The organism is Massilia brevitalea (assembly GCF_030711405.1).
Lineage (GTDB): Bacteria > Pseudomonadota > Gammaproteobacteria > Burkholderiales > Burkholderiaceae_D > Telluria > Telluria brevitalea.
Window position 1 is genome coordinate 55,702 of sequence record NZ_JAULSI010000017.1, and the last position, 55,664, is coordinate 111,365.

Below are 55,664 nucleotides of genomic sequence, written 5' to 3' on the forward strand. Positions count from 1 at the left end.
CCGGACTATCCACTGCAGCAATCTGAATAGCTTTGTAGAAATCGATAGAAGACATATTGTTCATCTGAGAATAAATGGTGATCCCGCCGCCTGTGCTTTTAACAGGCACTCAACGCAGATACTTGTCGGCAAAGCTGGAAGTGGAAAATCTAATTTGGCTGGCCCGCTGAAATTCTTCTTCCCCGCACGCACCACAATCTTCCCCGGACACTGCACCGTAATATTTCCGCCCTCGATCGTGATATTCGCCCCGCCCGCCGTCGATAAACTGATCCTCTTCGCCGCCGCCCAGTCGATATGCCCATTCGCACTGACCACATTCACATCGTCTCGCGCCTGCACCTTCAGCTCATCACCCTGGGCCTGAATGTCGATATCGTCCTTCGCCGTAATCAGTTGTAGCCCAACACCGCCCTCGCCCGCCTTCACCGCCCCGCCCAGCACGCCAATCGCCTGCCCGGTATGCATGCGCATCTGTCCTCCCGTCACGAACTGCGTGTCCTGTCCACTGATCAGGGAAACGGTCTCGCCATTCGACAGTTGCAGGCTTTGCCCGGCACTCGCCCCGAAGCCATCCTTGGCTGCAATCGCAATCACTGCGCCGGTCGAATGCGGCACCTTGTCCATACCCGCCGCGGTATTACGTGCACTGACATCCGCCAGCGCCGCCTCCAGCGACTCGGTGCCCACCATGCCCGACATCGCCGCCAGCAAGGCCTTCAAGGGCGCCGACTGCGCATCGAGCAAGCTTGCATTGCCCTTGTCGACGCCAAGATGCGCCGCCAAGCCGACCGTTTGATGCGTCGTCGCAGCGGCGCTGAAGCTCTCGGCCAGCATGGCCGCTTGCTGCAGCAGCCCAAGCAGCGCAGCGTTCTCGCCTGCCGGATCGCGTGATGTGTCCGCATGCGCGATTCGATAGCTCGACACCAGCAAGCCCGCCCCCGCCCGTACCGCGCCATACGCATCGGTCCGCAGTTCCGCCCCCAGCCCGCGGAAGCTGCCGCGATAGTTGTCCGCGGTATGGATCAGGTGCCCGAGATTCAGCTCGGTCGCGCCATGCGTGCATTTCAGTTGCACCCGTCCCTGGCCGTCGGTATCGTCGAACAGCAACTGGCTGTACCCACTGCCGCCGAATTCCTTGCTGCGGATGCCCCATTGCGCGGCGCCGTTGCGGTGGCCGGCGTCGTCGGTTGACGCGCCGTGCCACACCGGACTGTTGCCGCCGGCGAGATTGCCCTGCGCCGAAGTGTTGTGATCGTGTGCGAAGGTGAAGACCTTCGAGCGGTCGCCGGTATCGCGCCGTCCGCCCGGCGTTGGCGTAATGCCGCCTTCGCCCTGGCCGTTGTAGAGCGCGCCGACGATGATCGGGCGGTCGATGTCGTTCTCGATAAATTGCACCAGCACTTCCTGGCCAATGCGCGGCAGGAACTGGCTGCCCATGCCGCCGCCGGCCAGGCGCTGTGCCACGCGCACCCAGCAGCCGGCGTTGCGTTCGTCCTGCCAGTGGAAGTGGATCCGCACGCGCCCCAGGCGGTCGCAATACAGTTCGTTGGCGCCGTTCGGCTGGTCGCTGCCATCGGGGCCGATCACGATGGCGCTCTGGGAACCGTGGGCCGTCGGCTTGGCCTTGCTGCGGCCGTCGCTGCCCGGCAGTTGCGGACGCCACGGCAGGTCGGCGGGGATGGCGTCGAAACAGTTGGCGTAGCCGGTCGCGCGGGCCTGCGCGATGGCCAGCGCGACGCCCTGCGGCCAGTCGCGCTGCGGCCAGTCGCGCTGCGCGCATTCTTCGAGCAGCTCGGGAATCGGCCCGAACAGTTCGGCCAGGGCATGCTGCGCAGGCGGCGGCATGTCGTTGACGCCCACGCTGAGCACGCGCGTCAGGGCAAACGCCGCGTTATTGCCACGTGCGCGCACAGGCAGCCCGGCAAGCTTCCACCGCGTTCCGGCCCGTAAGGTACGCACCGTGGAACGGCCCTGCCAGAGTTCGGCGCGCGCCTCCTTCCCTTCCATCTGCAGGTCGGTGTAGTGCCGCGCCTGCGCAAGCGTCGCAAACGTCTCCTGCCCCGGCGCGTCGAAGGCCTCGAGCACGGGAAGATGACGTGGATGCGCAAGACGCGATGGCGAACCCCTTGCGACGATCTGCTTGGCCTTGTAATCGTAGCTCAACATCGTGGCGAGCGAGGCATGCAGGCGGCGCTGGGCGGTCAGCGCCTGCACCGTATCGTCCTGCTCGACAGAGCGCGCCGCGTGGTAACGAACGGCGCCGCTTGCAGCGCTCGACAGGTCCTCGGGTAATGCGCGCGGATGGCTGCTGTCGCCGAACAGCACTAGCATCGGACCTTCCGCGTCCTGCTCGATGCGCCAGCCCAGTCCTTCCTCGGCCAGGATGCGGCGCACGAAATCGAGGTCGGATTCGCGGTACTGGCAGCAATACGTGCGTGGCAGGGTATCGCGCAGGAAGGGGCCGGTGTCCACGCTCCAGCGCCAGCGCGCCAGCGCGCCAGCGGCCGGTAGCTGGCAAAGACGGCGTCGACGATCTCGGTCACGCGCTTGTCTTGCCAAACGCGGCTGTTGCGCACCTGACCCAGGCGCCAGATCCAGGGCGACAGCCGGATCCGGTAGCGCGCCAGGCCGCCGTCGCTGCCGAGCATGGCCACTTCGCAGATCTCGCCGCCGTAGCGTTCACGCTTGCCATCGGCGAGGCAGACTTCCAGCGCGGCCGGTTCGCCCAGCAAGGCATCGAGATCGATGTGGATGCTGGTCGACAGCACGATGATGTCGCGCACACCTACTTCCTGCAGGCCATCGGACGCGACGAAAGCCTCCACCAGCAGGCTGCCCGTTGGCGGGCCGGAGCGGCCATCGCCGATGACGAGTTCGTAGAGGCGGCGCGTGCTTGAAAACCCGGACAATGCGGCAGCGATCCGCTGGGTCAATGCCATGCTCATGACCAGATGCACTCCTCGGTAATCGGTATAGACAAAATGACGTCGTGCAAAAGTGCAGAAAAGCATCTGTCATCATGCCGCCCGATCCCGGCATTACTTTGACTCAGATCATTGTTGAGCAAAATCATAGTTTGCTGTGACAGCAAACCGACAAACAAGCCGCACTGCAGCACACCCCCGGAGCTGCACCGCCAACATCGCAGTCGGAGTCATTTATTTGTCGAAACTTTTTACATTCAGGCAAAATATCACTGGCGTACATACAAGCGCTTGATTCCATTAAGAATGGTTTACCTGGTTCGATTTTTGCTGATTAACAAATAAGCGCCTGCTCAAGAGCTGCGTGAGTCACTCAAACCCAAACTAGGAAAACTCATGAAAACGCCTAACATCGCGCGCAGCCTGCTCGCTGGCGCTGTTGCCATGCTGTTCCTTGCACCCGCAGCCCATGCCGCCATCATCTCGGTCAATTTTGGCGCTGCGCCTGTCAATGTTCCTAACAACATCGACGGCGTGTATTTCAATTTCGTCACGGGCTTCTACGGCCCCACCGAATTTGCCGGCTACGACTTCAATCCTTACAATAACAACTCCGGCCTGACCTTCTATGGCGCCCCTGGACCATCGGGCATCCTTGCCACCGGCACGCCTGGCACCACGGCGCAAGCGCGCGTGCTGCAGTTCGGCGACCTGATCTCCTCGACCGGCCAGTTCAACCAGTACCAGACCCGAGGCGACTCGTTCCAGGCCGGCCGCTCGGAATATGTCGGCTTGCGCTTCCTCAACGAAACCACGGGCATCCTGAATTACGGTTGGGCGCTCATCAACACGACCGCAGGCAATGGTTTCCCTGCATCGGTGGCCGCTTACGGCTACGAAAATACGGGCTTGTCGATCACGGCCGGCGAAACCGCAGTGGTTGCAGACGTTCCTGAACCCACCTCCATCGCCCTCGTCGGCCTTGCCCTGGGTGCATTGGGCGTTTCGCGCCGCCGCAAATCCGCCTGATCGATTTGTCAGGCAGGAAGCAACAACGCCAACCCGCAGGTTGGCGTTGTCGTTTCCGCTACTGCCGGCGTTACCATATAAGCAGCGCGTAGCGAAACGCGTGGCTCGTTGCAATGATGCTAAAGTGTTCACAAATTCGAACACAAGGCATCCTCCATGAAAGCACTCCATAAACTCAGCACCGTCGGCTACGTTCTTGCCGCCCTGCTCTTCTTTACCTGCGGTTTCGCACTCATCGTGCTGGCCGGAATCGAAATCTGGACCGCCATCGGCCCCGGCCAGGAGCACGCCGTCAAGGAACGCTTCCAGGTCATCCTCGAATGCGTCGGCCTGGTCACCATCGCGGTCGCCGCCCTCGAACTGGGCCAGACCGTGCTCGAAGAGGAAGTCCAGCGTACCGTGCATACCAGCGCGCCGACCCGCGTGCGCCGTTTCCTGTCGCGCTTCCTGATCGTGGTGGTGGTGTCGCTGGCGGTCGAGTGCCTGATCGGCGTGTTCCAGTTCCTGCACACCAAACCGGAGTTGCTGCCCGAGGTCGCTTCGATCGGCGTGGCCGCCGGGGTCTTGCTGGCAAGCTGGGGCATATTTATCCGCCTGAACGTCGATGCCGAGAAGCTGGAACCGGAAGCGATGCACGAAGCCCAGGAAGAAGACAAGGAAGTCGAAACCTGAGCAAGCAGACTGTTTCGGCGCGCAGCAGCCTGGAAATGCAGCGGCATCAGGCACCGCAACGCTGCGCCAGCCAACTGGTCCGCACGTTGCGTACTACCAAAATCCGTACCTGATCTTGCGATTTCGCATGATTTGCATGAAACCCTTGGCGTCTCGCCAGAGTCCGGCTATAATCTTGCCTTCTTCGGGTCGTTAGCTCAGCTGGTAGAGCAGCGGACTTTTAATCCGTTGGTCGCAGGTTCGAATCCCGCACGGCCTACCAAAGAATTTCAGTAGTAAAGCATCGACAAAAACGCCAACCAGCACGGTTGGCGTTTTTGTTTCTGCTTTCCGTTTCGCTTCCGGCACCAGGCACCATGCCCCAGACCATCCTCACCCCCGTCCACCACGAACTGCTCATCAAGAAGAGCCGCTTCATCGCCTGCGTGCAGCCGATGGCGGACCGGGCCGGCGCCCAGCAGGTCGTCGCCGGCCTGCGCGCCCGGCATCCGGGTGCGGCCCACGTGTGCTGGGCGCTGCTGGCGGGCGGCCAATCGGCGGCAGTCGACGATGGCGAGCCGAGCGGCACCGCGGGCCGCCCCATGCTCGACGTGCTGCGCCACCAGGACCTGGAAGGCGTACTCGCCACCGTGGTGCGCTACTTCGGCGGCGTGAAGCTGGGCGCCGGCGGCCTGGTGCGGGCGTATACGGACAGCGTAGCCCAGGCGCTGCTGCAGGCCGAAAAGATCGCCATCATCCGCAAGACGGTCCTGCGCTGCAGCGCTCCCTACCCGCTCGAAGGCCTGGTGCGGCGCGAGATCGACGGCGCCGGCGCGACGCTGCTGGACGTCGCGCACGGCAATGACGTCGTGTTTGCCTTCAGCTTGCCCGAGGCGGCGGCGGGCGCCTTTGCCGCGCGCCTGAACGAGGCCGGGCATGGCCGCATTGCCTGGCTGCGCGACGACGACTAGCGTTCGCCGGCACTATCAGTGCACGGAATACCAGACATCACGACACGAAAGCTGACTGTGCGCCAGCCAGCCGCTATAGTGGCCGACCACCTTCGACCGCATCTGGCGTGTCGCGGGCAACCTAGAAGAAAAGATCCCGTATTTTGATGAAGAAAAGCTTGTTTCCCCTGGCCCTGGGCGGGTTCGGTATTGGCATGACCGAATTCGTGATGATGGGCATCCTTCCCGACATCGCTACCGGCCTAGATATCACCATTCCCCAGGCCGGCTATCTGATTTCCGCCTACGCGCTGGGCGTGGTGGTCGGTGCGCCGACCCTGGTGGCGCTGGTGGCCGGCCGTCCGCCGCGCAGCGTGCTGGTCTGGTTCATGCTGATGTTCGCCGTGTTCAATGGCCTGTCGGCGCTGGCGCCGAACTTCGGGCTGATGATGGCCTCGCGTTTCCTGGCCGGCTTGCCGCATGGCGCCTTCTTCGGCGTTGGCGCCGTGGTGGCCAGCCGCCTGGCCGATCCGGGCAAGGTGGCCGCCGCGCTGGCGACCATGTTCACCGGCCTGACCCTGGCCAACGTGCTCGGCGTGCCCTTCGGTACCTGGCTCGGGCACAACGTCAGCTGGCGCCTGGTGTTCCTGGTCGTGGCCGCCATCGGCCTGGCCACCGCCCTCAGCCTGAAGCAATGGGTGCCCTACTTCGAGGCCACGCCCGGCGCCGGCCTGAGGAAGGACCTGAAGATCTTCCGCAAGCCGGGCCTGTGGCTGGCGCTGGCGATCACCTCGATCGGCACCGGCGGCTTCTTTGCCTGGTTCAGCTATATCGCGCCGCTGCTGACCGACATGGCGCAGTTTGCCCCAGGCCAGATCCCGCTGATCATGACGGTGGTCGGCGTGGGCATGACCGTGGGCGTCACGCTTGGCGGGCGCCTGGCCGACCGCTTCGCGCCGCTGCGCGCGGTGGCCCTGCTGCTCGCCAGCATGACGGTCCTGCTGCTGTTGAACGGCTTGCTCGCTAGCTCGCAACCGGCGATGCTGATGCTGGCCTTTGCCACCGGCGCGAACGCGCTGGCGCTGGGCCCGCCAATCCAGATGCTGCTGATCGGCCATTCGCGCGAAGCAGAGATGCTTGGCTCGTCGCTCGGCCAGTCGGGCTTCAATATCGGTAACGCCACCGGCGCCTTCCTTGGCGGGATTCCGCTGACGCTGGGCTATTCGTACGCTTCGCCGCAGTGGGTGGCGGCCGGCATGGCCGTGGCCGGCGTAGGCCTGGCGCTGTGGATGCTTGCCATGGAACGCAAGCCTCTGCCTCAGGCCGCCTTGCGCCAGCGATAAGCGGCGCCTGCCGCGCACAGGCCGCCAAGGACCAGGGCCAGCGAACCTGGCTCCGGTATCTCGCCATGCGGATCCCCGGCGCCCGGCGGCAGGTTGAAACCGGGCACGTCGACGGCCTGGAAATAATGGTTGGCATTCACCTGGATCGTCGAGTTCCAGGAGTCGACGATCACGTTGCCGTTGATGACGCCCGAGTTGGCATTCACCGCGGCATACGGCGCCAGCACGCTGCCGATCACGCCCTTCACGTTGACGTTCTTTGCTTCGTAAAAATTGAACAGCACGTTATAAGCGCTCAGCGGCTCGAAGCTGATGCCGCCTTCGTTGAAGGTGCCAAGGTCGCCGCTGATGTTGAAGATCAGGGTCTGGCCGGGCGTCAGCTGTTCCAGCGTCCAGCTGCTCGAGGTGCGAAACAGGTCGGACGAGACATTGAAAATATCCACGCCGCCCTTGCCGCTGCCCGTTACCCTTACCCCGCTCCATAAAGGATTCACTGCGCCGGTTGCATCCATCCCGGCAACCGTTTGGGTCAGGGTCTTGTAGTACTGCTCGGTAGCGGCGAAGTCGACCGGGTTGGTCGGCAAGGCTGTCGGCGTGGCGGCCGACTGCATGGTCGTGGCGCCGCCCACGTAGACGCCGCCATGGTTGATCGAGCCGCCGGTCAACGTCAGGTTGCCGCCCACGATTGCTGCATACTCCCCGAACGCCGGGCGCTTCTTGTCGTTGATCGAATAGCTCGACACGGTTACATTTCCACCCGCCACCAGCGCCCCCTCGACGTCGCTCGACGGCGCCGTGAAGTCGTGGATGGCGTACAGGTTGGCCCCGCCGATGATGCTGGTCAGGTCGATGACACCGGCGTGGGCACTCGCCCCGACGCTAAAAGCAAGAACACTGGCGACAAGCCTGGCGATGCGCATGGTGATTCCCAGTGGAAATTTATATTTCCAAATATTATCACTAGAAGTTTGCGAAATATCACATGCTTCGGTCTGCGCGTCGAGCACTTGCTGGATGTCGATGAGAACGGCTGGCCTCGGCCTTGGTTCCTGAAAAACGCGCCGTTAAGCTGGCCCCGATCAGACCAGCAGCGGCCCGCCCATGATCGCCTGGGTCTCGGCCGCCTCGGCGCGGATCTCGGCCAGCATCTCTTCATCGAGCACGAAGTCGAGCGCGCTGTCGCCGTGGGCCGGCAGTTCGGCCGGCGGCGCCCCCAGCGGCGACGGCACCGGCGCATACTGGTTCGCCAGCAGCAGGGTGTCGAGCAGGTTCGAGGGCGGCATGTTGATCCAGCCGCGGCGCAGTTCGCCAATGGCGTCGGCCACCAGCGCCGGCACCGACAGCTTCTTCAGCACCTCGAGGCTGACCACGTCCTCGCACAGCTCGCCCCACTTCTCGGTGTCGTCATCGAGCAGGCCGGGAAATTCGTCGGCGCGCGAGAGCAGGTAGAAGCCGCCGACCTCGTGGATGATGCCGGCGAACAGGGCCGTGTCGGGATTGACGAAGGTGACGCGCCGCGCCAGCGCCCCGGCCAGCGCCGCCACGTGCACCGTGTGCTCCCACAGCTGCTCGGCCTTGCTGCGCAGGCCGCGGTCCTTGATGCGGCTGCCGAACTGGCGCACCACCAGGCTGGCCACCAAGGCCTGCAGGCGGCGGTAGCCGATGCGGATCACGGCCGCGCGCACATTGGTGACGGGCGGGCCGCCGCCGCCGGAAAACGCGGCCGAATTGGCCAGCGCCACGGTGCGCGCGGCCAGTTGCGGCTCGGCCAGCACCAGGCGGATGGCTTCGTCGAGCGGACAGTCGGGATCGTCGAGCGCCTGCTGCAGGCGCAGCACGGCGTTCACGCTGGTAGGAAAGGTAATGTCACCGCGGGCGGCCTGGGCCACGATGAATCCAAAGGCTTCGAGTTTATTCACCCGAAAATTATACCGCGCCACCCCCGGTTGGGTAGGAGCCCGGGCTGCCGCCGCCGTCCGGATTGCCTCCGGGCGACGGTAAAAAACGACAGCGACGGAAACACAGCAGTCGCTTACTTGACCTTGATCGCGCTCTTCACGCTGGCCACGCCATCGACTTCCTTGGCCACCTTCACGGCCTTGTCGGCCTCGGCCTTCGATTCGACGAAACCGCTCAGCATCACCACGCCCTTCTCGGTTTCGACATGGATCGCCATCGATTTCAGCTCCGGCTCCTTGAAGATGTTCGCCTTGACCTTGGTCGTGATCGCCGTGTCGGAAGCGGCCACGGCAGTGCCGCGGGTGGCGTCGCGGGTTGCTTCGCGCGTGTTGTCGGCGGCCTTGTCGGTCGCGCGGTCGGTGCGGTCGGCCACGGCGGCGGCGGTGTCGCGCGTCTTCTCGCCGGCGGTCTGCATGGCTTCCTGCGTGTTTTCCTTCGCGCTCGACGCAGCCTGGCGGGTCTTGTCGCCGAGGTTGTCGACCGCGCTCTCGGTCTTCTGGGCGATGGTCGAACCGGCCGCGCGCAGGCGTTCGCCGGCGCCGTCCAGGCCGGTCTTCTCGGCCACGGTCGAGGCAGCGGCCTTGGTCTTGTCGACGGCGGTAGCGGCTACTTCCTTGGTCCTGTCGACGGCGGTCGAGGCGGCGGCGCGGGTCTTGTCGGCGGCGCGGTCGGTGGCGTTCTCGGCGCGGTTGGCCATGGTGGTCACGTTGCCTTTGCTGTCGACCAGGCAGCCGGCCGCCGAGCCGCCGGTCGCCTGTTCGCACTTGGCAACGGCCGCGGCCTTGGCCGGGTCCTTCGTGTCGGTACTGGCGATCAGGCCGGTGCTGCCGCTGGAACCGAGCGCGGTGGAACCGTCGCGTCCGGCCTTGGCATCGGCCAGGGCGGCGGTGTGCACCGACTTGGCATTGTCCATGCAGCTGTCCTTGTCGGCGCCGTTCCTGGCGTCGCATTTTTCCTTGGCGAGGTCATAGTCGGCGTCCGCGACTTTTTCGCGGGCGTGCGAGCGGGCCGATTCGCTGTTTTCATATTTGGCCACGGCCTGCGATTCGCCGCGTGCACGGGCCACCTTGGCCTCGGCCATGCAGACGTCCTTGTCGTTGCCCTTCATGGCGTCGCACTTGGCGCTGGCCGTCTTGTAGTCGGCCGACACTTTTTGCACGGCATCGCGGTAACCGGCGGCGTCCTTTGTCTGGGCCTGGGCAGGCGCAATGGCAAGGCTGGCGCCGGCCGCGGTGGCGAGCAGGGTTGCAAGCAAGGAGTTCATGGCAGTGTCCCTCATGTCGGTTGTTGTGATGGCGTCATTAAACGCCGCACCCCTCCCAACTTCTGTGCGACAGCGTACCGTTGCCGGAAAAACCATGAACGCTCTGCGGCGGCGCATGCGGCCGCCATCGGGAGGAATTCACTCGGCCTGCAGCAGGCCCTCGCGCCAGAGCGGCGCCGCATCGTCGAACGGGGCGCCGGTATTGCCCAGGCGGCTGGCGTCGCGCGCCAGTTCCACCCAGAGGCGGGTGTCGTGCCCGCTGCGCGCCACCGGCTGCGCCTTGCGCACGGACTCGAACCAGGCATGCACGCGGCCATAGGCGTCGGGATTGCGCTGGCGGGTCCAGGCCAGGGCGGCCAGGTCGGCGTAGGCTTCCTCGCGGCGCGACTCGCGCATCGCTTTCGAGGCGGCCAGCAGTTCGCCGCTGGCGGCGCGCTCCTCGCCTACCTCGACGAAGCCGGCCGGCAAGGCCTTCCAGGCGCCGCGCACGTGGCGCCAGCAATGCGCCACCTCGTGCGCCGTCATCGCCTCGATCAGTTCGCCGCGCTGCGCATCGGGCACACCGTCGAGGATGGTCTCGGCCTGAGGATTGCCGCGCAGGGTCAGCACCAGCTTGCAGCGCCCGTTATCGAAACCCATGGCCAGCGGCACGTCGTTGGCGCGTGGCTGGGGCTGCACGACGATGTCGATCGGCAGCGCCAGCTTCTGGGAATAGGACAGGACCGGCGCCGCCGCCTGCAGCCAGCGCCCCTCGAGGGCGGTCAGGTCGGCGCAATGAGCGGACTGGATGGACGCGCAGGCGAGCAGCGCGGCAACGGCAGGATACTTGGACATGGAAGACTTCCGGTCTGGATGAAATGCTCTAAGGCAATTCTAGAACCGAGAATATCTTCCCAATCAGAAATATTTTTGTCCGTGTTCAAACCGGCAACGCCAGGCGCCGCGCTTGAGGCGGCGATGCAACAGTCGGGCTGTCGGACTGTGCCATTTTGAAGACACTCACTACCTGCGCCAGCGCCGCCGCCTGGTCCTGCAGCGACAGCGAGGCAGCGCCAGCCTGCTCGACCAGCGCCGCATTCTGACGCGTGGCCTCGTCCATGCGGCCGATGGCCGTGTTCACCTGCTCGATGCCGGCGCGCTGCTCGGCGCTGGCGGCGCTGATCTCGGCCATGATGCCGGTCACGTGCTTCACGCTGGCGACGATCTCGTCCATGGTATTCCCGGCCGCGTCCACCAGGCGGGCGCCGGCATCGACGCGCTCGACCGAGCTCTTGATCAGGGCCTTGATCTCTTGCGCTGCCTTGGCCGAGCGCTGCGCCAGGTTGCGCACCTCGCTGGCGACGACCGCAAAGCCGCGCCCCTGCTCGCCGGCGCGGGCTGCTTCCACGGCCGCGTTCAGGGCCAGGATATTCGTCTGGAAGGCGATGCTGTCGATCACGCCGATGATGTCGGCAATCTGCTTCGAGGAATCGTTGATCGAGGCCATGGTCTGCACCACCTGCGCCACCACCTCGCCACCGCGCGTGGCCACGCCCGACGCCGATTCCGCCAGCACGTTCGCCTGGCGCGCATTGTCGGCATTCTGGCGCACGGTGGCGGTCAGTTCTTCCATCGAGGCGGCGGTGTCCATCAGGGTATCGGCCTGGCGTTCGGTACGGCGCGACAGGTCTTCGTTGCCGGCCGCGATCTCGGTCGAGGCGGTCGCGATGGTCAGGGTGCCGGCGCGCACCTGCGACACGATCCCGACCAGGCTGTCGCGCATGCCCTTCATGGCGTACAGCAGGCTGGAGCGGTCGCCGGGCGCGGTGTGAATCTGCACGCCGAGTTCGCCGGCGGCGATGCGGCCGGCAATCTGCACGGCGTAGTCCGGCTGGCCACCGAGCTGGCGCAGCAGGCCGCGGGTGATGGTCCAGGCGCCGAGCGCGCCAATGGCCACCGCAATTGCGCACAGCACGCCCATCCAGGCAAAGAAGCTGCTCGACAGCGAACGCGCTTCCGCGGTCGAGATCTTGTTGCGCGTTTCCTCGAGGTCGATCAGGCGGTTTACGCTGGCCAGCCAGGCGGTAAAGGCCGGGCCGGCTTCCTGGGCCAGCAGGGTGCGCGCGCCTTCGGCGTCGCCATTCAGGCGCAGCGCGCTCACTTGCGCAACCAGCGGCTGGGCCTTGCGCTCTTCTTCCTTGATGGCGGCCAGCGCATCGCGCTCCTCGGGCAGCACTTCGCGGCCGGCGCCAAACAGGGCATCGAGCTCGGTTGCGGCATGTTCGTAGTTGGCGGCCAGGGTGCTTATGCGCGCCAGCGCCGGCCCGGCGGCGGCATTGTCGGCGGCCAGCACCACGTCGCGCAGGGCGATGGCGCGGTCGTGCACGCTGCCACGGAAATTGATGGCGTGGCGCTGCTTGACGTTGTTGACGTCGTTGATGTGGTTCAGGGTGGCATCGATCTGGCCGACGCGGCTGACCGCCAGCGCGGTCAACAGCATCATCAGCACCAGCACGGCGCCGAAACCCAGCGCAAGGCGTGCGCCGATGGTGAGTTTGGATAAGGACATGGTTTGCTCGCTACATTCATGCGGAGCAGGTGCTCCGGTCGCTTCATACGACGGTAATTTCCACATGGAAACAACTATGAATATAACAGAAACCGCGCGAATCATTTGTTCGCGCTATCCATTCAATAAAGTCGATAGATAATAGCTATTTTCTAGTTCGGCGTTCTCTATCGACTGTCTCGATTAACGCGCCGGCGCCCCGCTCAGCGATGCAGCCGTCACGAAGGCCGGACGGATATCGTTCGGCACCGCCTTCATCTTGTCGAGCGCCTTCTGCACGTCCGGGCGGATCACCACGTAGTGCGCCATCATCGCCTTGGCGCGCGCGTAGTCGCCGGTCGCTTCGATGGTGAGGAATTCGCGGTCGAGGTCGATCACGGCTTGCCTGATCTTCTTGAAGTCGACCGAGAAGGTGCTGTCGCCATGCGAGACGAACGCGCCTTTATCGAGCAGGTAGTTCACCTGGATCGCCATGCCGCGCGCGTGCGAATCGGTCAGGCCGAAGTGCAGCGTGCGGAAGCAGGAGGCCAGGAAGGTGTTGTACAGCTTGCGCTCGGCTGCTTCGCCCTGCCCCAGCGTGTCCTTCAACTGGCCCTTCTCCATCATGTAGGCCAGCGCCCAGAGGCCGGTGACGTCGGCTTTCGCTTCCTCGATGGTCGAGTACGCCTCTTTCAAGTCCTGGCGCGGCGTCGATTCCTTGCCGCCCTGGCGGGTCACATGCGGTCCCAGGCCATGGGTAATTTCGTGGGCCAGGATGTGGGTGAAGAAGGAATTGAAGTCGAGGTCCTTCTGGTCTTGCAGGCGCAGGACGAGTTTGGTGATCGGCTTCAGGGTCGATTCGAACTTCGCTTCCTGGATGTTCTTCAGCATCACGCGCTTGGAACCGCGCTCGCGGATGATGCGCTCGTCGTTCGGCAAATTATAGGCGGCGGTCTGCACGCCCATGTTGCCGTCGCCTGCGCCATAGACCTGGTTCACCACCACCATCGGCGCCATGGCGCCCACCTTGGGGTTGCGGTACTGCTTGTCGATCGGCAGGTTGTCTTCCAGCTCCTGCATGTGCTTGCCGAAGAAGTTCAGCTTCTGCGTTTCCTCGGGATCGCGCACGCTCACATACGCTTCGAAGGCGGCCTTGTAGCCGAACAGCTCGTCGTTATAGGTTTCGTAGGGTCCGATGGTGATGTCGACCGGGCTGTCGAGGTCCATCCAGGCGAAGTCCGAGGCCAGGTAATCGTTCGACAGGAAGGCGTCGGCGCGCAGGGTCAGGAATTTCTTCAGCGAGGCGTTGTCGGTGTGGGCGGCGGCTTCGCGCAGCAGCCTGGCCAGCTGCTCCAGTTCCGGCTTGTATTCCTCGGAATATTTCACGGTGCGGAACTTGCCGGCCTTGTCGCTGCGGATGACGGTGAAGTACCACTGGGCGGCTTCCTTGTCTTTCGCCGGCAGCGCGTTCATCCAGGCTTCCAGGGCTTCCTTGGTGGCGCCTGGCGGATAGAAGTTGGCGGCATCGGGCTTGTGCGCGGGGATGGCGATGCCGGCGTACTCGGCGGGCATGAAGGAGCGGTTGACGTCGATGATGGACCAGGGGCCCTTGTTCAGCCAAAAGTATTCCTGGCGCGCCTTGCCGAGCGGGGTGGTGTCTTTTTTCAGGGCCGCCCACAGCGCTTCGTTGCTGGCCCAGCGCTGGCGCAATTGCAGGGTGTCGACGATTTTTGCTGCTTCGACCAGCTTGGCGATGGCGGCGCGGTCGCCTTGCGAGAGCTTGGCGGTGTCGGCACGCAGTTCGACGGGGGCGAAGCGCTTGGCCATGGTGCTCAGCTGGGTGACGCTGGCGGGGGCTTGTTTGGTGGCGGGTGTGTCGGCGGCAGTGACGGCGCCGGCAGCGGTCATGGCCAGCACGAGTGGAGCGATGAGTGGAGCAAGCGCGTGTTTCATGTGTCCCCTGTTGGTGTGAATGCAAGCGGGGGATTGTAATCCTGTTAGGTGAGGAGGGGACTGTGCGTGATCTTGCTGATCACTTCAACCGTACGGTGGGCACCCCGTGCCCACGCGGTTACGTGCCTCTGCCTGCACCGCTAACGGTGATGATTCGCTCGCGAAAATGGAAAACGGCCAAAACGCATGCATAGCGTTTTGGCCGTTGATGATGTCGCGGGCGAAGATTCACGGCCACAGGTGCAAGCATACGCACGTAACCGCGTGGGCACGGGGTGCCCACCGTACGGAAAATGGCGCCGCCCCAGGAAGCGGCGCAGGCCAAGCAGACCGCGCCAGAACCAGCGAACTGCTTACCGCACCGTCACCAGCGCCGGCGCCTGTTCCCACCCACCACCCAGCGCGCGCGCCACGGCCACCGACGCCAGCAAGCGCTGGGTCCGGATCTGCGCCGCCGCGCGGTCGGCTGCCAGCGTGCTGCGCTGGGCGTCGATCACGTCCAGGTAGGTCGACACGCCACGCTCGTAGCGCGCCTGCGCCACCAGCAGCGCACGCGCCGCCGCCTCTTGTGCCTGGGCCTGCACGTCGCCCTGCTTCTGGCGCCCCTGCACGTCGGACAATGCATCTTCCACTTCGCGCAGGGCCGTCAGCAAACGGTTCTCATGGTTCGCCACTGCTTCGTCATAGCGCGCCTGGTACAGCGCCAGGTTGGCGCGGTTGCGGCCGCCGTCGAAGACCGGCAGCGACAGGGCCAGCGGCCCCACCGAGAACTGGCGCGCGCTGCCGCCCGCCAGATCGCGCAGCGATTCCGACGCGTAGCCGAAGTTGCTGGTCAGCGTCAGCGACGGATAGAACAAGCCCTCGGCCACGCCCACCTGCGCATTCGCCGCCTTCAGGTTCGCCACGCTGGCGGCCAGGTCCGGCCGCTGGCTCAGCAAACTGGCCGGCAGGCCGACCGGAATGGCGGGGGGCAGCGGCAGCGCGGTCCTGGCGGCACTGGCCACCAGCGGCGTGCTCGGCGAGACACCCACCAGCACCGCCAGCGCATGCTCGACCGCGTTGCGCTGGCGCTGCACCTCGTGCAAGTCGGCTTCGGCATTCGCACGCTCGATGCGGGCACGCGATACGTCCAGCTCGTTCGACAGGCCGGCATTGAAGCGCGCCTCGATCAGTTCCTGCGCTTCGCGCCGCGCAGCCAGGGCATCGACCAGGATCGCCTGCTCGGCATCGAGCCCGCGCAGCTGCCAGTAGCTTTGCGCCACCTGGCCGGTCAGCATCAGCAGCACGGCGTCGCGGTCGTCCTGGGCCGCCAGCGCGCCGGCATCGGCGGCTTCGACGATGCGGCGCACGCGGCCCCAGATATCGAGCTCGTACGAGAGCGAGGCGCCGACCGTGTAGTTGTTACCTTCGATCGAACGGCCGCCCAGCGCCAGGCCCTGCGCCGTTTCAGCCGAGGTGCGCGAGTTCGAGATGCCGGCGTTGACCGACACGTTCGGCGCCTGGCCGGCGCGCACCACGCCGAGCTGGGCTTGCGCCTGCAGCAGGCGCTGGGCCGCGGCTTTCGCGCCCGGGCTGTCGCGCAGGGCGCGCGCTTCCAGTTCGCTCAGGGTGGCGTCGTTGAAGACGGTCCACCAGTTGGCCGGCAGGCGGGCATTGTCCGCAGGGGCCGTTTCAGAAGAAACGGTGGCATGACGGAAGGCCGCGCCTTCGACAGGCTTCGGCGCCACGAAGTCGGGACCGATCGTCGAGCAGCCGGACACCAGCACGGCGGCCGCCACGGCAAGCGCCGCGCGGCGCGGGAGGTTCTGGGCAAAGGATTCGAACATCGTTTTTCTCTTCAATCGAATAGGGTTCAATGGCCACCGCCGCCGGCGCCGCCGGGGGACTTGACCTTGTCGGCGAGCCAGACCACGGCGATGCACGAGATCAGGATCAGGCCGACGATCCAGAAACCGTCGTTGTAGGCCATCACATACGATTCGCGCCGCACGATGCGGTCGAGCGCGGCGAGCGCCTGGTTGGCCGCCGTGGCCGGGTCGATGCCACTGGCCATGAAGGCCTGCGTCATCTGGTCCAGGCGTTCCTGGGTCGCCGGCGCATAGGTCGACACCGATTCGCCGATGCGCGCCGAGTGGAAGTGCTCGCGGTTGGTGAGCGAGGTCGCCAGCAGCGCGATACCGACCGAACCGCCCAGGTTACGCGTCATGTTGAACAGGCTCGAGGCCGACGGCATGTCCTTCGGCGCGATGCCCTGCATCGCAAAATTCGACAGCGTCAGCATCACGAAAGGCTGGCCGATGGCGCGGATGATCTGGGTCACCATCAGCTGGTCGTAGCCGGTGCTGGCGTCCATGAAGGCGTTCATCAGGCAGGAGCCGCCGAACAGCAGCAAGCCGAAGCTGCACATGATGCGGTTGTCGACCTTCGACGACAGGGCCGCCGCGAACGGCATCACGATCAGCTGCGGCAGCCCGACCCAGGCAATCACTTCGCCGATCTGCATCGGCGTGTAGCCGGCGATCTGGCCCAGGTACAGCGGCAGCAGGTACGACGAACCGTATAAACCCATGCCGGTGACGGCCGACAGCACGGTCGCCACCAGGAAGTTACGCTGGCCGTAGAGGCGCAGATTCACGAACGACTGCTGGCGGACAAAACTGTTCGCTACCCAGCCGAGGATGCCGATCAGGGACAGCGCGGCAAAGCTGATGATGAAGCTGGAATCGAACCAGTCCTTCGAATTACCCTCTTCCAGGAAGATGGTCAAACACCCCAGGCCCATCGCCATCAGGAAGATGCCGAGCCAGTCGGCGTGCACCAGCTGGCCGACCTGCGCCTTTTCCTTGTCCAGGCCCCACATGATGCCGGCGATCAGCAGCACGCCCGGCACCCAGTTGATATAGAAGATCGACGGCCAGCTGTACAGCTCGGACAGGTAGCCACCCAGGGTCGGGCCCATGGCCGGCGCCAGCGTGGCGGTGAGGCCGAAGATGGCCATGCCGGTCGCGCGCTTCGAGGCGGGCAGGCGCGTCATCACGAGGGTCATCGCCATCGGGATCAGGGCGCCGCCGGTGAAGCCTTGCATCATGCGGAAAGCGATCATGCTTTCCAGGTTCCAGGCCGCGCCGCACAGGGTCGAGAAGACCAGGAACAGCGCGGTGGTGCCGATCATGTAGTTGCGCACCCCGAAGGCGCGCGCGAACAGCGCCGTCATCGGGATCACGACGATCTCGGCGCACAGGTAGGCGGTGGAAATCCAGGAACCCTCTTCCTGGGTCGCCGACAACGTGCCCAGGATGTCGCGCAGCGACGAGTTGGTGATCTGGATGTCGAGCACCGCCATGAAGGCGCCGAGCATGCCGGCGGCGACCGCGATCCAGGTGCGCAGCCCGATGGCGGCGCCGGCAGCCGGCGCGCCCGGGAAGGCGCCGGGGGCAGCCTTGGTCGTAGTGCTCATGGGTGGTCCTTGGCGTGTTGGCTCAAGCGATTAGGCTCAGGCGATTACTTGGCCGCAGTGCGGGTCGCTTCCGCCTTCTGGCGCAAGTCGATCTCGGCCACCACCGACATGCCCGGCACCAGGCGGCCGGACAGGCGCTGCACGTCCTTCTGGTCGAACACGATCTTCACCGGCACGCGCTGCACGATCTTGGTGAAGTTGCCGGTCGCGTTATCGGCCGGCAGCAGCGCGAACTGGTTGCCCGAGGCCGGCGAGAAGCTTTCCACGCGGCCGACCAGGTGCTCGTCCGGCAGCGCATCGACGGCCAGTTCCACTTCCTGGCCCTGCTTCAAACCGGCCAGCTGGGTTTCCTTGAAGTTGGCGGTGACCCAGACCTTGTCCTCGACCACGGCCACCAGTTGCTGGCCCGGCTGCACGCGCGCGCCGACTTCCACGCTGCGGCGGCCGATGCGGCCATCGACCGGGGCCACGATGCGGCTGTAGCCGACCTGCTGCTGCGCATCCTTCAATTGCGCCTGCAGCACCTTGATCTGCGCATTCAGCACGTCGCGCGCCGAGCTGGCGGCGGCGATGCTGGCCTTGGCGGCGTTCGCGGTGTCGCGGCGCGCAGCCACGTCGGCGGTGGCGGCGGCGCGCGCGGCGTTCGCGGCGTCGACTTCGGCCTTCGAGACGGCTTTCATGGTGGTGTTGTACAGCTGGCCGAAACGCTCGGCGTCCTGGCGCGCACGCACCAGCAGGGCCTGCGACTGGCCGACCTGGGCGCCGGCCGCTTCGGCCTGCGCCTTGACCTGCGCCACTTGGGCGTCGGCCTGCAGCACCTGCTGCCGGGCGCTGGCGATCTGCGCCTCGATCTGCTCGACGCGCACGTGCTGGTCGGCTGGATCGAGTTCGGCGATCGGGTCGCCCGCTTTCACATGCTGGTTGTCTTCCACCAGCACGCGCGTGACCACGCCGGCGATGCGCGCCGAGACCGGGTGCACGTGACCGGCGACGTAGGCGTTTTCGGTCTCGACGAAGTTATGGCTGCGGTACCACATGCGGCCGCCGGCGACGATGGCAGCCAGGGCGATCAGGCCGACCACGACCAGCACGCGCTTGTTGGGCGGGGTCTTGCCCGGTGCGGCAGGTGCGCCGGCTGGTGCAGCGGATGGGGTAGCGCCGAGCGGGGCTTGCGGGCCCGAAGTCTGCGGTTGGGACATGAAGGCAACTCCGAAAAGGGAATAAGTGTTGTCCTACATTATTCGGCATTCGCCTGGGTTCGTCAAGAAATGAAACGGTTGCATTTCATTTGTTGGTGATTTACAGTGACGGCATGAGCAAACCATCGCAAGCACTCGCAGCGCCGGAAGGCCAGGCGCCCGCCTGCCCTCGCAGCGCCGGCCGTCCAAAGGCGGGCGACGTCGAAGCACGCACCCAGGACCTGATCGACGCCGCCGCCCGCCTGTTCCTGGCCAACGGCTATACCCGCACCAGCCTGGAAGCCATTGCCCGCGCCGCGCGCGTTGCGGTGCGCACCATCTACGTGAAGTTCGGCGGCAAGGCCGGCCTGCTGAATGCGGTGCTGGTGGCGCGCCGCGATCAGTTCTTCCGCATGCGCGACATGGACACGGACATGCGGCCCCTCCGTGAGGTGGTCGGCGACTTCGCGCACCAGTTCTTCGATCTGCTATACAAGGACCAGTTGATTGCGATGCAGCGCGTGGTGATCGCCGAGGCGCCCGGCAACCCTGAACTGGCGGATACGTTCTACGGCGCCGGCCCGCGCCTGACGCGCGAAATGATCGACCGCTACTTCGCCCGCGCCGACGTGCGCGCCCAGCTGCGCGACGATTTACCCTTCGGCCAGCTGACGGCTTTCCTGATCAGCATCATCTCCGGCGACAGCGTGCAGCGCTTCGTATTTCCCGACGCCCAACCATCGAGCGCCGAAGCGCATCGCCTGCTCGATGAACGGCTGGCCATGTTCTATCGCGCCGTGTTGCGATAGGTCTTTTTCCGCTGGATACTGCTGAGCAAATGTGCGTCAGCGCACCGATCCCGTGCACGCTTGTGTGAGAACCTGACTCCCTTATCAAGGAGGATGTCATGGATCTCAACAAGAACATCACTGTGTTCAATTGCAAGGGGGCAGCATGAGCAAGACTTCCCGTTATGAATGGCGCGACCAGCAAGCCGCGCTGCACGAACGCATGAAGGGGTTCCTGCAGAACCCGGGTAACGAACAGCTGGAAGCCGTCGTCGCCGAAATGCGCGCCTACGCCAACGCCGCCAAGACCGGCCAGATCGATATTCCGCAGACCTGGACTGCCTACAGTTGACCAGGACCAGCTAGCGCATACGCGCATGCCGCCCACGCAAGTCGGGCGGCATTTTTTTTGCCGCTCTATCGCCAAAAAACAACTGGGGTCAAGTCTGACATTCGGACACGAACTCAGGCGTACCAGGAGCCTGCCGAGGTTTAATGCAGAGCTCGTGTCTCGATGTCAGACTTGACCCCGGCTGCGCCGCTCTATCGCCAAAAAACAACTGGGGTCAAGTCTGACATTCGGACACGAACTCAGGCGTACCAGGAGCCTGCCGAGGTTTAATGCAGAGCTCGTGTCTCGATGTCAGACTTGACCCCGGCTGCGCCGCTCTATCGCCAAAAAACAACTGGGGTCAAGTCTGACATTCGGACACGAACTCAGGCGTACCAGGAGCCTGCCGAGGTTTAATGCAGAGCTCGTGTCTCGATGTCAGACTTGACCCCGGCTGTGCGGCGTCTGGAACTGTTTGCGTTGCGTCTCTCGACGCCTGAGGCGCCAATCATGGCCGGACCATGGAATAGTTGCCGTCAGCAGTACCGATGCATACAAACGACGGCGCCAGGGCATAAGTGCCAAACTTGTCTATACCGCACACCGTTGAACTTGTTGATTATTATTCAGTCAAGTTTCCGGTATGATTGGCTCCGAATTCATCAATTTCACATCCACTTTGGCGGAGGAGCGCGTATGGGTACGCAAGCAGAAAGATTCGCCAAGCGCGAGATAGACGCCCCGAAGGAGTTCACCGGGGCGGAACTCGACATGGTGCGCCGGGAAGTGGAAGACCGCCTCGCCGCCCTGCTCGCCGACAGCGGCCCGAACTCCGACCGCCTGGCCGCCGCCATGCGCGCCGCCGCCCTCGGTTCCGGCAAGCGCATGCGCCCGCTGCTGCTGATGCTGGTCGCGCGCGACCTCGGCTGCGATTCGCCGGCCCTGATCGACGTCGCCTGCGCCGTCGAACTGGTACATGCTGCCTCGCTGGTGCTCGACGACATGCCCTGCATGGACGACGCCCGGCTGCGCCGCGGCAAACCCACGATCCACGTGCAGTATGGCGAAGACGTCGCCATCCTCGCCTCGATCGCCCTGCTCAGCCGCGCCTTCGGCATCCTCGGCGCGGCCCAGGATATTCCGCCGCCGGTACGCACGCGGCTGGTGGCGCGGCTGTCGGAAACCATCGGCGCACAAGGCCTGGTGCGCGGCCAGTTCCTCGATTTGCAGGCCACTGCCCGCTCGGCCGAGGACATCGCCACCACCAACGAACTGAAAACCGGCGTGCTGCTCGGCGCCGCGGTCGACATGGCCGCCATCATTGCCGAAACTGACGACTGCGTGGCCCGCTCGCTGCGCGCCTTTGCACTGGCCGCCGGCCACGCCTTCCAGCTGCGCGACGACTTCCAGGACGGCCCCGGCATGGACCCGACCATCACCGGCAAGGACACGGGCAAGGACGTCAACAAGGCCACCTTCATCAACACGCTCGGCTTCGACGAAGCGCGCCGGCGCCTGATGGACCACCTGCACGAAGCCGACCGCTGCCTGACCGACGCCATCGGCAGCAAGCAGGGCACGCGCCGCTTCGTCGGCAGTTTGTTCGGCGGCGGCGCGGGGCACTACTTTGCCGGCCAGCAGGCCGACTACGCGGTGCGCCATTGAGCATGGCTCCAGCTGCCCCGTCGAATCAACCCGTGTAATCCAAGGAATCAGCGCATGGCCCACTTCGGCGTGGTCGCACCGGCGTTCTACAGCCACTACAGCGCAATGGCGGCGCTCGGCCTCGAACTGGCCGCGCGCGGCCACCGCATCACCTTCCTGCATCAGGTCGATGCCGGCGCCTACCTGAAGGACCCACGCCTCGGCTTCCACGCGCTCGGCCGCGACACCCACCCGGCCGGCACGCTGGCCGCTTCCATCGAGCGCGCCGCCAATCCCGGCGGGCCGCTGGGCCTGCGCCGCGTGATCCAGGACATGGCGCGCACCACCGGGATGCTGTGCCGCGAATTGCCGCCCGCCATCGAGGCGCTCGGCATCGACGCCCTGCTGTGCGACCAGATGGAAGCGGCCGGCGGCCTGGTGGCCGAGGGCATGGGCCTGCCCTTCGCCTCGGTGGCGAACGCGCTGCCGGTGAACCGCGAGCCCGGCATCCCGCTGCCGGTCATGCCCTTCGACTTCGAGGACAGCGAGCGCGCGCGCCACATGGTCGAGGGCAGCACGCGCGTCTACGACTGGCTGATGTCGCCGCATGCCGAGGTGATCGCGGCGCAGGCGCGCAATCTGGGCCTGGCGCCGCGCAGCGCCCTGCACGAATGCCTGTCGCCGCTGGTCGAGGTGAGCCAGACCGTCGAGACCTTCGACTTCCCGCGCAAGGCGCTGCCGCCGCACTTCCATCATGTCGGCCCGCTGCGCTCCACGCAGGCCGACCAAATCCACGACGACGGCCGCCGCATGCCGGATGTCGATCCCGGCCGTCCCTTCGTCTTCGCTTCGCTCGGCACCCTGCAGGGCGGGCGCTTCGGCCTGTTCAAGCGCATCGTGCAGGCTTGCCGCAAGCAGGACGTGCAGCTGCTGGTTGCCCACTGCGGCGGTCTCGACGAACGCCAGGCCCAGGCCCTGCGCGAGCTGGGCGCCGACTGGGTGGTGGCCTTTGCACCGCAACAGGAAGTCCTGGCGCGCGCCGACGTCGTGATCTCGCACGCCGGCTCGAACACGGTGATGGATGCGATTGCCGCCAGCACGCCGATCCTGGCGCTGCCGATCGCCTTCGACCAGCCCGGCGCGGCGGCGCGCATCCGCCATGCCGGCATCGGCCTGTCGGCGTCGCCGCGCTTCGCCAGCCCGGCGCAGATCGGCCGCCTGCTGCGCCGCCTGCTCGACGATGCCGGCTTCGCCAGACGCATGGCGCCTCTGGCCCAGGACCTGGCGCGCGCCGGCGGCGCCGCGCGCGCGGCCAGCCTGGTCGAAGACGCCCTGGGCCAGCGGCTCGCCTTGCGCCAGCCCGTCCAGGCGCAGGTGCAAGCAGGGCCGCCGGCAACGGCCGAGACGGGTGTGGCCAGCCTTGGATAAACCCGTCATGGCAAGCGACACGCAATACGATGTGATCCTGGCCGGCGGCGGCCTGGCGAATGGCCTGATCGCCTGGCGCCTGCACGCCCAGCGCCCCGGGCTGCGCATCCTGCTGCTGGAAGCAGAGGAACGCATCGGCGGCAACCACACCTGGTCCTTCCACGACGGCGACCTGACGCCGGAGCAGCATGCCTGGATCGCGCCTGTCGTCGCCAAACGCTGGCCGCGCTACGACGTGGTCTTTCCTGATTACGCCCGCACGCTGGGCAGCGGCTATGCCAGCGTCACCTCGGACGCCTTTGCGCGCGTCGTTAGTGCGGCGCTCGGCCCCGCCTTGCGCACCGGCGTGCGGATCGATGCGCTGACCCCGACCACGGTCACGCTGGCCGGCGGCGACGTCCTGCATGCAAGCGCCGTGATCGACGGCCGCGGCGTACGCGCGTCGGACCGCCTGGCGCTCGGCTACCAGACCTTCCTCGGCCAGGAAGTGCGCCTGGCCGCGCCGCACGGACTCACCGCCCCGATCATCATGGACGCCAGCGTCGAGCAGCAGGGTGGCTACCGCTTCGTGTATACCCTGCCCTTCGATGAACACACGCTGCTGATCGAAGACACGCATTACGTCGACACCGGCGCCTGGGAGCCGGAGCGCCTGCGCGCGAATATCGCCGAGTATGCGCAGGCGCGCGGCTGGCAGATCGAGGAAGTGCTGCGCGAAGAACACGGCTCGCTGCCCATCGTGCTGGCCGGCGACTTCGACGCCTACTGGCGCGAGCTCGATGGCCAGCCTTGCGCCGGCCTGCGCGCCGGCCTGTTCCACTCGACCACCGGCTACTCGCTGCCGCATGCGGTGCGCCTGGCCGAGCGCATCGCCGGCCTCATTGACAACGGCGCCGACTTCAGCGCCCCGCGCCTGTTCGCGGCGATCCGCGACGAAGCGCAACAGGAATGGCGCGCCCAGCGCTTCTTCCGCCTGCTGAACCGCATGCTGTTCCTGGCCGGCAGCCCCGACAAACGCTGGCGCGTGATGGGGCGCTTCTACCGCCTGTCGCCGCGCCTGATCGCCCATTTCTACGCCGGCCGCCTGCGCCTGCGCGACAAGGCGCGCATCCTCAGCGGCAAACCGCCCGTGCCCCTGGTGGCCGCCTTTGCCGCGGCCCGCAAGATCCACCCTCGTCAGATCAGGAACCCCGAATGAACCAACAACAAACCGCCGTGGTCATCGGCGCCGGCTTCGGCGGCCTGGCGCTGGCCATCCGCCTGCAAGCGCGCGGCATCCAGACCACCCTGCTCGAAAAACGCGACAAGCCGGGCGGCCGCGCCTACGTCTACGAAGACCAGGGCTTCGTCTTCGACGCCGGCCCCACCGTGATTACCGATCCGTCCTGCATCGAGGAGCTGTTCACGCTGGCCGGCAAGCGCATCGAAGATTACGTCGAGATGCTGCCGGTCGAGCCCTTCTACCGCCTGTGCTGGGAAGACGGCAGCCATTTCGATTACCTGAACAACCAGGAAGCGCTGGACCGCCAGATCCACGCGCGCAACCCGGCCGACGTCGAGGGTTATAAACGCTTCCTCGCGTATTCGAAGGCCGTGTTCGAGGAAGGCTACATCAAGCTCGGCACCGTGCCCTTCCTGTCGTTCCGCGACATGATCCAGGCCGGCCCGCAGCTGGCGCGTTTGCAGGCCTGGCGCAGCGTGTACGGCATGGTGTCGCGCTTCATCCAGGACGAGCATTTGCGCCAGGCCTTCTCCTTCCACTCGCTGCTGGTCGGCGGCAACCCCTTCGCCACCTCCTCGATCTACACCCTCATCCATGCTTTGGAACGGCGCTGGGGCGTGTGGTTCCCGCGCGGCGGCACCGGCGCGCTGGTCAAGGGACTGGTCAAGCTGTTCCAGGACATCGGCGGGCGCTTCGAGCTGAACGCGCCGGTGGCGCGCATCGAAACGAGGGACGGCCGCGCCACCGGCGTGCGCCTCGAAGACGGCCGCCTGTTCCAGGCCGACGCCGTGGCCTCGAATGCCGACGTGGTCCACACCTACGCCAAGCTGCTCGGCCACGATGCCCGCGGCGCGGCCGAAGCGGAATCGCTGAAGAAGAAACGCTTCTCGAATTCCCTGTTCGTGCTCTACTTCGGACTCGACCACTACCATTCGCAGCTGCAGCACCACACCGTGTGCTTCGGCCCGCGCTACCGCGAGCTGATCAAGGACATCTTCAACGGCGAATCGCTGGCCGACGATTTTTCGCTCTACCTGCACGCGCCCTGCGTCACCGACCCCTCGCTGGCGCCGCCCGGCTGCGGCAGCCATTACGTGCTGGCGCCGGTGCCGCACCTGGGCAATGCGCCGATCGACTGGGAAGTCGAAGGCCCGCTGTACCGCGACCGCATCTTCGAGTACCTGGAAAAACGCTATATGCCGGGCCTGCGTAGCCAACTGGTCACCAGCCGCATCTTCACGCCGCACGACTTCCGCGACCAGCTCAACGCCCACCACGGCTCGGCCTTCTCGCTGGAACCGATCCTGACCCAAAGCGCCTGGTTCCGCCCGCACAACCGCGACGCCGAGCTGGCCAACGTTTACCTGGTCGGCGCCGGCACCCACCCCGGCGCCGGTGTGCCGGGCGTGATCGGCTCGGCCAAGGCCACTGCCGGCCTGATGCTGGGCGAGGTGGCGGCATGAGCGAAGCGCTGATGCAGCATGCCACCCAGACCATAGCGGTCGGGTCGAAGAGCTTTGCGGCGGCGGCGAAACTGTTCGATGCCGAGACCCGGCGCGGGGTGCTGATGCTGTATGCCTGGTGCCGCCATTGCGACGACGTGGTCGACGGCCAGGAGCTGGGGTTCGCCCCCGCCGCCGTAGCGGCGGCGCCGCACGCGGCCGGCCACGACCCCGTCAAGGAACTGGCCCTGCTGCGCGACCAGACCCGCCGCGCCTACGCCGGCGAACGCATGCACGATCCGGCCTTTGCCGCCTTCCAGGAAGTCGCGCTCAAGCACGGCATCGAGCCGCGCCATGCCTACGACCACCTGGCCGGCTTCGCCATGGACGTCGAGGAAGCGCGTTACGAGACCATCGACGACACCCTGCGTTACTGCTACCACGTGGCCGGCGTGGTTGGCCTGATGATGGCCTCGATCATGGGTGCGCGCGACCCGGCCGTGCTGGACCGCGCCTGCGACCTGGGCCTGGCCTTCCAGCTGACGAACATCGCACGCGACATCGTCGACGATGCGCAGATCGGGCGCTGCTATTTGCCGGCAGCCTGGCTGCGCGAAGCCGGCATCCCCCAGGACGAGATCGCGCTGCCGCGCCACCGCGAGGCGCTGGCGAACATCGCCGCACGCCTGGTCGACCATGCCGAGCCGTATTACGAATCGGCCTACGCCGGACTGGCTGCGCTGCCCGTGCGCTCGGCCTGGGCAATTGCCACCGCACGCCTGGTGTACCGCCAGATCGGCATCGTGGTGAAGCGGCGCGGGCCGCGCGCCTGGGACACGCGCGCCGGCACGAGCAAGCTCACCAAGTTGTGGCTGCTGCTGCGCGGCGGGTTCGACGCGCTCAGTTCACGGATTCGGACGACGAATTCGCCGCGCCCTGCCCGGCTGTGGACGCGCCCTGCTGCTGAGTCGGCTGCTGGTTCGGCTGGCGCCGCTGCAGGCGGCCTCCATGCAGCGCCTGCAACTGCTGCTTGAGGCTGTCGGCCGAAGGGGCATACAGGAAGCCAAAGGAGACCGCGCCATCCTTGCCGTCCACCGCGTGGTGCATGCGGTGGGCCTGGTAGAGGCGCTTGAGGTAGCCCTGCCTGGGCACGTAGCGGAAAGGCCAGCGCCCGTGCACCAGGCCGTCGTGGGCGACGAAGTAGAGGAAGCCGTAGGCCGTCATGCCGGCGCCGATCCATTCCAGCGGATGGTAGCCGCGCGTGCCGGCGTAGATGAGGGCGATGGCGACGCCGGCGAAGACCACCGCGTACAGGTCGTTCTTTTCGAACCAGCCGGTGCGCGGCTCGTGGTGCGACTTGTGCCAGCCCCAGCCGAAGCCATGCATGACGTACTTGTGCGCGACGATGGAGAAGACTTCCATGAACACGACGGTGAGCACGACGATGAGCGTATTGAGCAGCATGGTTTGACGAATTAACAAGAAGCCGGGATACCAACAGCCTACCATGGCGCGCAGTGCGCACGGCTGGGGAATCGGCGTTTCCTCCCATGAATAAAGGACGACACATGTTTTTCAAGATGGTTTTCGGTTGCACCCTCTTTGTCACCCTATCCTGCGCGCTGACGGCAGGCGCATCGGCCGCCACGGTCGAGGTCCGCGTGTCGGGCGTCACCCCCGGCAAGGGCAAGGTGAACGTCGCCCTGTGCGACAAGGAACGCTTCCTGAAGCAATGCAGCTACAGCGGCTCGGCGCCGGCCAGGGCGGCGGAGACGGTGGTGACGCTGAAGGATATCCCGGCCGGCAACTGGGCCGTGCTGGCCTACCAGGACGAGAACGAGAACAATGAGCTCGACCGCAGCTTCATCGGCGTACCAAAGGAAAACTACGGTTTCAGCCGCGATGCGCGCGGCAAGTTCGGTCCGCCGGGCTTCGAGGACGCAGCGATCGAGGTCAAGGATGGGACGACGGTGGCGCCGGTGAAGTTGAAGTAAGCGTCGGGTGGCGCGCGCGTGCGGCAGTGACAATTGAAGAGATTGCGGCGACGCTTGCAATGCTAGAGTTTGCAGTCGCAGGCGTTTTGCCTGTCCACACTTCGAAGGAGCAAGGATGAAGAAGCTGTTTCTGCTGGCTGGCGTAATGCTGTCGCTGGCCGGATGTGCCGCTACTGCCGATACCAGTGCAGGCCAGTCATCGCGCAAGGAACGCATGGCCGACTCGAACACGCCGACCGGCACCCTCATTCCGCGCAAGAAGGCCGAGCGTGGCGCGGTGAATAGCGGCGAGATCGACAAGCAGGCCTTCGAAAACGAGCGGATGAACAGCGGCGGCACCAACAACGGGCTGGGCCGCTAGGCCTGCCTGGCAGCCCGCCTAGGCGCCGTCGATCACCCGCATCAGGAAATGCATCTTGCGCGGCGCCCGGTGACGCTCGTGAATCTCGCGCGTCAGCACTTCTACCCGGCGCGGCTGCAGCGCCAGCTGGCGCACGTCGATCGGCGCCCCGGCCGCCAGGTTGCCCGCGAACTGGGCCGCCAGATGCTGCGACACCGTTCCTGTCAGCGTAACCGGAACCCCGTGCAGCGTCGTCTTCAGCTCGAAACTGCGCGACTCGGGCAGGACGAACACCGTCCCGACGAATTCGTTGCCGTGCTCTTCCATGGTTGTCTCCATCGATGACCGGTGCCTCTTCATCATAGCAAGCCGGCGGCACAGTTCAACATCGGCACGCTTGCAACTCGCGCCGCCGGCATGCATCTGGCGCCGGCGCCGCTCTCCTTCGTCGCATTGCCGCACCGCGCGGCAAGCGCCTCGCTACAGTGGCCTCACCCTACAACGCCACTGGAGAACGCCATGAAACTGCAACGCCTCACCGCCTGCCTCGCCCTCGTCCTCGCCACCGCCACTGCCGCAAGCGCCCACGCCGGCGACCTGAGCATCACCGTCGAGGGCGTGAAAAACGACCAGGGCCAGATCATGGTCGCGCTCTACGATTCGGCCGACGGCTTCCTGAAGCGCACGGTGAAAGCCGGCGCGGCCCCGGCCGCGAATGGCAGCACCAAGGTCGTCGTCAAGGACGTCCCGGCCGGCGCCTACGGCTTTGCCCTGTTCCACGACGCCAACGGCAACGGCAAGATGGACAAGAACATGATGGGCATCCCGTCCGAGGACTATGCCTTCAGCAACAACGCCCTCGGCAACATGGGGCCGCCGTCTTTCGAGCAGGCGCGCTTCAGCGTGCCGGCCGCCGGCGCCGCCGTCACCGTTTCGCTGCGCTGAGGGCATCATGGAACGCCGCCATTTCCTCACGGCTAGCCTGGGCCTGGGCGCCCTTGCCCTCACCGGCAACGCCCGCGCCGATGCCGCCACCTACGGGCGCTTCCACGCCGCCCTGGCGCGCGACAAATCGCTCGCCGTGTATGCCGACCAGGTCGGCGAGCAATCCGGCCTGGCCGTGGTCGAAGGCCGCCTGCCAAAGGACCTGCAGGGCAGCGTCTACCGGAACGGGCCCGGACGATTCGAGCTCGGCGGCGAGCGCTACCACCACTGGTTCGACGGCGACGGCTTCGTCCAGCGCTGGACCATCGACGGCGGCAAGGTGCGCCACCAGGGGCGCTTCGTCGAAACCCGGCGCTTCCGCGACGAGTCCGATGCCGGCCAGTTCCTGTATCCCGCCTTCGGCACCATGGTCGCGCGCCGCGGTTTTCGCGACAACGACACCCTGAACGCCGCCAATACCAACCTGCTGCCGTTCGCTGGCCGCCTGTACGCGCTGTGGGAAGGCGGCTCGGCCACCGAGGTCGACCCGGAATCGCTGGCCACGCTCGGCATCAAGACCTGGCGCGACGATGTGAAGACGATGCCCTTCTCGGCGCATCCGAAGGTCGATCCGCAAGGCGGCATGTGGAACTTCGGCGCCCTGCCCGGCGCCAACCGCCTGGCGCTGTACCAGATCGATGCCCAAGGTACGCTGTTGCGGACGAACGTGCTGGAGGTGCCGCAGCTGGCGATGGTGCACGACTTCGCCGTCAGCGCGAAGCACCTGGTCTTCGTGGTGCCGCCTTATGACTTCAGCGGTGATCCGGCACTGAGCTTTGCCGAGCGCCACACGTGGGCCGGCAGCGGCGCCAGGGCGCGGCCGACGCGCATCGTCGTGGTGGCGAAAGACACGCTGGCCTTGCGCCAGGTCTTCGCGCTGCCGCCGCAGATGGTCTTCCACCTCGGGAACGCCTGGGACGATGGCGACTGCACCCGCTTCGACGTGGTGCTGCACGCGGGCGACGCCCTCGCCGGCCTGGGCAGCCTGATGAGCGGCACGCGCGTCGACAACGCGCCGGGACGCAGCCAGGCCGTGCAGGTCTGCCTCGACTATGCCAGCGGCCGGGCCACGACCCAGCGCCTGCTCGGCCCCAGCGAATTCCCGCGCGTGATGCCGCAGGTGGTCGGCACGCGCCATCGGCGCCTGGCCCTGCTCAGCAGCGACCGCTCCAACCGCGAACTGGTACTGGACACGGTGAACGTGGTCGACACCGACAGCGGCAAGGCGGACAGCTACCGCTTCGGCGCCGGCTGGCAGGTCGAGGAACACGTGCTGGTCCCGCGTCGCGGCGCCCGCAACGAACGCGACGGCTACCTGGTCGGCGTGGCCCAGGACACCCGCCGTGGCGTGGGCGTACTGAGCGTGTTCGACGCGGCGCGCATCAGCGACGGACCGCTGGCCCTGGCCAGCTTGCCCTATCGCACACCGCACTGCTTTCATGGTAATTTCCTGACTACTTGAACGCCCCCATGACCATGTCTTCCAACCCGCCTGAATCCGCGCCGCGCGGCGTGCATCCGCTCGAAGTGCTGGCGCCGTTCCGCCGCATCCGCGCTTCGCCGTTGCGCAACCTGATCTACACCTTCGTCTGGAACTGCCTGATCGGCCTGGTGCTCGCCGTCGCCGAAGAGTGGCTGTTCCATCGCTCCGGGCCTTTTGGGCCGAGGCTGGTGGCGATGCTGATCGGCGCCAACGTGGTCGGCTTCCTGATCCATGGCGCCCTGTACAGCCTGCGCCGCTTTGCGCCACTGGCAGTGTCGGGCAAGGGCTGGCGCCCGCGCCTGGCGCAGATGGCGGTATCGTGCCTAGGCGCCCTGCTCGGCATCGGGCTGATGCGCGTGGTGCTGTCGAACGCCCATCCGCTCGACGTGCTGCGCTCGGGGCCGATGATCACCATCGCCGTGTACGCCGTCGGCACCGCCATCATCATCCGCCTGGTGCTGTTCGCCGGCGAGCGCCGCATCGAACGCGAAGTTGAGCTTACTACGCAGGCCGCGCGCCAGCAGGAGCAGATTGCCGCCGCCGGACGCATGCTGGCCGAAGCGCGATTGCGCGCGCTGCAGGCGCAGATAGAACCGCACTTCCTGTACAACACCCTGGCGAATGTGGTCAGCCTGATCGACACCCAGCCGGCCCAGGCGCGGCGCATGCTGGAGCGCTTCATCGACTACCTGCGCGCCAGCCTCGCCGCCAGCCGCGGCGACTCTGCCACGCTCGGTGGAGAGCTCGACCTGGTGCGCGCCTACCTCGACGTGCTGGGCGTGCGCATGGGTGCGCGGCTGCGCTACCGCATCGAGGCGGATGCCGATACGCGCGCATTGCCGATCGCGCCCATGCTGCTGCAGCCGCTGGTCGAGAACGCGATCATGCACGGCATCGAGCCGAAGATGGAAGGCGGCGAGGTGCTGGTGCGGGCGCGGCTGGTCGAGGATGCGCTGTGCGTCGAGGTGAGCGACTCGGGCATGGGACTTGGCCATGCCCCGCCGCGTCCCGGCGGCGGCGTCGGCCTGTCGAACCTGCGCGAGCGGGTGCGCCAGCTGCACGGTCCGGCAGCTCAGCTACAATTAATCGAAAACCAGCCCTGCGGCGTGACCTCGCGCCTGCTGCTTCCCTTACCTGAGGTGCCACCATCGACTCCCCCCGCGCCCTGATCGCCGACGACGAACCGCATTTGCTGGACTACCTCGCCTTTCAACTGGCCCAGGCCTGGCCCGAATTGCGCGTAACGCGCGCCGCCAACGGCATCCAGGCGCTGGAATTGATCGACGAGCTGGCGCCCGACGTCGTCTTCCTCGACATCCAGATGCCGGGCCTGACCGGGCTCGATGTGGCCGCGCGCCTGTTCGGCGGCGGCCGTGCACCGCGCGTGGTGTTCACGACGGCGCACGAGCAGTATGCGGTGCACGCGTTCGAGCACGCGGCGTTTGATTATTTGTTGAAGCCGATCGGGCTGGAGCGTTTGCAGCGCACCGTGGACAGGTTGCGCGAGGCCTTGCGTTCGTCGGCCCCTGCGCCGGCGGTGGCGCCGGATGCCTTGCAGGCGCTGCTGCGCCAGCTGGGAGTGGCGGCGCCTGCCGCTGCCGCCGCGCCGGCGCCGCTGCAGTGGATACGCGCGGCGCAAGGGACGGAGACACGGCTGATTGCGGTCGACGAGGTGATTTACTTCCAGAGCAACGACAAGTACACCAGCGTGTTCTTGGCCGATGGCGAGAGCTTGATCCGCACACCCTTGTCGAAGCTGAAGGAGCAGCTCGATCCGCAGCAGTTCTGGCAGATTCATCGCGGGGCGATCGTGGCGGCGAAGCATGTCGCGGGGACGCGCACGGATTTTCGCGGGCGGCTGTACGTGAAGCTGAAGGGGCGCGAGGAGCAGCTGGTGGTGAGCCGGAATTACGTGGACTTGTTCCGACAGATGTGAGACAGCGTGTCCAGCATCCTGCGGCGTATCCCGTAGGGTGGGCCGGGCCGCGCTAGGCACTCCGTGCCCACGCGGTTACGTGCGTGTCCTTTCACCCATGGCCTTCGCCGGTCGATGGTTGCGATGTGGTTTAAGCCGGCGAGCGACACCTCACCGTCAACGTAAGAAGGATACGCACGTACCGCGTGGGCACGGAGTGCCCACCCTACGATTGACGTCTCGTTTCCATGCACACGTAACGGATGATCAATAAAAAACGGGACCTTGCGGTCCCGTTCCATTTTGCGGCTACGTCAAGGCTCAACGCTTGCGCGGCGGCGGCAAGTCGGTGCAGACGCCTTCGTAGGCCTCTGCCGCCATGCCGATCGACTCGCCCAGCGTCGGGTGCGGGTGGATGGTCTTGCCGATGTCGATGCCATCCGCGCCCATCTCGATGGCCAGCGCGATCTCGCCGATCATGTCGCCGGCATTCGTGCCGACGATGGTGCCGCCGATGATGCGGTGGGTCTCGGCGTCGAACAGCAGCTTGGTGAAGCCTTCCGAACGGCCGTTGGCGACGGCGCGGCCCGAGGCGGCCCATGGGAAGTGGCCCTTCTCGACCTGGATGCCCTTCTGCCTGGCTTCGTCTTCGGTGATGCCGGCCCATGCCACTTCCGGATCGGTGTAGGCCACCGATGGAATGACCTTCGCATCGAAGTAAGCCTTTTCGCCGTGCGCCGCTTCCGCAGCCACGTGGGCTTCGTGCACCGCCTTGTGCGCCAGCATAGGCTGGCCCACGAGGTCGCCGATGGCGAAGATGTGCGGCACGTTGGTGCGCATCTGGCCGTCCACGCCGATGAAGCCGCGGTCGGTTACGGCCACGCCGGCCTTGTCGGCGGCGATCTTCTTGCCGTTCGGGCTACGGCCGACGGCCACCAGCACCATGTCGTACAGCTGCGGTTCCGGTGCGGTGGCGCCGGCTTCGGCGGCTTCGAAGCTGACCTTGATCCCTTCCGGCAGCGCTTCCACGCCGACGGTCTTGGTCTTCAACATGATGTTGTCGAAGCGGTGGGCGTTGAACTTCTGCCAGACCTTGACGGCCTCGCGGTCCGCCCCCTGCATCAGGCCGTCCATCATCTCGACCACGTCGATGCGCGCACCGAGGGTCGAGTAGACGGTGGCCATTTCCAGGCCGATGATGCCGCCGCCGATGACCAGCATCTTCTTCGGCACCTGGCGCAGTTCCAGCGCGCCGGTCGAATCCACGATGCGCGGATCTTCCGGCACGAACGGCAGCTTCACGACCGCGGAGCCGGCGGCGATGATCGCTTTCGCGAACTTCACCACTTTTTTCGCGCCGTCGGGACCGCTGACTTCGATGTGGTTCGGGCTGAGGAACTGGCCCACGCCCTGCACCACATTCACCTTGCGCGCCTTGGCCATGCCGGCCAGGCCGCCGGTCATGGTCTTGATGACCTTGTCCTTGTGAGCGCGCAGCTTGTCGATGTCGACTTCCGGGCGGGCGAAGGAGACGCCGAGGTCGGCCATGTGCGCGGTCTCGTCCATGATGTGCGCCACATGCAGCAGCGCCTTCGACGGGATGCAGCCCACGTTCAGGCAGACGCCGCCCAGGGTGGCGTACTTCTCGACCAGCACCGTGTTCATGCCCAGGTCGGCCGAACGGAAGGCGGCCGAGTAGCCGCCAGGGCCGGCGCCCAGCACCATCATCTCGCACTCGATGTCGACCTGGCCGCTGTAGCTGGCCGCGTCCGGCGCAGGCACGGCGTCCGGGGCGGCGGCATCAAGCTTGTGGGCCGGCGCGTACGAGTCCGTTGGGCTGGGCGGCACTCCGCCAGCGGCGGCGGTCGGCGCAACGGCTTGCGCGCCGATCTGCGCATCCGGTTTCGACGACTCGGCAGGCTTCTCGGCTGGAGCCGATTCGGCCGCAGGCGCGGCAGCGCCGGCGCCCTCTTCGATCATCAGCAGCAGCGAACCTTCGTTCACCTTGTCGCCGACCTTGACCTTCAGTTCCTGCACCACGCCGGCGTGGGTCGATGGAATCTCCATCGACGCCTTGTCCGATTCCACGGTGACCAGCGACTGGTCGACCTTGATCGTGTCGCCGACCTTGATCATCAGCTCGATGATCTCGACGTCCTTGAAATCGCCGATATTCGGGACTTTTACTTCAACAGTACTCATGCTCGGCGCTCCTTACAGAAGGGTCTTGCGCAGGTCGGCCAGCACTTCGGCCAGGTAGGCGGCGAAGCGTGCGGCGCCGGCGCCATCGATGACGCGGTGGTCGTAGGACAGCGACAGCGGCAGCATCAGGCGCGGCTGGAAGGTAGAACCATCCCATACCGGTTTCATCGCCGACTTCGACAGGCCGAGGATCGCCAGTTCCGGTGCGTTGATGATCGGCGTGAAGGCGGTGCCGCCAATGCCGCCCAGCGACGAAATGGTGAAGGTCGCGCCCTGCATGTTCGCCGGGCTCAATTTGCCTTCGCGCGCTTGTGCGGACAGCTCGCCCATCTCGGTGGCGATCTGCGACACGGTCTTCTTGTCGGCATCCTTCACGACCGGGACCACCAGGCCGTTCGGGGTGTCGGCAGCGAAGCCGATGTTGTAGTACTGCTTGAGGATCAGGTTGGCGCCGTCTTCGCTCAGCGAGGCGTTAAATTGCGGGAACTTCTTCAGCGCGGCGACCGATGCCTTGATCACGAAGGCCAGCATGGTCAGCTTCACTGCCGACTTCTGCTTGGCCAGCGCCGCGTTGGAATCGACGCGGAACTGTTCCAGGTCCGTGACGTCCGCTTCGTCGAAGGTCGTCACGTGCGGGATCATGACCCAGTTGCGGTGCAGGTTCGGACCGCTGATCTTCTTGATGCGCGACAGCGGCAGCAGTTCGGTCGGGCCGAACTTCGAGAAGTCGAGCGACGGCCATGGCAGCAGATCGAGGCCGACGCCGGAACCGCCGGCTTTCGTTGGTGCGGCGGCAGGTGCGGCCATCACGCCCTTGACGAAGTTCTGCACGTCGGTCTGGGTGATGCGGTTCTTCGGACCGGTGCCCGGCACGCGCGACAGATCGACGCCGAGTTCGCGCGCAAACTTGCGGATCGATGGGGAGGCGTGGGCTTTGCTTGCGTCGCCGGCTGGGGCGGCGGCAGGTGCAGGCGCAGCGGCAGGCGCCGGTGCAGCAGCAGGTGCTGGCGCAGCAGGTGCTGGAGCAGCAGGGGCTGGAGCAGCAGGGGCCGCAGCAGCAGGAGCCGGCGCAGCAGCAGGCGCAGCTTCAGCAGCCGGTGCCGCAGGCGCAGCAGCGCCACCCTCGGCTTCCTCCAGCATCAGCACGAGCGAACCTTCGGCCACTTTGTCGCCGACCTTGACTTTGATTTCCTTGACCACCCCCGCATGGCTCGACGGGATCTCCATCGACGCCTTGTCGGATTCGACGGTCAGCAGCGACTGGTCGACCTTGATCGTGTCGCCCGGCTTGACCATCAGTTCGATGACTTCGACTTCCTTGAAGTCGCCGATGTCCGGGACTTTGACTTCCACAATGCTCATAGTGTTAGCTCCGTTCTTATTTATCTGGCTGGATCGGCAAGACGCCGGCCACGAAGGGCCGGCGCAACACCATTCACATTATTGGGTGACAGGATTCGGCTTGTTCGCATCGATGCCGTACTTGGCGATCGCCTGGGCCACGACCGACTTGTCGATCTTGCCTTCGTCGGCCAGCGCGCGCAGGGCGGCAACCACGACGTAGTAGCGGTTCACCTCGAAGAACTCGCGCAGCTTGACGCGCGAATCCGAGCGGCCGAAGCCGTCGGTGCCCAGCACCTTGTAGGTGCGGTCTTTCGGCATGTAGGCGCGGATCTGTTCGGCGAACATGCGCATGTAGTCGGTGGTCGCGACGATCGGGCCGCTGGTTTCCTGCATCAGCGAGGTCACGTACGGCACGCGTTGTTCGGCTTCCGGATTGACCATGTTCCAGCGCTCGCAGTCCTGGCCGTCTCTAGCCAGCAGCGTCAGCGACGGAGCGGACCAGATGTCGGCGGCGATGCCCCAGTCGGCGGACAGCAGCTCGGCGGCGAAGATCGATTCGCGCAGGATGGTGCCGCAGCCGATCAGCTGGACGCGGTGCTCGGTCTCGCCACCCTTCTTGAACAGGTACATGCCCTTCAGGATGCCCTCTTCGGTGCCGGCGGTGAGACCTGGCTGCTCGTAGTTCTCGTTCATGATGGTGATGTAGTAGAACACGTCTTCCTGTTCTTCCACCATGCGGCGCAGGCCGTCACGGATGATCACCGCCACTTCGTGCCCAAAAGTAGGGTCGTACGGCAGGCAGTTCGGCACGGTCGCTGCGATGATGTGGCTATGGCCGTCCTCGTGCTGCAGGCCTTCGCCGTTCAGCGTGGTGCGGCCGGCGGTGCCGCCCATCAGGAAGCCGCGCGCACGGATGTCTCCGGCCAGCCAGACCAGGTCGCCCACGCGCTGCATGCCGAACATCGAGTAGAAGGTGTAGAACGGCACCATGGTGCGGTTGTTCGACGAGTACGAAGTCGCTGCCGCGATCCACGAGCTCATGCCGCCCGCTTCGTTGATCCCCTCTTGCAGGATCTGGCCGGCCTTGTCTTCGCGGTAGTACATGACCTGGTCTTTATCCACCGGCTCGTACAACTGGCCCTGCTGGTTGAAGATGCCGATCTGGCGGAACAGGCCTTCCATGCCGAAGGTACGCGATTCGTCGACCAGGATCGGGACGATGCGCTGGCCCAGGCTCGGGTCCTTCAGCAGGCTGGTGATCACGCGCACATATGCCGAGGTGGTCGAGATTTCGCGGCCAGGGGCGGTTGGTTCCAGCACGGCCTTGAACGATTCGAGCGGCGGTACCACCAGCTGCTCGTCGGACTTCGAACGGCGCTGCGGCAGGTAGCCGCCCAGGGCCGCACGGCGCTCGTGCAGGTACTTCATTTCCGGCGCGTCGTCGGCCGGCTTGAAGAACGGGATCTCGGCCAGCTTGTCGTCCGGGATCGGGATCGCGAAGCGGTCGCGCATTTCGCGGATCGCTTCATCGTCCAGCTTCTTGGTCTGGTGCGCGGTGTTGCGCGCCTCGCCCGACTTGCCCATGCCGAAGCCCTTGACGGTCTTCACCAGCAGCACGGTTGGCGTGCCTTTGTTTTCCTGCGCGTTCTTGAACGCGGCGTAGATCTTGTGCGGGTCGTGGCCGCCGCGGGTCAGGCGCCAGATGTCGTCGTCGCTCATGTTGGCGACCATCTTCAGCAGCTCGGGGTGCTTGCCGAAGAAGTGCTTGCGCACGTAGGCGCCGTCTTTCGCCTTGTAGTTCTGGTATTCGCCGTCGACGGTTTCCATCATCACGCGCTGCAGGATGCCGTCCTTGTCTTTCGACAGCAGGGCGTCCCACTGCGAGCCCCAGATGACCTTGACGACGTTCCAGCCGGCGCCGCGAAAGTCGGCTTCGAGTTCCTGGATGATCTTGCCGTTGCCGCGCACAGGGCCGTCCAGGCGCTGCAGGTTGCAGTTGACGACCATGACCAGGTTGTCGAGACGCTCGCGCGCGGCCATGCCGATCGCGCCCATCGATTCCGGCTCGTCCATCTCGCCATCGCCGCAGAAGACCCATACCTTGCGGTTGGCGGTGTCGGCGATGCCGCGCGCGTGCAGGTACTTCAGGAAGCGCGCCTGGTAGATCGCCATCAGCGGGCCCAGGCCCATCGACACGGTCGGGAACTGCCAGAAGTCCGGCATCAGTTTCGGGTGCGGGTACGAGGACAGGCCCTTGCCGTCGACTTCGCGGCGGAAGTTCAGCAGCTGGTCTTCGCTGATGCGGCCTTCGAGGAAGGCGCGCGCGTAGATGCCTGGCGAGGAGTGGCCCTGGATGTACAGCAGGTCGCCGCCGTGGGTATCGGTCGGGGCGTGCCAGAAGTGGTTGAAGCCGATGCCCAGCATGTTGGCCAGCGAAGCGAACGACGAGATGTGGCCGCCCAGGTCGCCGTCGGCGCGGTTGGCCTTGACGACCATCGCCATCGCGTTCCAGCGCATCCACGAGCGCAGGCGCTCTTCGTATTCGAGATTGCCCGGGCTGTTGACGTTCAGGTGCGCCGGGATGGTGTTGACGTAGGCGGTGTTGCTGGAGAACGGGATATGGGCGCCACGGCGGCGCGCCAGGTCGACCAGGCGCTCCATCAGGTAGTGGGCGCGTTCGGTACCTTCGTTTTCGATGACCGCTTCCAGCGCCTCGAGCCATTCCTTGGTTTCGAGGGCGTCCGGGTCATTGGCGGACTGGGCCGTCAATTGGTCGAGTTGAGCTGACATGGTAATGCGTCTCCTTTTGTGGCCCCACCCCGATCCCCAGATCGCCGGCGGCGGATTTGATGAACAGTTAACGTAGATTAAGCCATCGGATTTTACCAGTGAAGACTGCCTTTTTCAAAATACGATATAGCATTTCATATTGTGGAATTACGTAGGGTGGGCACTTGTGCCCACGCGGTATGGCACGTATGCCGGCCGAAAAATATTTATCGATACCGGCCCCGTCGCACCGCGTGGGCACAAGTGCCCACCCTACACCCCACCATCCTGCTTCTCATCCTTGGTTACTCTGTAAATATGACAACGAAGCGCGTCACGCGGCGCGCGATACCCTGGCGGCCTTATAATTTCATCTTTGTCCAGTGATGAGCCCCACCATGCCAGCCCAACTGATCGATGGAGTACAACTTTCCCAGCAACTGCGTGCCGAAATCGCCGAGCGCGCCGCCAGACTCACTGCCGCCGGCCAGCAGCCGGGCCTGGCCGTGATCCTGGTCGGCGAAGACCAGGCCAGCCAGGTCTACGTACGCAACAAGGTCAAGGCCTGCGGCGATGTGGGCTTCGAGTCAAGGCTGGAAAAATACGATGCCGACCTCAGCGAAGCCGATTTGCTGGCGCGCATTGCCGCGCTGAACGAAGACCCGGCCATCCACGGCATCCTGGTGCAAATGCCCCTGCCCAAGCACATCAGCCCGAACAAGGTCATCGAAGCCATTGCCACCAGCAAGGACGTGGACGGCTACTCGGTGCTGTCGGCCGGCGAACTGGTGGCCAACCTGCCCGGCTTCCGCCCCTGCACCCCTTACGGCTGCATGAAGCTGATCGAATCCACCGGCTACGATTTGCGCGGCAAGCATGCCGTCGTCATCGGCCGCTCGAACACGGTCGGCAAGCCAATGGCGCTGCTGCTCTTGCAAGCGAATGCCACTGTCACCATCTGCCATAGCGCGACGCCGGACCTGGGCTACCACACCCGCCAGGCCGACGTGATCGTGGCCGCCGTCGGCCGCCGCAACACGGTGACCGCCGACATGGTGAAGCCGGGCGCGATCGTGATCGACGTCGGCATGAACCGCGACGACAACGGCAAGCTGTGCGGCGACGTCGATACCGCCGCCGTGGCCGAGGTCGCCTCGCACATCACGCCGGTGCCGGGCGGCGTTGGCCCGATGACGATCACGATGCTCTTGATGAACACCGTCGAGTCCGCCGAACGCGTGCTCGGCAAGCAGCAGGAACGGCTGGCCCCGGCCGCGGGGATGGTCCCCGCGCCGGGCATCGCATAACAGGAAGGAACCCTATGAACACCAGCAATCCCCTCCTCGATTTCTCTGGCCTGCCGCGTTTCGATTTGTTCCGTCCGGAACACGTCACGCCTGCCATCGAACAATTGATCGCAGAAGCCACCGAGGTGGTCAACAAGCTCGAAGCGCCATCAAGTGACGTCACCTGGGACAACTTCGTGATCCCGCTCGAGGAAGCGACCGAACGCCTGGGCCGCGCCTGGGGCATCGTGAACCACCTGAACCACGTGGCCGACACGCCGGAACTGCGCGCCGTCTACAACGAAAACCAGCCGAAGATCACCGAGTTCTTCACCATCCTCGGCCAGAACGAAGCGCTGTTCGACAAGTACAAGGCGATCCGCGCGGGCGCCGAGTACGCGAACCTGACGCCGGCGAGAAAACGCATCGTCGAGAACGCCCTGCGCGACTTCCGCCTGGGCGGCGCCGAACTGCCCGAAGACAAGAAAGAACGTTTCGCCGCCATCCAGGAACAGCACGCCGCCATCTCGACGCGCTTCTCGGAAAACGTGCTGGATGCCACCAACGACTACAAATACGTGGTTGAAAACGAGGCGGACCTGGCCGGCATTCCGGACGACGCCAAGGCCGCCGCACGCGCCGCCGCCGAGGCCGAAGGCAAGGCCGGCTGGCAGTTTACCCTGCACTTCCCGTCCTACTTTCCGGTCCTGCAATTCGCCAGCAACCGCGCCTTGCGCGAAACGATCTACCGCGCCAGCGCCACCAAAGCGTCGGATGCCGGCATCGTGTTCTCGGAACTGGAGAAATGGGACAACACCTCGAACATCGCCCAACTCTTGAGGTTGCGCGACGAGGAAGCGAAACTGCTGGATTACCGTAACTTCGCCGAAGTGTCGCTGGTGCCGAAGATGGCCGAGAGCCCGGACCACGTGATCAGCTTCCTGGAAGACCTGGCGCGCCGCGCGCGTCCGTTCGCCGAGAACGACCTGGCCGAACTGCGCGCCTTTGCCAAGGACGAGCTCGGCATCGAGGACATGCATGCCTGGGACGTGGCCTATGCCTCGGAAAAACTGCGCGAGAAGCGTTATGCCTTCTCGGCCCAGGAAGTGAAGGAATACTTCCCTGAGCCCAAGGTTATCGAGGGCCTGTTCAAGGTGGTGCAAAGCCTGTTCTCGGTGCAGATCAAGCTGGACGAGGCGCCGGTGTGGCACCCGGACGTGCGCTTCTACCGCATCGAGCGCGATGGCCAGTTGGTTGGCCAGTTCTACTTCGATTTGTACGCACGCGCCGGCAAGGGCCAGGGCGCCTGGATGGACGATGCGCGCGGCCGCCGCATGACGACCGGCGGCATCCTGCAAACGCCGGTGGCTTACCTCACCTGCAACTTCACGCCGCCGGCAACCGTGGACGGCAAGCTGCAGCCATCGCTGTTCACGCACGATGAAGTGACGACCCTGTTCCACGAATTCGGCCACGGCCTGCACCACATGCTGACCGAAGTCGAGGAACTGTCGGTGTCGGGCATCTCGGGCGTGGAATGGGATGCGGTCGAGCTGCCGTCGCAGTTCATGGAAAACTTCTGCTGGGAGTGGGACGTGCTGCAAGGCATGACCGCCCACGTGAAGACCGGCGAACCGCTGCCGCGCGCGCTGTACGACAAGATGCTGGCCGCGAAAAACTTCCAGTCGGGTATGCAGACGCTGCGCCAGGTGGAGTTCTCGCTGATCGACATGCATTTGCACTACGACTTCGATCCGAACAGCCAGCAGACCGTGCAGCAGTTGATCGACGATGTACGCCAAAAATTCTCGGTGATGATTCCGCCTTCATTCAACCGCTTCCAGCACTCGTTCGGGCATATCTTTGCGGGTGGCTATGCGGCTGGATACTACAGCTACAAGTGGGCCGAGGTGCTGTCGGCCGATGCGTACGCGGCGTTCGAGGAAGCGGTCGAAGCGGGTGGTGGCGAGATTTCGGCCGAGACCGGCCGCCGCTTCCAGCGCGAGATCCTGGCGATGGGCGGCTCGCGTCCGGCGCTGGAATCGTTCAAGGCTTTCCGTGGCCGCGAACCATCGATTGACGCGTTGCTGCGCCATAACGGCATGAACGCGTAAAGGCAACGCCGGCAAAAGACCGCCGGCGCTGACCGTACGGTGGGCACCCCGTGCCCACGCGAATGCGTGCATGGTGTTAACGTTAATTGATCATGCGCCGATGAATTATCACCAGCGTATCGAATGATCATTTGGAAGCACCTGCTGTTGGCGGGATGTTCGATTCGAACCTTGCCAACACCGCGCACCATTCCGCGTGGGCACAGCGTGCCCACCGTACGGGAAACACCGCGTCTACGCAAACTCACCATCTTCGTTCCCTCCGGTTTACAATCCCATCCATGACCCGGATCGACTTCCACACCAACATCCCCGACAAGCTCAGCTACGCCTGCCGCCTCGCGCGCAAGGCATGGGCGACGCGCGCCAAGGTCGTGCTGCTGGCCGAAGACGCGGCCCAGGCCGCCGCCCTGAACGAGGCGCTGTGGACGCTGTCCGACACCGATTTCATCCCCCACGTGATGGCCGGCGACCCGCTCGCTGCCGAGACCCCGATCATCGTCACCGACCGCGAAGACGTCGACCTGCCGCACCACGAGATGCTGGTCAACCTCACGCGCCGCACGCCGTCCACGTTTGCCGAGTTCGCGCGCGTGTTCGAGATCATCTCGACCGACGAGCTTGATGCCGCCGCCGGCCGCCAGCGCTACGTCGCCTACAAGAAGCAGTCCTACCCGCTGACCCACTTCGTCGCCAACCAATCATGAACAAGAATCCAGCCTTCGATAGCAGCATTCCCGTGTTGACCGAAGTCGTGCTGGAGCCGTTTGTATTGGACCCTGTACCGCCAGCCCAGCCTGAAGCCGTGCCCGAGGAACCGGCCGTCGAGGCGGCGCCGATTCCTGCGCTGGAGCCGGCAGCCGAAGCCGCGCCGGCGGAAACGGAAGCAGTCTTCGAACCGGAGGTGGGCGCAGTGCCCGAACCGGTCGAGCAAACCATCGCGCCGGCACCAGCCGAGCTGGCCGAAGCTGCGCCGCCCCCTGTTGTCGAGCCCGACTGGGACGAACTCGAACGCCGCATCGCCGAGCGCGTGGTGCAGCAGCTGCAAACGCAGATTGACGCCATCGTCCGCAGTGCCTTATCGTCGGCCAACGAACAGATCCAGCAAGGCGTGCGCCAGGCCGTCGAACAGGTCGTCGCCCAGCAGGTCGCGTCCGTCCAGTTCGGCCGTTCGTAGGGTGGGTACTCGTACCCACCAGCACGATTCGGACAGGTAGGCACGCTGCCGGTGGGTTCGAGAACCCACCCTACCTGCCCCGCCATGGGGCAGGCGCCACCTCTTCCTGCCCTGCCCGCGTGCACGGCGCCCCGTCCCCGCTCCAGCACCGATCACCCGCGCTTTATCGCTTTCCCAAGCCTGTAAATTGTTGTACCTTTTGCTCTGCATAAATCATAACCGGCGTACGCTGGCGGTCTTGCGCGCTGTCGCCTATCACCTTTCTGGAGACTGTATGACCCTCAAGTTCATCCCGCTTGCCGTTGCGTTGCTGGTTGCCGGGAGCGCCAGCGCCCAGCAGGTCGTCAAGATCGGCCATGTCAGCCCGACCTCGGGCCCGGTGTCCCACCTCGGCAAGGACATGGAAAACGCCGCGCGCATGGCAGTCGAGGAACTCAATGCCAAGGGCATCGTCATCAACGGCCAGAAGATCACCTTCCAGCTGGTGGCCGAGGACGACGCTTCCGATCCGAAGCAAGGCACGGCCGTGGCCCAGAAGCTGGTCGATGCGAAAGTAAAAGGCGTGATCGGGCACCTGGCCTCGGGCACCTCGATCCCGGCCTCGAAGATCTACAACGACGCCGGCATCCCGCAGATTTCGCCGGCCTCTACTTCACCGCTGTACACGCGCCAGCGCTATGCCGGCACCTTCCGCGTGGTGGCCGACGACGCCAAGCTGGGCGGCACGCTGGCCAGGTACGCGGTCGACTCGCTGAAGGCGAGGAACATCGCCGTCATCGACGACCGCACCACCTATGGCCAGGGCGTGGCCTCGGAGTTCGCGAAAGCCGCCAAGGGGCCGGGCGTCAAAGTCGTCGGCAAGGAATTCACCAGCGCCACCGCCACCGACTACACGGCGATCCTGACCTCGCTGCGCGCGAAGAAGCCGGACCTGATTTTCTTCGGCGGCATGGACGCGGTGGCCGGCCCGATGCTCAAGCAGATGAAGAACCTGGGCATCACGGCCAAATTCATGGGCGGCGACGGCATCTGCACCGACTCCCTGGGCCGCCTGGCCGGGGATGCGGTCGGCGCCGAAGGCAAGGTGATCTGCGCCGAGGCCGGCGGCGTGACCGGCGCCGCGCAGGAAAAGGCCATGACCAACTTCCGCGCCCGCTTCAAGCAGAAGACGGGGCAGGACGTGCAGCTGTATGCGCCGTATGTGTATGACGCGGTGATGGTGATGGCAGCCGCCATGCAGAATGCGAAATCGGTCGAACCGATGAAATACCTGCCGGAGCTGAAAAAGATCCGCTACACGGGCGTGACGGGGGATATCCGGTTCGATGCCAAGGGCGATATCGAGAATGGGGCGCTGACCTTGTTCACGTACAAGGATGGGAAGAAGAGCAAGCTGGATGTGATTCGGTAAGCAGCCGCGCACCTCGATTGAATCGATATGCGTCACTGTAGGGTGGGCACTCCGTGCCCACGCGGTACGCACGGCCCCGCCAGTCCGCTACGGTGAGGTGTCGCCCGCCAGCTTCAAGCAAGGCCAGGCGCGATGCCGGAGGTTTCGTCCATCGCCGGTTTTGCGGGCGAGACGTTACCGTTATCGGTGCAAGGACACGCACGTAACCGCGTGGGCACGGAGTGCCTTGCGCGGCCCGGCCCACCCTACGGGCGAGGCCAACGATCCCCCACACGTTTCGATAACGCGAACAATAAAAAAGCGCGCCACTCCGGCGCGCTTCTCGACATCGAGCGAGGTGGATTACTTAGTCTCCAGCACCCACTTCNCTACGGGCGAGGCCAACGATCCCCCACACGTTTCGATAACGCGAACAATAAAAAAGCGCGCCACTCCGGCGCGCTTCTCGACATCGAGCGAGGTGGATTACTTAGTCTCCAGCACCCACTTCACCAGGCTGCGCGCTTCGGCTTCGCTCACCTGCGGATTGGCCGGCATCGGCACCGGACCCCAGGCGCCCGAGCCGCCCTTCATGACCTTGGCCACCAGCTTGTCTTCGGCGCCCTTCTGGCCGGCGTATTTCGCGGCCACGTCCTTGTAGGCCGGACCCACCAGCTTGGTTGCCGCGGCGTGGCAAGCCATGCAGTTCTTCGCTTTCGCCAGGTCGGCCTGCGCAAATGCGCTGGAAGAAGCAAGCGCCGACAACACTACGCACAACATCAGGGACCGTTTCATCTAAGACTCTCCATGGTTAATGCCCGCATTCTACCGCGTTTCCCAGCAGGGATAAGCCGCCGTCACACTCTGTAACGACGCTTACGTTTTGCAGGCGAGGCGTTTCCGCCACAGCGCGTTATTTTGCCACAGAGCATCGGAAATCTTTTGTAAGATGGCCGGACTCCGGAGAAACCCGCCATGCCCCTGATCCTGCTGATTGCCGCCCTCGTCGTCCTGCGCTTCCTTGAAGTCTGGCGTTTTGCCAACCTGTCCTGGTGGTGGATCGTCGGCCTGATGGTGCTCGCCTTTATCTGGTTCGAATACATCGAAAAGATGCTCGGCTGGGACAAGAAGAAAGCCCATGACGAAGACGAAAAACGCCGCAAGGCGCGCGTGAACAAGACTTTCGACAAGCGCAAGTAAACCGGGGACCTGCCCCGGTCGCGTTCCATATCAACCGGTCACGGCGCCCTTGCTCGCGCTCGAGGCCAGCTTGGCGAACTTGGCCAGCACGCCACGCGTATACCGCGGCGCCGGCTGGGTCCATTCGGCGCGGCGGCGCGCAATCTCTTCCTCAGGCACGTTCAGCTGGATCAGCAACGCGTTGGCGTCGATGGTTACCGAATCGCCTTCCCGCACCAGCGCGATGGTCCCGCCCTCGAACGCCTCCGGTGACACGTGCCCGACCACCATGCCCCAGGTGCCGCCCGAGAAGCGGCCGTCGGTAATCAGGCCCACCGATTCGCCCAGGCCCTTGCCGATCAGCGCACCGGTCGGCGCCAGCATTTCCGGCATGCCCGGGCCGCCTTTCGGGCCGAGGTAGCGCAGCACCAGCACGTCGCCGGCCTGGATCTGGTCGCCGAGGATGGCGTCCATCGCCGAATACTCGTCGTCGAACACGCGCGCCGGGCCGGTGATGGCCGGGTTCTTCAGGCCGGTAATCTTGGCCACCGCCCCTTCCGGCGACAGATTGCCCTTCAAGATCGCCAGGTGGCCCTGGGCGTACAGCGCCTTGTCGATGGTGCGGATCACGTCCTGGCCGGCACGTGGTGCAGATGGCACGTCGGCCAGCTCCTCGGCCAGGGTGCGGCCGGTGATGGTGATGCAGTCGCCGTGCAGCAGGCCGGCATCCAACAACAGCTTCATCACCTGCGGCACGCCGCCCGCCTTGTGCAAATCGGTCGCCACGTACTGGCCCGATGGCTTCAGGTTGCAGATCACCGGCACCTTGCGCCGCACGCGCTCGAAGTCGTCCAGCGCCCATTCGACGTCGGCCGCGTGGGCAATGGCGAGGTAGTGCAGCACGGCGTTGGTCGAGCCGCCGGTGGCCATGATCAGCGACACCGCGTTCTCGATCGATTTGCGGGTGATGATGTCGCGCGGCTTCAGGTCGCGCTTCACCGCTTCCACCAGCACGCGCGCCGATTCCGCGGCGGAGCCGGTCTTTTCGTCGTCGGGATTGGCCATCGTCGACGAATACAGCAGCGACATGCCCAGCGCCTCGAACGAGGACGACATGGTGTTGGCCGTGTACATGCCGCCGCAGGAGCCGGACGAGGGACAGGCGTTGGTCTCGATGCCTTCGAAGTCTTCCTGCTGCATGCGCCCGGCCGTGAATTCGCCCACCGCCTCGAACACCGACACGATGGTCAGGTCCTTGCCCTTCCAGTTGCCCGGCTTGATGGTGCCGCCATACACATAGATGCCGGGCACGTTGGCGCGGGCCAGGGCGATCATCCCGCCGGGCATGTTCTTGTCGCAGCCGCCGATGACGACCACGCCGTCCATCCACTGGCCATTCACGCAGGTTTCGATACAGTCGGCAATCACCTCGCGCGAGATCAGCGAAAACTTCATGCCTTCGGTGCCCATCGACATGCCGTCGGAAATGGTGGGGGTGCCGAACACCTGCGGGTTGGCGCCGGCTTCCTTGACTGCGCCGATGGCCACGTCGGCCAGCTTTTGCAGGCCGGAGTTGCAGGGCGTGATAGTGGAGTGGCCGTTGGCGATGCCGATCATCGGCTTGTCGAAATCGTCTTTTTGATAGCCCATCGCGTAGTACATCGAGCGGTTCGGGGCACGGGCCACGCCTTCGGTGATGTTGCGGGATCGGCGGTTGTAGCGCGGCGGGTTGGCCATGGCAAGACTCCTTGAAGACAGTCTTGCGAGAATGCCTTGTGCAACAGGGGGCGTCAAATATAAGATTTGCCGGGCTGTGATACGCAAAACATATCGATCCTTTCAATAACCATGGCAACGCATATCGATGAACCTTGAAGTGCGCCAATTGCGCTATTTCGTCACCGTCGCCGAAGAGCTGCATTTCGGCCGCGCCGCCGCACGCCTGCACATGACCCAGCCGCCTTTATCGCAGACCATTGCAGCGCTGGAGGAAACCTTGGGTGCGCCATTGTTCCTGCGCACGCGCCGGCAAGTCGAACTGACGCCGGCCGGCGCCGCCCTGCTGCCCGAGGCGCGCCGCGTGCTGGAGCAGGCCGCCGCCATGCCGGAGCTGGTGCGCCGCGCCGCCGCCGGCGAATCCGGGCGCCTGGCCCTGTCGTTCGTCACCCCAGCCGACTACAGCGTGCTGCCGCCGCTGCTGCGCGACTTCACGGCGGCGTTTCCGAACGTCGAGCTGGTGCTGCAGGAAGCGACCACCGATCTGCAGACCGACGACCTGCTGCACGGCCGCATCGATGCCGGCCTGCTGATCCCGCCGCTGCCCGACAAGGCGCAAGCCGTGCTCGACTATGCGAGCCTGCTGGAAGAGCCGCTGGTGCTGTGTGCGCCCGAAGGCGTGCTGGCGGCGGATGGACAGCCGGTCGAGTTAATCGCCCTGCCGCATTTGCCTCTGATTATTTTCCCGCGCAAGAGTGCGCCGGCGCTGTACGACGCCATCCTCAGCTGCTTCCACGACGCCGGCATCACGCCCGTCATTGGCCAGGAAGCGATCCAGATGCAGACCATCGTCAGCCTGGTGTCGGCGGGCATGGGCTTGGCACTTGTGCCACAATCCGTGTCGAACCTGCAGCGTCCCGGCGTAGAATACCGTGCCCTTGCCAATCCGACACCGCTGGTGGAACTCGGGCTGGCCTGGCGCCGCGACAATGCCTCGCCGGTCTTGCAGGGCTTTTTGGAATTACTGAGGAAAGAATAATATGCTGGTACACCCGAATCCGGACCCGGTCGCGTTTTCGATCGGCCCCGTGGACATCCACTGGTATGGCCTGATGTACGTGCTCGCGTTTGCGATGTTCATCATCCTGGGACGCGTGCGCATCAGGCAGCCGCACATCGCCGCGCAGGGCTGGAAACCGGAAGACCTGGACGACATGCTGTTCTACGGCATGCTCGGCGTCGTGCTCGGCGGGCGCCTGGGCGAGGTGCTGTTCTACCAGCCGGGCTATTTCTTTGCCAATCCGCTCGAGATCCTGAAGGTGTGGAAGGGCGGCATGTCCTTCCACGGCGGCTTCCTGGGCGTGCTGATCGCCATGGCGCTGTGGGCGCGCAAATCGAAGCGCAACATCCTCGACGTGTACGACTTCATCGCGCCGATGGTGCCGCTGGGCTATGCCGCGGGCCGCCTGGGCAACTTCATCAACCATGAACTGCCGGGCCGCCTTGCCGACCCGAGCCTGCCGTGGGCGATGCTGTGGCCGAACCCGAACGGCATCGGCTTCCTGGATACGCCGCGCCACCCGTCGCCGCTGTACCAGATGCTGATCGACGGCATCCTGGTGTTCCTGATCTTGTGGCCATTTGCGCGCAAGGCGCGTCCGCGTTTGGCAGTGGGGGCGATGTTCACGCTGCTGTACGGCTGCGCGCGCTTCTTCACCGAATGGTTCCGCGTGCCGGACTGGGAGACCACGGTGGCCGGGCTGCCGATCACCTCGGGGCAGGTGCTGTCGCTGCCGATGATCGTGGCGGCGCTGGCCATGTTGGCATGGGCGTATTCGCGGGACGGCAAGCAGCCGGTCCGGGCATAAAACAAAGTCGGCGTCTACGGACGCCGATTTTCATTGTTGGCGTATCTCGTACGGTGGGCGCTCCGTGCCCACCGTACGGTTGATGCCGACGGCTCCGGTTACGTTGCAGCTTTCCAGAACATGTACGCCGCCAGCGTGTACAGGATCACCGCAAACACCCGCTGCAGCTGCCGCACCGGCATCCTGTGCGCCGTCCGCGCCCCAATCGGCGCCATGATCACGCTGGCCGCCACGATGATCAGCAGCGCCGGCACATAGATGAACCCGAGCGAGTACGCCGGCAAGCCCGGCTCGCCCCAGCCATACACGATATTCGCCAGCGTCCCGGCCAGCGCAATCGGAAACCCGAGCGCCGCGCTGGTGGCCACCGCCTGGTGAATGCGTATCCCGCACCAGGTCATGAAGGGCACCGAAACAAAGCCGCCGCCCGCCCCCACCAGCCCCGCCAGCACGCCGATCACGCCGCCCGCCGCAAACATGCCCGGCGCCTTCGGCAAGTCGCGCGCGGCCGCGGGCTTTTTGTTGATCAGCATTTGCGTGGCCGAAAACGCGACGAACACGCCAAAGAACACCGACAGCGTCGCCGTATTCATCTGCTTGCCGATCCACGGCCCGACCGTCGAGCCGATCAGGATGCCCGGCGCCAGCAATTTCACGATGCGCCACACCACCGCCCCATGCTTGTGGTGCGCGCGCACCGAAGACAGCGAGGTGAACATGATGGTGCCGAGCGAGGTGGCGATCGCCATGTGCACCACGAGTTCGTCGGGCACGCCGCGCGCGGTCAGGACCATGGTGATGAAGGGCACCAGGATCATGCCGCCGCCGATGCCCAGCAGGCCGGCGGCAAAACCGCCGAAGCAGCCCATGGCCAGCAGGGCCAGGATCATCAACGGGTCCATGCGGCCTCCACTCGATGGGTGGAAAGGAAAGAAAGAAGCTGCATCGTCGCCATCCTCATGAACCGTAACATTTCGCCGCGATCGCCGCCTCGCGGCCATCCTTGCCGTCCGCGCGCAGGCGATACCAGATGCTGCCCATCCATTCATACAAGGCATAGCGCGAGCGGCGCATGCCCTCGGCGCCCGGCACCCAGGAACTGCTGCCTTGCGCCTGTTTGCTGAAGAACATGGTCGGCGCATTCACGACATCGAGCCCGGCGCGCTCGAAGGCGGCGCAGGAGCGCGGCATGTGCATGGCGTCGGTCACGAGCAGGATGCGCTGAACGCCGGCGGCGCGCAGCAGCACCGCACTGTCGCTCGCGTTCTCGTTCGTATCGCGCGAGTGGCGCTCGACCCATTGCACGGCCACGCCGAAGTCTTCGCGCAAGGCAGTCGCCATGGCGTCGGCCTTGACGTAGGCGCGGTCGTTGACGGCAGGATCGACCCCGCTGGCGCCATTCCCGCCGCTTACCAGCAGCGGCAGCCCGGTGCGCCGCTGCAGATGGGCGCCATAGCGCACACGCGCCAGGGCAATGTAGTCGGGAATGTCGCGGTCGCCGTATTCGGGCGCGCGCTGCAGGCGGCCCGAGGCCAGCACCACGATGGCCTGCGCGCCGGCCTGCTCGGGCGCGCGCAGCGGCGTACTCATCGCTTCCAGCGGCGCGACCAGCAGGCGTGCGCCGCCGGTCGTGGAAAAAAGGGCGAGCAGGGCCAGGCTAATGCCCCCGAGCACCGTCCCGGCGCGGCGCCAGCGGCGGCGCAGGAGCAGGCCCAGGGCAATCAGGAGAAACAGGTTGGCAGGCGGAAGAATCCAGTCGCGCGGTACCAGGTTGATCAGGTCGAGCAGCGGTTGCAGGGTCATCGATCGGGTTCGACCAGGCGGCAGCGAGGTCAATGCTCTCGTCAGGAATGAAGAGCCGTATTATCACCCATGCTACTGTTCAGGCTGAACAACATTCCGGGGTGACGACCATGTGGCCATTCAACAAGCCGCTGGACATTGCCGATTTGGTTTTGCGCGGTGAGCCCCCCGGGCGGCCGCACCTCGACGGCTTCAGCGTGTCCCTTCGCCGCTCTCCACCGGCAGGCGCGCGCCGACCCAGCCGGTGATCCCGGCCGACATCACGCGCACGTCCGCATAGCCCAGCTTTTCCGCCTTGCGCGCCGCCTGGGGCGCCTTGCGGCACAGGGGATTCGAGCAGTAGAACACCAGTGGCGCCGCGCGGTCCGCCGGCAGCATGGCGGCATCGAATTCCGGCGGCAGGTTGATCGCGCCCGGCACCCGCGCCTGCAACCAGGAATGGCGCGCATTCACATCGACCACGGTCAGCCCGCCCTGCCCCAGACCCTCGTGCAAGTCACGCGGGGCAATCGACTTCAAACCGTTCTTCCAGACTTACCCAAAGCTAAGCATCGTTAACTTTTCGCTGGATTCCTGCTTCACAGGGGCCGGTTTCACTCTGCGCATGGAGCACAGGGCCAGCGCCTTCCCCTCCACAGGCCGACACGGTGGGACTCACCGCCATGTTTCTCAAATTGATTGCTGCATTGACGTCGCGGTCATGGTACGTTGCACATCCAGGGCAGGTCCATTGGCGTACGTCCAGGCTGAGTGCATCGAGCTTGTAACCACAGCACGAACAGGTCTTGCTGCTGGGGTACCAGCGATCGATGACGATCACCTGTCCACCACGGCGCTGCGCTTTGTACACAAGCTGGCGACGCAGTTCGGCAAAGCCCATGTCGGCTATCGCCCGTGACAGGCACCGGTTGCCGAGCATGCCCTTGACGTGCAGATCCTCGATGCCGATGGTGTGAAAGCGCCGGGTGATACTTGCGCTGAGCTGGTGCAAGCCGTTCGCGCGCACGTTGGCGATCCTGGCGTGCAGGCCAGCCAGTTTGGCTTTTGCCTTTTTGCGATTGCACGAGCCTTTTGCCTTGCGCGACAGCGCCCGTGACAGGCGGCGCAGGCGATCGAGCAAGGTTCGCAAGGCCTTGGCCCCTACGACTTTCTCTCCAGTCGACAAAGTGACCAAGTGCGTCACGCCAAAGTCGATGCCGACCGCGCCTTGGTTTTCGGCTGGCGGCAGCTGTGCATCGGAGGTGTCGATACTGATGCTGGCATACCAATGGTGCGCCGTGCGTGAAACGGTCGCAGAGACAATCCGTCCGGTGTAGCGTAGGGTTTCACGCATCCTCAGCCATCCGAGTTTCGGAATACGGATGCGTTTGCCATCGACCTGGAACTGGTCGTTGGTCAAGGTGAACCGGTCGTTGGCGCCCTTGCGCCGGAACCTCGGGTAGCGTGCCCGTTTCTCGAAGAAATTCTGGAAAGCGCGGCCCAGTTGCATGATCGCCATCTGTGGCGCATTCTTTGTCACGTCCAGCATCCAAGGAAATTGCGTGCGCTTGATGGCGTTGAGCTGGCGTCGAAGCGCCGCTTCGTTTGGCTTGGGCAAGGCTGGGTTGCGTTTGCACGCTTCGAATTGGTGCTCCCATTCCGCCAGTGCCCAGTTGTAAGCGAACCGCGCGGCCCCGGCTGCACGCGCCAGATACGTTGCCTGCACCTTGCTGGGGTCGAGCCGAATACGATGGGCCAGGAACATCGCGCCTCCTTTACCCATGTTCGACACTGTCAATCAGCTATTGGTTCCGATGACTACGGCTGCCATCGAGCCTTACAAAAATATAATACAAGTGCTTTCGTGAGCGTAGCCGTTGTAAAAATCCTATCCATTCTGAATAGGATTGCATATGTTTAGACAAGTTACCGATTACTGTTAACAACCCATCAGCATCGCAAACATGACCGCTCCTCAACCGCGCGCCGCACGGGCGCCCACGCCCAGGCAGCGTAGGGTTGCCACCACCAGAGACAGGGCCAGCAGGCCGCCGCCAACCAGGTGCATGACGCCCAGCGGCGCCAGCAGCGCGGCCAGCATGTAGCCGACGCCGCCCAGCACCAGGCTCCAGCCGGCAAAGCGGCGCGCAGCCTGTTCGCGTTCGGGCGAGCAACGCAGTTGTGCCAGGGCCGTCAGCGTTTTCGGGATGGCATTCGCGTACATCACAACCACCGCGCCCAGCATGGCGGCTATCAGGCGCCGCTTCAGTTCCTCGCTGATGTACTCGGGCGAAGCCCAGGCGATCGCGCCCGATACGGCAAGAATGAGCGCTGCGCCAAGCAGCGGCCGGCCAAACGATGCAGCAGATTTCATGGTGTCTCCTGTTTCGATTTCGTTGTGGGATGGCCATCTTCCGGCCTGGTGACCTGCAAGCCAAACGTTTGCGCAAACGCCAGCAGCGCCTCTTCCAGCACCGAGAGTTTGAGGCGGTAGGTGATGTTCCGCCCCTCTTTTTCGGCATCGATCAGGCCTGCATTCACGAGCACCGCGAAGTGGGCCGACATGGTGGGCTTGGAGACGTCGAACATCTCCGCGAGTTCACCCGCGCCGATGGGTCCCTGCTGCAGCAGTTGCAGGACTTTGCGGCGGGTCGGATCGGACAAGGCTTTGAATACGGTGCTCATGCTTCGATTATTAGCCAATCATCGAACAATATCAAGAAAATATTTCTAAAAGTTTAGAAAACAGTTCGATGCGTCAAGCGCGCAACAATTCGAGGATGGTGTTCCACTGGCCGGGCGTGACCGGCGAAATGGAAAGGCGGCTGCCTTTTCGCAGGAGCACCATGTCTTCCAATTCGGGAATGGCGCGCATCTCCGATAAAAGCAGATAGCGCCCCTGCTCTTTCGCTTTCACGTCCACGGAAATCCAGCGCGGCTGTTCCGGCGTGGCTTTCGGATCGAAGTATTTTCCGGCGGGGTCGAATTGGGAAGCGTCGGGATACGGCCCGCTCGCCACTTCGGCAATGCCCGCAACACCGGGAATGGCGCAGCTGGAGTGATAAAACAGGATGCCGTCGCCGATCTGCATCGCGTCGCGCATGAAATTCCGGGCCTGGTAATTGCGCACGCCGAACCAAGCCACCGTTTGTCCTGGGGCGGCCAGAACGTCGTCGAAACTGACTTCATCCGGCTCGGATTTCATCAACCAGTAACGCATCTGCGTTTGCTCCCGCCAAATAAACGCACACAAAAGAAAAGCATGCGCACATGAAAAAACGGCTGCAAGCGCAATGCCCGCAACCGTCTTTTGGAATATAGCCCCGCCTGTGCCGTCCATGCCGGCATCCCAGAACCTGACGGCTCAAGGTGGTCGCAGTTAGCGCAATTTCGGGTTCGTCGAACTAGCGACGCTCACGCCCATCGCACATAATCCCGCAACCTATGCATACAAATGGTTCAAGGAATATATGGCAATCTCGAACACCGCAGGGTGCCTCGCAGTTTACTCGCTTGAACCGGGATGTCAAACGTATTTGGACCGTTACGGTAAATTTTCTTGCGGCGCGAGGGCCTGGTCGAGCACGCTGTGCATGACTTCGAGCTTTTGTTTCACTTCCAGCATTGTCATATCGGAAAGTGGGCCTTGCGGCGACTTGACCGAGAGGAATTCGGCGGCGACGCTGAGCGCGGCCATGACGGCGATGCGGTCGTTGCCCTTTACCTTGCCGGAGTCGCGCAGCGCGGTCATCTTGCCGTCGAGGTAGCGCACGGCGTCGCGCAGCGTGGCTTGCTCGCCTTCCTTGCAGGCCAGGCGGTAGGGCTGGCCCATGATCGTGACATCGAGATAAATCATCGGGTGGCCTCGGCGTTCGTGGAATCATCCCCGTCTTCTTCGGCTTCTGCTGCCGGTGCCGGCAATTGCTCGATCACGGCTTCGACGCGGCGCTGGGCTTCGACGAGGCGCTCGATGAGCGCCGTGTTCACTTCATTCAGCAGCACGTTGGTCTGGCGCAGTTGCGCATTTT

Annotated in this window: 51 protein-coding genes, 1 tRNA gene, 1 other RNA gene and 2 pseudogenes (2 of these 55 only partly in view); 26 read left to right on the top strand and 29 right to left on the bottom strand. The window is 65.0% G+C overall.

The window, feature by feature from the left end; all coding sequences use genetic code 11:
- The 3 genes in view from QWL29_RS12670 to QWL29_RS26645 are tightly spaced (at most 5 nt apart) and all read right to left on the bottom strand, a layout consistent with a single transcriptional unit that may run on beyond the window.
- Positions 1-55, bottom strand: partial view of a DUF4123 domain-containing protein gene (locus tag QWL29_RS12670; protein ID WP_305823249.1) — the start only. The gene continues 821 nt to the left of window position 1, outside the view; the window shows 55 of its 876 coding nt (coding positions 1-55); its start codon is at positions 53-55; its stop codon lies off the left edge, out of view.
- A 5-nt stretch (positions 56-60) separates the two neighbouring features.
- The gene (locus QWL29_RS12675; RefSeq protein WP_370663695.1) at positions 61-2,397 is read right to left on the bottom strand and encodes a type VI secretion system Vgr family protein; all 2,337 of its coding nucleotides are present in this window, start codon (positions 2,395-2,397) and stop codon (positions 61-63) included.
- On the bottom strand, positions 2,328-2,948 hold the full coding sequence (locus QWL29_RS26645; protein ID WP_308635374.1) for a contractile injection system protein, VgrG/Pvc8 family: 621 nt from the start codon (positions 2,946-2,948) through the stop codon (positions 2,328-2,330). Before QWL29_RS26645 ends, QWL29_RS12675 begins: the two co-directional genes overlap by 70 nt.
- A 423-nt stretch (positions 2,949-3,371) precedes the next feature.
- Here QWL29_RS26645 and QWL29_RS12680 point away from each other — a divergent pair, with 423 nt between their 5' ends.
- From QWL29_RS12680 to QWL29_RS12700, 5 genes are all read left to right on the top strand, one after another.
- Positions 3,372-3,956 (top strand): PEP-CTERM sorting domain-containing protein, encoded by a 585-nt coding sequence (locus tag QWL29_RS12680; RefSeq protein ID WP_305823250.1) that lies wholly within the window; start codon positions 3,372-3,374, stop codon positions 3,954-3,956.
- 156 nt (positions 3,957-4,112) lie between these two features.
- On the top strand, positions 4,113-4,628 hold the full coding sequence (locus tag QWL29_RS12685) for a hypothetical protein (RefSeq protein WP_305823251.1): 516 nt from the start codon (positions 4,113-4,115) through the stop codon (positions 4,626-4,628).
- Positions 4,629-4,814: 186 nt separating this feature from the next.
- Positions 4,815-4,890, top strand: a tRNA-Lys gene (locus tag QWL29_RS12690).
- 94 nt (positions 4,891-4,984) lie between these two features.
- Positions 4,985-5,578, top strand: coding sequence for an IMPACT family protein (locus QWL29_RS12695; protein WP_305823252.1), 594 nt, complete (start codon positions 4,985-4,987; stop codon positions 5,576-5,578).
- A gap of 146 nt (positions 5,579-5,724) precedes the next feature.
- Positions 5,725-6,900, top strand: a complete 1,176-nt coding sequence (locus tag QWL29_RS12700; protein ID WP_305823253.1) for an MFS transporter — start codon at positions 5,725-5,727, stop codon at positions 6,898-6,900.
- Here the strand turns inward: QWL29_RS12700 and QWL29_RS12705 are convergent.
- From QWL29_RS12705 to QWL29_RS12745, 9 genes are all read right to left on the bottom strand, one after another.
- Entirely contained in the window at positions 6,876-7,820 is a 945-nt protein-coding gene (locus QWL29_RS12705) for a choice-of-anchor A family protein (protein ID WP_305823254.1), read from the bottom strand. The two genes, QWL29_RS12700 and QWL29_RS12705, sit on opposite strands and share 25 nt — an antisense overlap.
- 159 nt (positions 7,821-7,979) lie before the next feature.
- Complete coding sequence (locus tag QWL29_RS12710; RefSeq protein WP_305823255.1) at positions 7,980-8,819, bottom strand: HDOD domain-containing protein; 840 nt, start codon at positions 8,817-8,819, stop codon at positions 7,980-7,982.
- A gap of 113 nt (positions 8,820-8,932) precedes the next feature.
- The gene (locus QWL29_RS12715) at positions 8,933-10,123 is read right to left on the bottom strand and encodes a BON domain-containing protein (RefSeq protein ID WP_305823256.1); all 1,191 of its coding nucleotides are present in this window, start codon (positions 10,121-10,123) and stop codon (positions 8,933-8,935) included.
- Between the two features lie 138 nt (positions 10,124-10,261).
- Positions 10,262-10,957, bottom strand: a complete 696-nt coding sequence (locus tag QWL29_RS12720; protein ID WP_305823257.1) for a hypothetical protein — start codon at positions 10,955-10,957, stop codon at positions 10,262-10,264.
- A gap of 85 nt (positions 10,958-11,042) precedes the next feature.
- Complete coding sequence (locus QWL29_RS12725; protein WP_305823258.1) at positions 11,043-12,671, bottom strand: methyl-accepting chemotaxis protein; 1,629 nt, start codon at positions 12,669-12,671, stop codon at positions 11,043-11,045.
- 183 nt (positions 12,672-12,854) lie between these two features.
- Entirely contained in the window at positions 12,855-14,603 is a 1,749-nt protein-coding gene (locus QWL29_RS12730) for a DUF8614 domain-containing protein (protein WP_305823259.1), read from the bottom strand.
- 353 nt (positions 14,604-14,956) lie between these two features.
- Entirely contained in the window at positions 14,957-16,429 is a 1,473-nt protein-coding gene (locus tag QWL29_RS12735) for an efflux transporter outer membrane subunit (protein ID WP_305823260.1), read from the bottom strand.
- A 26-nt stretch (positions 16,430-16,455) separates the two neighbouring features.
- Positions 16,456-18,060, bottom strand: coding sequence for a DHA2 family efflux MFS transporter permease subunit (locus QWL29_RS12740; protein ID WP_305823261.1), 1,605 nt, complete (start codon positions 18,058-18,060; stop codon positions 16,456-16,458).
- Between the two features lie 44 nt (positions 18,061-18,104).
- The gene (locus tag QWL29_RS12745) at positions 18,105-19,259 is read right to left on the bottom strand and encodes an HlyD family secretion protein (protein WP_305823262.1); all 1,155 of its coding nucleotides are present in this window, start codon (positions 19,257-19,259) and stop codon (positions 18,105-18,107) included.
- Between the two features lie 113 nt (positions 19,260-19,372).
- Between QWL29_RS12745 and QWL29_RS12750 the strand changes: the two genes are divergently transcribed.
- From QWL29_RS12750 to crtB, 7 genes are all read left to right on the top strand, one after another.
- Positions 19,373-20,047, top strand: a complete 675-nt coding sequence (locus tag QWL29_RS12750; protein WP_305823263.1) for a TetR/AcrR family transcriptional regulator — start codon at positions 19,373-19,375, stop codon at positions 20,045-20,047.
- 145 nt (positions 20,048-20,192) lie between these two features.
- A complete protein-coding gene (locus QWL29_RS12755) occupies positions 20,193-20,378 on the top strand; it encodes a hypothetical protein (RefSeq protein ID WP_305823264.1) in 186 nt (61 codons plus the stop codon).
- Between the two features lie 675 nt (positions 20,379-21,053).
- A complete protein-coding gene (locus tag QWL29_RS12760; RefSeq protein ID WP_305823265.1) occupies positions 21,054-22,022 on the top strand; it encodes a polyprenyl synthetase family protein in 969 nt (322 codons plus the stop codon).
- A gap of 54 nt (positions 22,023-22,076) precedes the next feature.
- On the top strand, positions 22,077-23,429 hold the full coding sequence (locus QWL29_RS12765; protein WP_305823266.1) for a glycosyltransferase: 1,353 nt from the start codon (positions 22,077-22,079) through the stop codon (positions 23,427-23,429).
- A gap of 7 nt (positions 23,430-23,436) precedes the next feature.
- Positions 23,437-24,627, top strand: a complete 1,191-nt coding sequence (gene crtY / locus QWL29_RS12770) for a lycopene beta-cyclase CrtY (protein WP_305823267.1) — start codon at positions 23,437-23,439, stop codon at positions 24,625-24,627.
- Complete coding sequence (locus tag QWL29_RS12775; RefSeq protein WP_305823268.1) at positions 24,624-26,114, top strand: phytoene desaturase; 1,491 nt, start codon at positions 24,624-24,626, stop codon at positions 26,112-26,114. Before crtY ends, QWL29_RS12775 begins: the two co-directional genes overlap by 4 nt.
- A complete protein-coding gene (gene crtB / locus QWL29_RS12780; RefSeq protein WP_305823269.1) occupies positions 26,111-27,127 on the top strand; it encodes a 15-cis-phytoene synthase CrtB in 1,017 nt (338 codons plus the stop codon). The genes QWL29_RS12775 and crtB overlap by 4 nt, the downstream gene beginning before the upstream one ends.
- Before the next feature lie 37 nt (positions 27,128-27,164).
- Here crtB and QWL29_RS12785 read toward each other — a convergent pair.
- Positions 27,165-27,602 (bottom strand): annotated as a pseudogene (locus QWL29_RS12785) (sterol desaturase family protein); the annotation flags it as partial.
- A gap of 59 nt (positions 27,603-27,661) precedes the next feature.
- On the opposite strand from QWL29_RS12785, the gene QWL29_RS12790 reads away from it, so the two are divergent.
- Complete coding sequence (locus tag QWL29_RS12790; RefSeq protein WP_305823270.1) at positions 27,662-28,087, top strand: DUF2141 domain-containing protein; 426 nt, start codon at positions 27,662-27,664, stop codon at positions 28,085-28,087.
- Between the two features lie 115 nt (positions 28,088-28,202).
- Positions 28,203-28,448: a hypothetical protein gene (locus QWL29_RS12795; protein ID WP_305823271.1), complete on the top strand. Its 246-nt coding sequence runs from the start codon at positions 28,203-28,205 to the stop codon at positions 28,446-28,448.
- Between the two features lie 18 nt (positions 28,449-28,466).
- Here the strand turns inward: QWL29_RS12795 and QWL29_RS12800 are convergent, their stop codons facing one another.
- Entirely contained in the window at positions 28,467-28,754 is a 288-nt protein-coding gene (locus tag QWL29_RS12800) for a hypothetical protein (protein WP_305823272.1), read from the bottom strand.
- A gap of 192 nt (positions 28,755-28,946) precedes the next feature.
- Here QWL29_RS12800 and QWL29_RS12805 point away from each other — a divergent pair, with 192 nt between their 5' ends.
- Genes QWL29_RS12805 through QWL29_RS12820 form a run of 4 tightly spaced genes read left to right on the top strand, consistent with a single transcriptional unit; the run spans position 28,947 to position 32,830 of the window.
- On the top strand, positions 28,947-29,372 hold the full coding sequence (locus tag QWL29_RS12805) for a DUF2141 domain-containing protein (protein WP_305823273.1): 426 nt from the start codon (positions 28,947-28,949) through the stop codon (positions 29,370-29,372).
- Positions 29,373-29,379: 7 nt separating this feature from the next.
- Positions 29,380-30,873 carry a carotenoid oxygenase family protein gene (locus QWL29_RS12810; RefSeq protein ID WP_305823274.1) on the top strand — a complete coding sequence of 498 codons (1,494 nt, stop codon included), beginning with the start codon at positions 29,380-29,382 and terminating at the stop codon, positions 30,871-30,873.
- Positions 30,874-30,881: 8 nt separating this feature from the next.
- Complete coding sequence (locus QWL29_RS12815) at positions 30,882-32,063, top strand: sensor histidine kinase (RefSeq protein ID WP_305823275.1); 1,182 nt, start codon at positions 30,882-30,884, stop codon at positions 32,061-32,063.
- Positions 32,064-32,083: 20 nt separating this feature from the next.
- On the top strand, positions 32,084-32,830 hold the full coding sequence (locus QWL29_RS12820) for a LytR/AlgR family response regulator transcription factor (RefSeq protein WP_305823276.1): 747 nt from the start codon (positions 32,084-32,086) through the stop codon (positions 32,828-32,830).
- A gap of 300 nt (positions 32,831-33,130) precedes the next feature.
- Here the strand turns inward: QWL29_RS12820 and lpdA are convergent, their stop codons facing one another.
- The 3 genes and pseudogenes from lpdA to aceE all read right to left on the bottom strand — a co-directional run bounded on the left by lpdA (position 33,131) and on the right by aceE (position 39,145).
- A complete protein-coding gene (gene lpdA, locus QWL29_RS12825) occupies positions 33,131-35,011 on the bottom strand; it encodes a dihydrolipoyl dehydrogenase (RefSeq protein WP_305823277.1) in 1,881 nt (626 codons plus the stop codon).
- A gap of 12 nt (positions 35,012-35,023) precedes the next feature.
- Positions 35,024-36,430 (bottom strand): annotated as a pseudogene (aceF, locus tag QWL29_RS12830) (dihydrolipoyllysine-residue acetyltransferase); the annotation flags it as partial.
- A 21-nt stretch (positions 36,431-36,451) separates the two neighbouring features.
- Positions 36,452-39,145, bottom strand: coding sequence for a pyruvate dehydrogenase (acetyl-transferring), homodimeric type (aceE, locus tag QWL29_RS12835; RefSeq protein ID WP_305823278.1), 2,694 nt, complete (start codon positions 39,143-39,145; stop codon positions 36,452-36,454).
- A 377-nt stretch (positions 39,146-39,522) separates the two neighbouring features.
- Between aceE and folD the strand changes: the two genes are divergently transcribed.
- The 5 genes from folD to QWL29_RS12860 all read left to right on the top strand — a co-directional run bounded on the left by folD (position 39,523) and on the right by QWL29_RS12860 (position 45,112).
- Entirely contained in the window at positions 39,523-40,431 is a 909-nt protein-coding gene (folD, locus tag QWL29_RS12840; RefSeq protein WP_305823279.1) for a bifunctional methylenetetrahydrofolate dehydrogenase/methenyltetrahydrofolate cyclohydrolase FolD, read from the top strand.
- A 14-nt stretch (positions 40,432-40,445) separates the two neighbouring features.
- Positions 40,446-42,524: a M3 family metallopeptidase gene (locus tag QWL29_RS12845; protein WP_305823280.1), complete on the top strand. Its 2,079-nt coding sequence runs from the start codon at positions 40,446-40,448 to the stop codon at positions 42,522-42,524.
- 281 nt (positions 42,525-42,805) lie between these two features.
- Entirely contained in the window at positions 42,806-43,231 is a 426-nt protein-coding gene (locus tag QWL29_RS12850; RefSeq protein ID WP_305823281.1) for a DNA polymerase III subunit chi, read from the top strand.
- Positions 43,228-43,701, top strand: a complete 474-nt coding sequence (locus QWL29_RS12855; protein WP_305823282.1) for a hypothetical protein — start codon at positions 43,228-43,230, stop codon at positions 43,699-43,701. The genes QWL29_RS12850 and QWL29_RS12855 overlap by 4 nt, the downstream gene beginning before the upstream one ends.
- Positions 43,702-43,975: 274 nt before the next feature.
- Complete coding sequence (locus tag QWL29_RS12860; RefSeq protein ID WP_305823283.1) at positions 43,976-45,112, top strand: branched-chain amino acid ABC transporter substrate-binding protein; 1,137 nt, start codon at positions 43,976-43,978, stop codon at positions 45,110-45,112.
- A gap of 465 nt (positions 45,113-45,577) precedes the next feature.
- On the opposite strand, the gene QWL29_RS12865 is transcribed toward QWL29_RS12860, so the two are convergent.
- Positions 45,578-45,886: a c-type cytochrome gene (locus QWL29_RS12865; RefSeq protein WP_305823284.1), complete on the bottom strand. Its 309-nt coding sequence runs from the start codon at positions 45,884-45,886 to the stop codon at positions 45,578-45,580.
- A gap of 180 nt (positions 45,887-46,066) precedes the next feature.
- On the opposite strand from QWL29_RS12865, the gene QWL29_RS12870 reads away from it, so the two are divergent.
- A complete protein-coding gene (locus QWL29_RS12870; protein WP_305823285.1) occupies positions 46,067-46,291 on the top strand; it encodes a TIGR04438 family Trp-rich protein in 225 nt (74 codons plus the stop codon).
- A 30-nt stretch (positions 46,292-46,321) separates the two neighbouring features.
- Here the strand turns inward: QWL29_RS12870 and ilvD are convergent, their stop codons facing one another.
- Positions 46,322-48,007 carry a dihydroxy-acid dehydratase gene (gene ilvD / locus QWL29_RS12875; protein WP_305823286.1) on the bottom strand — a complete coding sequence of 562 codons (1,686 nt, stop codon included), beginning with the start codon at positions 48,005-48,007 and terminating at the stop codon, positions 46,322-46,324.
- 127 nt (positions 48,008-48,134) lie between these two features.
- Here ilvD and QWL29_RS12880 point away from each other — a divergent pair, with 127 nt between their 5' ends.
- Positions 48,135-49,025, top strand: a complete 891-nt coding sequence (locus tag QWL29_RS12880; protein WP_305823287.1) for a LysR family transcriptional regulator — start codon at positions 48,135-48,137, stop codon at positions 49,023-49,025.
- Position 49,026: 1 nt separating this feature from the next.
- Complete coding sequence (lgt, locus tag QWL29_RS12885) at positions 49,027-49,854, top strand: prolipoprotein diacylglyceryl transferase (protein WP_305823288.1); 828 nt, start codon at positions 49,027-49,029, stop codon at positions 49,852-49,854.
- A gap of 98 nt (positions 49,855-49,952) precedes the next feature.
- Here lgt and QWL29_RS12890 read toward each other — a convergent pair whose 3' ends face one another.
- The 10 genes from QWL29_RS12890 to QWL29_RS12935 form a co-directional block, all read right to left on the bottom strand.
- Positions 49,953-50,756 (bottom strand): sulfite exporter TauE/SafE family protein, encoded by an 804-nt coding sequence (locus QWL29_RS12890; protein ID WP_305823289.1) that lies wholly within the window; start codon positions 50,754-50,756, stop codon positions 49,953-49,955.
- A 55-nt stretch (positions 50,757-50,811) separates the two neighbouring features.
- Positions 50,812-51,657 carry a YdcF family protein gene (locus QWL29_RS12895; protein WP_305823290.1) on the bottom strand — a complete coding sequence of 282 codons (846 nt, stop codon included), beginning with the start codon at positions 51,655-51,657 and terminating at the stop codon, positions 50,812-50,814.
- Positions 51,658-51,849: 192 nt separating this feature from the next.
- Complete coding sequence (locus QWL29_RS12900) at positions 51,850-52,176, bottom strand: rhodanese-like domain-containing protein (protein ID WP_305823291.1); 327 nt, start codon at positions 52,174-52,176, stop codon at positions 51,850-51,852.
- Positions 52,177-52,201: 25 nt separating this feature from the next.
- Entirely contained in the window at positions 52,202-53,401 is a 1,200-nt protein-coding gene (locus QWL29_RS12905) for an RNA-guided endonuclease InsQ/TnpB family protein (protein ID WP_305823292.1), read from the bottom strand.
- A 210-nt stretch (positions 53,402-53,611) separates the two neighbouring features.
- Positions 53,612-54,010 (bottom strand): hypothetical protein, encoded by a 399-nt coding sequence (locus QWL29_RS12910; RefSeq protein ID WP_305823293.1) that lies wholly within the window; start codon positions 54,008-54,010, stop codon positions 53,612-53,614.
- Positions 54,007-54,321 (bottom strand): autorepressor SdpR family transcription factor, encoded by a 315-nt coding sequence (locus QWL29_RS12915; protein WP_305823294.1) that lies wholly within the window; start codon positions 54,319-54,321, stop codon positions 54,007-54,009. The genes QWL29_RS12910 and QWL29_RS12915 overlap by 4 nt, the downstream gene beginning before the upstream one ends.
- A 73-nt stretch (positions 54,322-54,394) precedes the next feature.
- Positions 54,395-54,856, bottom strand: coding sequence for an EVE domain-containing protein (locus tag QWL29_RS12920; RefSeq protein ID WP_305823295.1), 462 nt, complete (start codon positions 54,854-54,856; stop codon positions 54,395-54,397).
- Positions 54,857-54,952: 96 nt separating this feature from the next.
- Positions 54,953-55,134, bottom strand: a non-coding RNA gene (gene ssrS, locus QWL29_RS12925) — 6S RNA.
- A gap of 46 nt (positions 55,135-55,180) precedes the next feature.
- Positions 55,181-55,492 (bottom strand): cell division protein ZapA, encoded by a 312-nt coding sequence (locus tag QWL29_RS12930; RefSeq protein WP_192049165.1) that lies wholly within the window; start codon positions 55,490-55,492, stop codon positions 55,181-55,183.
- On the bottom strand, positions 55,489-55,664 hold the 3' portion of the coding sequence (locus QWL29_RS12935; RefSeq protein ID WP_305823296.1) for a hypothetical protein. 73 nt of this gene lie beyond the right edge of the window; 176 of the gene's 249 nt are visible here — the last part of the coding sequence; its start codon lies beyond the right edge, outside the window; its stop codon occupies positions 55,489-55,491. Before QWL29_RS12935 ends, QWL29_RS12930 begins: the two co-directional genes overlap by 4 nt.

Excerpts from the sequence above, each read along its gene's own strand:
- QWL29_RS26645 (WP_308635374.1), bottom strand. The coding sequence starts at position 2,948 with ATGAGCATGGCATTGACCCAGCGGATCGCTGCCGCATTGTCCGGGTTT.
- QWL29_RS12680 (WP_305823250.1), top strand. The coding sequence starts at position 3,372 with ATGCTGTTCCTTGCACCCGCAGCCCATGCCGCCATCATCTCGGTCAAT.
- QWL29_RS12685 (WP_305823251.1), top strand. The coding sequence starts at position 4,113 with ATGAAAGCACTCCATAAACTCAGCACCGTCGGCTACGTTCTTGCCGCC.
- QWL29_RS12695 (WP_305823252.1), top strand. The coding sequence starts at position 4,985 with ATGCCCCAGACCATCCTCACCCCCGTCCACCACGAACTGCTCATCAAG.
- QWL29_RS12700 (WP_305823253.1), top strand. The coding sequence starts at position 5,725 with ATGAAGAAAAGCTTGTTTCCCCTGGCCCTGGGCGGGTTCGGTATTGGC.
- QWL29_RS12705 (WP_305823254.1), bottom strand. The coding sequence starts at position 7,820 with ATGCGCATCGCCAGGCTTGTCGCCAGTGTTCTTGCTTTTAGCGTCGGG.
- QWL29_RS12715 (WP_305823256.1), bottom strand. The coding sequence starts at position 10,123 with ATGAACTCCTTGCTTGCAACCCTGCTCGCCACCGCGGCCGGCGCCAGC.
- QWL29_RS12720 (WP_305823257.1), bottom strand. The coding sequence starts at position 10,957 with ATGTCCAAGTATCCTGCCGTTGCCGCGCTGCTCGCCTGCGCGTCCATC.
- QWL29_RS12725 (WP_305823258.1), bottom strand. The coding sequence starts at position 12,671 with ATGTCCTTATCCAAACTCACCATCGGCGCACGCCTTGCGCTGGGTTTC.
- QWL29_RS12730 (WP_305823259.1), bottom strand. The coding sequence starts at position 14,603 with ATGAAACACGCGCTTGCTCCACTCATCGCTCCACTCGTGCTGGCCATG.
- QWL29_RS12735 (WP_305823260.1), bottom strand. The coding sequence starts at position 16,429 with ATGTTCGAATCCTTTGCCCAGAACCTCCCGCGCCGCGCGGCGCTTGCC.
- QWL29_RS12740 (WP_305823261.1), bottom strand. The coding sequence starts at position 18,060 with ATGAGCACTACGACCAAGGCTGCCCCCGGCGCCTTCCCGGGCGCGCCG.
- QWL29_RS12745 (WP_305823262.1), bottom strand. The coding sequence starts at position 19,259 with ATGTCCCAACCGCAGACTTCGGGCCCGCAAGCCCCGCTCGGCGCTACC.
- QWL29_RS12750 (WP_305823263.1), top strand. The coding sequence starts at position 19,373 with ATGAGCAAACCATCGCAAGCACTCGCAGCGCCGGAAGGCCAGGCGCCC.
- QWL29_RS12755 (WP_305823264.1), top strand. The coding sequence starts at position 20,193 with ATGAGCAAGACTTCCCGTTATGAATGGCGCGACCAGCAAGCCGCGCTG.
- QWL29_RS12760 (WP_305823265.1), top strand. The coding sequence starts at position 21,054 with ATGGGTACGCAAGCAGAAAGATTCGCCAAGCGCGAGATAGACGCCCCG.
- QWL29_RS12765 (WP_305823266.1), top strand. The coding sequence starts at position 22,077 with ATGGCCCACTTCGGCGTGGTCGCACCGGCGTTCTACAGCCACTACAGC.
- crtY (WP_305823267.1), top strand. The coding sequence starts at position 23,437 with ATGGCAAGCGACACGCAATACGATGTGATCCTGGCCGGCGGCGGCCTG.
- QWL29_RS12775 (WP_305823268.1), top strand. The coding sequence starts at position 24,624 with ATGAACCAACAACAAACCGCCGTGGTCATCGGCGCCGGCTTCGGCGGC.
- crtB (WP_305823269.1), top strand. The coding sequence starts at position 26,111 with ATGAGCGAAGCGCTGATGCAGCATGCCACCCAGACCATAGCGGTCGGG.
- QWL29_RS12790 (WP_305823270.1), top strand. The coding sequence starts at position 27,662 with ATGTTTTTCAAGATGGTTTTCGGTTGCACCCTCTTTGTCACCCTATCC.
- QWL29_RS12795 (WP_305823271.1), top strand. The coding sequence starts at position 28,203 with ATGAAGAAGCTGTTTCTGCTGGCTGGCGTAATGCTGTCGCTGGCCGGA.
- QWL29_RS12800 (WP_305823272.1), bottom strand. The coding sequence starts at position 28,754 with ATGGAAGAGCACGGCAACGAATTCGTCGGGACGGTGTTCGTCCTGCCC.
- QWL29_RS12805 (WP_305823273.1), top strand. The coding sequence starts at position 28,947 with ATGAAACTGCAACGCCTCACCGCCTGCCTCGCCCTCGTCCTCGCCACC.
- QWL29_RS12810 (WP_305823274.1), top strand. The coding sequence starts at position 29,380 with ATGGAACGCCGCCATTTCCTCACGGCTAGCCTGGGCCTGGGCGCCCTT.
- QWL29_RS12815 (WP_305823275.1), top strand. The coding sequence starts at position 30,882 with ATGACCATGTCTTCCAACCCGCCTGAATCCGCGCCGCGCGGCGTGCAT.
- lpdA (WP_305823277.1), bottom strand. The coding sequence starts at position 35,011 with ATGAGTACTGTTGAAGTAAAAGTCCCGAATATCGGCGATTTCAAGGAC.
- aceE (WP_305823278.1), bottom strand. The coding sequence starts at position 39,145 with ATGTCAGCTCAACTCGACCAATTGACGGCCCAGTCCGCCAATGACCCG.
- folD (WP_305823279.1), top strand. The coding sequence starts at position 39,523 with ATGCCAGCCCAACTGATCGATGGAGTACAACTTTCCCAGCAACTGCGT.
- QWL29_RS12845 (WP_305823280.1), top strand. The coding sequence starts at position 40,446 with ATGAACACCAGCAATCCCCTCCTCGATTTCTCTGGCCTGCCGCGTTTC.
- QWL29_RS12850 (WP_305823281.1), top strand. The coding sequence starts at position 42,806 with ATGACCCGGATCGACTTCCACACCAACATCCCCGACAAGCTCAGCTAC.
- QWL29_RS12855 (WP_305823282.1), top strand. The coding sequence starts at position 43,228 with ATGAACAAGAATCCAGCCTTCGATAGCAGCATTCCCGTGTTGACCGAA.
- QWL29_RS12860 (WP_305823283.1), top strand. The coding sequence starts at position 43,976 with ATGACCCTCAAGTTCATCCCGCTTGCCGTTGCGTTGCTGGTTGCCGGG.
- QWL29_RS12865 (WP_305823284.1), bottom strand. The coding sequence starts at position 45,886 with ATGAAACGGTCCCTGATGTTGTGCGTAGTGTTGTCGGCGCTTGCTTCT.
- QWL29_RS12870 (WP_305823285.1), top strand. The coding sequence starts at position 46,067 with ATGCCCCTGATCCTGCTGATTGCCGCCCTCGTCGTCCTGCGCTTCCTT.
- ilvD (WP_305823286.1), bottom strand. The coding sequence starts at position 48,007 with ATGGCCAACCCGCCGCGCTACAACCGCCGATCCCGCAACATCACCGAA.
- QWL29_RS12880 (WP_305823287.1), top strand. The coding sequence starts at position 48,135 with ATGAACCTTGAAGTGCGCCAATTGCGCTATTTCGTCACCGTCGCCGAA.
- lgt (WP_305823288.1), top strand. The coding sequence starts at position 49,027 with ATGCTGGTACACCCGAATCCGGACCCGGTCGCGTTTTCGATCGGCCCC.
- QWL29_RS12890 (WP_305823289.1), bottom strand. The coding sequence starts at position 50,756 with ATGGACCCGTTGATGATCCTGGCCCTGCTGGCCATGGGCTGCTTCGGC.
- QWL29_RS12895 (WP_305823290.1), bottom strand. The coding sequence starts at position 51,657 with ATGACCCTGCAACCGCTGCTCGACCTGATCAACCTGGTACCGCGCGAC.
- QWL29_RS12905 (WP_305823292.1), bottom strand. The coding sequence starts at position 53,401 with ATGTTCCTGGCCCATCGTATTCGGCTCGACCCCAGCAAGGTGCAGGCA.
- QWL29_RS12910 (WP_305823293.1), bottom strand. The coding sequence starts at position 54,010 with ATGAAATCTGCTGCATCGTTTGGCCGGCCGCTGCTTGGCGCAGCGCTC.
- QWL29_RS12915 (WP_305823294.1), bottom strand. The coding sequence starts at position 54,321 with ATGAGCACCGTATTCAAAGCCTTGTCCGATCCGACCCGCCGCAAAGTC.
- QWL29_RS12920 (WP_305823295.1), bottom strand. The coding sequence starts at position 54,856 with ATGCGTTACTGGTTGATGAAATCCGAGCCGGATGAAGTCAGTTTCGAC.
- QWL29_RS12930 (WP_192049165.1), bottom strand. The coding sequence starts at position 55,492 with ATGATTTATCTCGATGTCACGATCATGGGCCAGCCCTACCGCCTGGCC.